The sequence below is a fragment of the Agrococcus sp. BE272 genome (assembly GCF_031457935.1).
In the GTDB taxonomy this organism is placed as follows: Bacteria; Actinomycetota; Actinomycetes; order Actinomycetales; family Microbacteriaceae; genus Agrococcus; species Agrococcus sediminis.
The window spans coordinates 611156-665382 of sequence record NZ_JAVDXL010000002.1 but is presented as its reverse complement, the minus strand read 5'-3'; the positions used below and the strand labels follow the sequence as shown (position 1 = coordinate 665382).

Below are 54227 nucleotides of genomic sequence, written 5' to 3'. Positions count from 1 at the left end.
GAGCAGTAAGGCCCGCTTCCCGAGCGCGCCTCGGCAAGGCAGCCGCCGACGGCCCGACGGGGAGGAGGAGCCGCCGGCGGCTCGACGCGAGGCCGACGACCGACGCCATCCGCCCTCTGTCGCGAGCGACGCTAGCTGGCTCGCCCGGCCGGGCGGAATGGGCAGTTCTCCCCGCCCGGACCTCGCTGCCTCCGCAGGTGCCAGGATGGCGACGTGCCGCGCTGTCGGAGCCTCGGAGCGCTGGCCGCCGCGTGCCTGCTGGCGGTCGCGCCGCTCGGCTGCGCGGGCGCGCCCGCGCCCGACGAGGGGCCCGCTCCCGACGTGCTCGTCGAGCTCGTGCAGCTGCGCGGCGACGTCGCCTCCGGGCACGTCGAGCTGCGCGTCACGAACCGCGGCGACCGCGAGCTCGTGATCGCGTCGGCGGCCTACGAGTCGAGCCGCTGGAGCGCTCCGATGGTGCGCGACGACGAGGCGCGCATCCCGCCCGGTGCGCGCCGCAACCTGCGCCTGCCGCTGCCGGAGCCCACGTGCGACGCGGGCCCGCTCGAGCATCGCGCGACGCTCCGCCTCGCCGACGGCCGGGAGCTCGAGGCGGAGCCCGCCGACCCGTACGGGCAGCTCGAGGCGCTCGACGACGCCGTCTGCGACCTGCGCGCCTTCGAGCGCGAGGTGGCCGGGCTCGCGTGGGGCGAGCCGGACATCCCCCAGGACGGCTCGGGGCCGGCGGTGCTGCGGCTGGAGGTGACGCCGGTGGCAGGCGACGGCGAGCCGCTCGGGCGGCTCGAGGCGATCCCGGCGACCGTGCTCCTCGCGCTCGAGGCCGACGGCGAGCGCGCCGAGGCGCTGCCGCTCGGCATCGAGCTGCGCGCGGGCGCGGCGCCCATCGCGGTGCGGGTGCCGCTCGTGCCCGGCCGCTGCGACCTGCACGCGGTCGCCGAGGACAAGCAGGGCACGCTCTTCCGCATCCGCGCCGAGCACGGCGACCGGCCCGTCGACCTCGTGCTCCCGAGCCCCGACGCGCAGCGCGACGCGCTGCTCGACTGGGTCGTCGCCCGCTGCGCTGCCCTGCCCTGAGCGCCTGCGGGGGCGCGGTCCTGGGCCGCCGGACTCAGTCGCGCGCGGCAGCCCGCAGATCGATGCGCGACGTGCCGATGCGGTCGCCCGCCTTCCACTCGTCCCAGCCGGGCTGGTCGGCCATGAACGCCTCGACCTCCTCCTTCGACGCGCGCAGGTGCGGGTCGTGGCGCAGGTAGTGCCGCGTCTCGCGGGCGACGAGGCCCGAGAGGATGAGCAGGCCGATGAGGTTCGGCAGCGCCATCAGGCCGTTCGCGACATCCGAGAACGACCACACGAGCGACAGCTGCGTCGTGCAGCCGATGAAGACGACCGCCGAGAAGAGCACCCGGAACGGCATGACCCAGCGCCGCCCGAGCAGCCGCTCGACGTTGCGCTCGCCGTAGTACGACCAGCCGAGGATCGTCGAGTAGGCGAACATCAGCAGGCCGAGCGTCACGATCCAGTGGCCCCACTCGCCGGGCAGGCCGGTGCTGAACGCCTCGCCGGTCATGAGCGCGGCGCTGATCGGCTCGCCGGTCGCCTCGTCGACGTCGTCCCAGACGCCGGTGACGACGATGGTGAGGCCGGTGATCGAGACCACGATCAGCGTGTCGATGAAGGTCTGCGTCATCGACACGAGGCCCTGGCGCACGGGGTGCGTCGTGCGGGCCGCGGCGGCCGCGATCGCCGCGGAGCCGAGTCCCGACTCGTTCGAGAACAGGCCGCGCGCGACGCCGTACTGCACGGCGATGATGAGCACCGACCCCGCGAACCCGCCGACCGCGGCCGTGCCCGTGAACGCATCCGTGAAGATCTGCGCGATCGCCGCCGGCAGCCCGCCGAGGTTCGTGCCGAGGATGTACAGGCCGCCGAGCACGTAGAGCACGATCATGACGGGCACGAAGCCGGCCGTGACGCGCCCGATCGACTTGATGCCGCCGACGAGCACGACGAGGGTGAGGACGGCGAGGATGATCCCGGTCACCCAGGTGGGCACGCCCCAGCTGCTGTCGACGTTCGTCGCGATCGAGTTGCCCTGCGTCATGTTGCCGATGCCGAAGCAGGCGACGACGGTGAAGACGGCGAACGAGAGCGCGAGGGCCTTGCCGAGCGGGCCCGGGATGCCCTTCTGCAGGTAGTGCTGCGGGCCGCCCGACTTCTCGCCGGCGTCGTCGGTCGTGCGGAACCGCACGGCGAGGTAGGCCTCGCTGTACTTCGAGGCCATGCCGACCAGGCCCGTCACCCACATCCAGAACAGCGCGCCGGGGCCGCCGATGCCGATCGCGGTCGCGACGCCGACGATGTTGCCGGTGCCGACCGTCGCCGCGAGCGCCGTGGTGAGCGCCTGGAACTGCGAGATGTCGCCCTCGGCGCCGTCGTCCTTGCGCTGGAGGAGACCGAGCCGCAGCCCCGCGCCGAGCTTCAGGAACTGCAGCCCGCCGAGCCGGATCGTCAGGTAGAGGCCGGTGCCGACCAGCAGCGGGATGAGGAGGAACGGGCCCCAGATGATGCCGCTCAGGGCATCGAGGGCGGTCTGCAGCGGCTCGAGGTTCATGGGCGCTTCCGGTGTCGTGCGGTCGGGGTCGTGGTGGCTCGCACCGGGGAACGACCCTAGCCCGGGAGCGCGTCCCGGGCCGCATCCGCCGTCAGCGCTGCCGGCTCGGCCGCACGGTGAGCGTCTGCGCCGCGCGCCCGACGGGCCCGTGCTCGTCGTGCAGCTCTGCGGCCGTGATGCCCTGCCCCGTCGGGCCGAACGCGACCGTCGTGTCGAAGCCGATCCAGCCTCCTCGCGGCTGCCGCAGGAGGTGGATGGTGAGGTCGAGGTTGGGGAACATCCAGTCGTCCGGGCTCTCGCGCACGGCGACGCCGTTCGCGACGTCGACGAGGCCGATCCAGCGGGCGAGCGGGCTCGCCTCCTCGCCCTCGACGAGCGCGAGCGGCGAGGAGATCCACATGCGGCTGCGGCCCGGGGCTCCCTGGCCGCACTCGCGCACCTCGAGCGACCGCACGAATCCGCCGCCCCACGCCTCGTCGAACGCGGTCGGCCGCGCCTCGTCGCGCGGAGGCAGGGGAGGGGCGGTGCCGCCCGCGACCGCGACGGTGTCGGCGGCGACGCTGTGCCACGCCCGGGCGACGGCGACGTCGCGGCCGGCGATGGATGCGGTGGCCTCGGTGAGCTCGATCGTGCGACCGGGGCGACGGGTCTCGACCCGCACCGCGATCTCGTCGAGCGCGAGGAACCCGAGGATGTCGAAGGCGATGCGTCCGAGGAGCAGGTCGGCCGCTCCCGCGGCGGTGCGGTGCTGCTCGATCGCGTGCGTCAGCAGGCCGCCGAGCGGGGCGAAGTGGAGCTCGCCAGGCTGCCAGGCGCCGCTCGCGTGCTCGGTGGGGAGGTAGCGGCCGTCGCCGAGCGCTCGCAGGTACGCGGGGGCTGCAGGGTCGGCGCGCATCCTCCGAACCTAGCCGCCCGCGCCCTCCGGCGGGTGCAGCAGCAGGTCGGCCAGGTCGTCGAGGTAGCGCTCGAGCGGCACAGGCGCGTCGGTGCCCCAGCGCACGAGCGCCTCGCCGCCGCGCACGACGAGCGCGCCGTCGCCGCCGATGAGCGACGCGTCGATCGGGATCGGCGCGATCGCGTGGTTCACCGTCTCGCCGAGCGGGAAGCCGCCCTGCAGCGCGGCCGCGCGGTAGGCGCGGCGCTGCTCGACCGACGCCGAGTGGAACTGGGGCCGGCCCGGCTCGGCGACGCGCGTCGAGATGCCCGTCTGCCACACGGCGCCGTCGCGCGCCACGAGCAGGGCGCCGAGGCGCCAGGCGCGGCCGAGCGATCGCATCGTCGGCCGGCGGCGGATGCCGAGCACGGGCTTCGGCTCGATGTGCTCGGCGAGCGCCTCATCGCGCGCGCCGGCTGCCGCGAGTCGCTCGGCGACGCGCTCGAGCGCCGCCCGCGCGCGCTCGACCGCCGCCGCATCCGCCGGGTCCACGTCCACGCCGAGCATCGTACGGCGGCGCGCCGAACCCTCCGCGCGCAGGGTCAGGTGACGTCCGGCGTCATGGCGTCGACGCGCAGCCGCACGAGGTAGCCCATGACGTCGCCCTCGAGCATCTGGCCGGTCGAGCGCACGCGCTCGGTGGTCGCCGAGCCGTCGACGGCAGCCCCGTCGGGACTCCGGGTGACCCGGACGCACTCCACGTCCTCGATCAGGCCACGGGTCACGATGACGGCACGGCCCGGGACGGCATCCACCTCGGTGTCGAGCTCGAAGTCGATCGAGCGCGGCTCGCCGAAGAGCCTCGCGGTCCAGACGTCGGGTGCCGAGAGCCGCCACTCGACCTCGATCCCGGGAGCGGCGGCGAGGCCGGTGTCCCAGACCTGCCAGTCGGTCAGCCAGACGGTCGCGCGCTGCGTCACACGCGGACGATACCGCTCGTGCGCCGCGGTCAGCGCTGCGGGCGTCCGCCGGCGGCACGGACGCTCGGCGCGCCGGGCACGTTCCACCGGAACAGCACGAGGTGCCAAAGCCCGGGCCGCTGCCGCGAGGGGTCGACGAGCCCGTGCGCTCCGGCTGCGTCGAGGCGGTCGCGCACGCGCCACGACGGAGGCTCCTCTCCTCGCGCGACGGCCTCCTGCCACGGCGCCGCGGCATCCTCGGGATCGATGCCGAACGGCGCGAGCGACGCGGGGTCGCGGAGGTCGACGATGCGCTCGGCGCGCACGTGGAACCGCAGGACCTCGCGCTCCGGATCGCCGTCGCGAGCGTGCGCGAGCATCGCTGCTGCGACCCCTTCAGGAGTCGCGCTCAGGTAGAGCGCGGGGGCCCCGGGACGGGAGAACCGGCCGGCGGATCGGGAGCCGTCGAGCGCGGCGGCGCGGAAGCGGGGATCGACGCCGCGGTGGAAGGTGCCGACGACCGTGTGGAGCCCGGCGGTGCCGGGCGCGATGCGCGGCTCGCCGTCCGGCACCGCCGCCGTCACAGGCGCACGATGCCGCTGTCGCCGAGGTCGGGCTCGCCGTCGGTGACGAGGCCCTTCACCAGCTGCACGGCGGTCGCGACGGCGCCGGGGGAGTCCCAGTACTCGGCGCTCGTCGCCGTCACCTCGAGCAGGCCGTTGTCGGGGTCGTCGGGCCCGCCCGACATGAAGATGCCGGCGGAGGCGTCCCACAGCTCGCGCAGCTTCGCGCGGTCGTCGACGAAGCGGGCGGTGCCCGCGAGCGACACCCAGCCGCCCTTGCCGGCGTAGTGCACGTTGACGCGCGGGTCGGCCTCGATCGCCGCGACCTTGTCGGTCGACCGCTCGCTGATGAACCAGACGGTGCCTGGGTGCTCGAAGTCCTGCGTCCCCATGGGTGTCGAGACGAGGTCGCCCTGGGCGGAGACGTAGGCGAGGGAGGCGATGCGCGTCGAGCGCATGATCTCGGCGATGGTGTCGAGCCGGTCGTCGTGTGCAGTCATGGCGCCACGCTCGCACCGGGGGCTGTGCGCAGGCTGGGGGTGCACGATGGGCGCATGCCCGACGACCGCGACCTCGACCTCGTCCTCCTCGGCGCGAGCGGCTTCGTGGGCCGGCTCGTCGCCGGCCACCTGGCCGAGCACGCGCCCGCCGGCCTGCGCATCGCCCTCGCCGGGCGCTCGCGCGAGCGGCTCGAGGCCGTGCGCTCCTCGCTCGGCGCCGCGGCCGCCGACTGGCCGCTGCTGATCGTCGACAGCGGCGACGCCGCCGGTGTGCGGGCGCTCGCCGAGCGCACGCGGGTGGTCGCGACCACCGTCGGCCCCTACCTGCGCCACGGCCTGCCGCTCGCCGAGGCGTGCGCCGCGGCGGGCACCGATTGCGTCGACCTCACCGGCGAGGTGCTCTACGTGCGCGCGCTCATCGATCGCTGCCACGACCGGGCGCGCACGACCGGCGCCCGGCTCGTCGTCTCGTGCGGCTTCGACTCGGTGCCGTCCGACCTCGCGGTGCACCTGCTCCGCGAGCGCGCCGCCGCAGACGGCGCGGGCGGCCTCGGCGACACGACGCTGCGCGTGCGGCGCCTCGTCGGCGGCGTGAGCGGCGGCACGATCGCATCGCTGCGCGAGCAGCTCGAGCGCACGCGGGCGGATGCGTCGCTCGGTCGTGTCGTGCGGGATCCGGCCGCGCTGAGCGGCGGCGCACCGCTCGCTGCCGGCCAGCCCGATGTCGCGGTGCCCTTCCGCGACGCCGAGACGGGGGAGTGGGATGCGCCGTTCGTCATGGCGCCGTACAACACCCGCCTCGTGCGCCGCTCCCATGCGCTCCGCGAGGCGCACGACGACGCCCGCTTCCGCTACCGGGAGGTGGTGCCCACCGGTCGCGGCACCGCCGGACGCCTCCGCGCGTCGGCGCTCGCCGCGGGGTTCGCGGCGCTCGCGGGCGCGCTCGCGACCCCGGGCATCCGCTCCCTGGTGGCGCGGGCGCTCCCGGCCCCGGGCGAGGGGCCGTCGGCCGAGCGGCGGGCGGCGGGCTCGTTCGAGGTCGAGACGACGACCACGACGACCCGCGGCCGCCGGTACGCGGCGACCGTCGCGGCTGAGGGCGATCCCGGCTACGCCGCCACCGCGGTCATGCTCGGGGAGGCGGCGCTCGCGCTCGCGGTCGACAGTGCGCGCTGCAGCCGCGACGGCGGCGTGCTGACGCCCGCGGTGGCGCTCGGCGACGTGCTCGTCGAGCGGCTGCGCCGGCGCGGCTTCCGGCTCGACGTGCGCGAGCTCCAGCCCGCTGCCGGGCGGCGGCCGTAGAGTGCCAGGATGCTCACCTTCGCCGATCGCGTGCCCACCGTCGACGAGCAGCGCGCCGTCGCGACGGCGGTCGGCTGGGGCGAGCACTTCGACTGGGCGTCGATCGGCGCCTCGCTCGTCGGCTCGCTGCACGGCGTCGTCGCGCTCGACGGCGACGAGGTCGTCGGGGTCGGGCGGCTCGTGGGCGACGGGGTGCGCTACTTCTACGTGCAGGACGTGATGGTGCGGCCCGAGGCGAGCGACGAGGGCATCGCGTCGCGCATCGTCGAGCGGCTGCTCGAGTGGGCGCGGTCGCAGGCGCCGGCGGATGCCGTGGTCGGCCTGTTCGCGAGCCCCGAGGCCGTCGGGGTCTACGAGGGCCTCGGCTTCGCGGCCGCCGACGGCGACCCGCTCGGCATGACGCTCGACCTCGCCCCGCGCGACGGCATCCGTGCCTGACCCGCGCCGCCGCCATCGCGCGCCGCGCGCGGGCCGCACGCGCCGGGAGCGGATCGGCGACCTCGAGTTCCGCGTCTCGGGCGACCTGCGCGAGCGCCCCGGCCCGCGCGAGGCGATCGTGCTGGTGCACGGCATCGGCATGTCGCAGCGCGCGATGCACCGGCTGCACCGCACGCTGCGGCCCGGCGCGCTCGTGCTCTCGATCGACATGCCGGGCCATGCGGGCCTGCCGGTGCCGCGGCGCGAGGTCGACGTGCTCGAGATGGCGGGGGCGCTCGGCGCGCTCCTCGCCCGGCTCGGCCTGCCGCCGGTCGTGCTCGTCGGCCACTCGATGGGCGCGCAGTGGGCGGTCGAGCTCGCGGTGCAGCGGCCCGAGCTCGTCTCGCGCGTCGTCGCGATCGCGCCGGTCGTCGACGCCGCGCGGCGGTCGGTGCGCGAGCAGCTCGTCGCCCTGCTCGCCGACGCGGTGCGCGAGCCGCCGAGCCTCGTCGAGATCGCCTGCACCGACTACCTGCGCTGCGGGGTCGCCTGGTACGCGGCGCAGCTGCGGCAGACGCTCGCCTACCCGATCGAGCGGCGCCTGCCGGTGCTGCGCCGCCCGTTGCTCATCGTGCGGGGCGCGCACGACACCGTCGCGGGCGAGGCGTGGTGCCGCGCGCTCCGCGACGCGGCCCCCGACGCGGCGCTCGTGCGCATCCCCGGGCACCACCACGCCGCGCAGCACTCCGCGCCGCGCGCCGTCGCCGCCGCGATCGTCGCGCACCGCTGACCGCCGCGAGCCCCCGAGCGGGGGAGCGGCGTCAGCGCAGCGCCGCCTCGAGGCCCTCGAGCAGGCGGTCGACGTCGCCGTCGTCGGTGTAGGGCGCGACGCCCATCCGCAGCCCCTCGTCGACGTCGAGGCCGAGCGCCCGGAACGGCTCGAGCGCGTAGAACGTGCCGGCGGGCGCGAGCACGTCGCGGTCGGCGAGCGCGCGCGACACCGCTCGCGCGTCGTGGCGGGGGAACGTGACGAAGAGCGTGGGCGTGCGCTCCGCCGCGACCGAGTGCATCACGACGCGGTCGCCGAGCCCGGCGAGGCCGCGCTCGATGCGCTCGCGCATGCGCAGCTCGTGCGCCTCGATGCCCGCGTGGCCCGCGAGCAGGCGCTCCCGCCGCGAGCCGGGCACCTCGGCGACATCCGCCAGCAGGTCGATCGCGGCCGTCACGCCCGCCATGAGCTCGTACGGCAGGGTGCCGAGCTCGAAGCGCTCCGGCACCGCGTCGGTCGACGGGAGCAGCTTGTCGGGCGTGAGCGACTCGAGCAGCGCCGGGTCGGCGGCGAGCGCGGCGCAGTGCGGTCCGAAGAGCTTGTACGGCGAGCAGACGAGCGTGTCGGCGCCGAGCGCCGCGAGGTCGATCGCGGCGTGCGCGGCGAGGTGCACCGCGTCGACGTGCACGAGCGCGCCCACCTCGTGCGCGCGGCGGGCGATGCGCGCGACGTCGGGCTTCGTGCCGAGCAGGTTGGATGCGCCGGTGACGGCGACGAGGCGGGTGCGGTCGGTGATCACCGCGTCGAGCTCGTCGAGGCGCAGGTCGGCGGTGCCGGGGTCGAGGCGCAGCCAGCGCACGGTCGCGCCGGCCGCCTCGGCCGCCTGCAGCCACGGGCGCACGTTGGCGTCGTGGTCGAGCTGCGAGACGACGACCTCGTCGCCCGGCCGCCACGTCTTCGCGAGCGCGCGCGCGAGGTCGTAGGTGAGCTGGGTGGCGCTGCGGCCGTAGACGATGCCGCGGGCGTCGGCGCCCAGCAGGTCGGCCATCGCGGCGCGGAACTCGGCCACGGCGCGGTCGGCGTTGCGCTCGCTCTCGACGAGGCCGCCGCGGTTGGAGAGCGGCCCGGTGAGCGTGCGCGCGATCGCCTCGCCGACGACCGCGGGCGTCTGCGTGCCGCCGGGCCCGTCGAAGTGGGCGATGCCGGAGGCGAGGGATGGGAAGTGCGCGCGGAAGGCGGCGACGTCGAAGGCCATGGTGCTCCTCGGGGTGCGGGACGGATCCCGCTCAGGCTACGGGCGTCCGCCGCCGCCGTTGCCGTTGCCGCCGCCGGGTCCGGCGTTCTCGTTGCCGGAGTTCTCGGCGCCGGTGCTCGCGCCGCCCTGGCCGCCGCCGGACGTGCCGCCGCCGCCCGACGTGCTGCCGTCGGTCGTGACCGTCGCCGGGGCGATCGGTGCCGCGGGCGCCGGCTCAGCCGGCGCGGGGTCGGCGACCGCGGTCTCGGCAGGGGCCGTCTCGGTCGGTGCGGGCTCCGTCGGGGCAGGTGCGACGACGCTAGGGGCGGGAGGCTCGGACTCGATCACCGCTGGTTCGACCGTGGGTGCGGTCGGGTCGCCCGCCTGCAGCGCCATCGCGGGGACGGCGACGAGGAGCGCGGTGCCTGCGGCGAGCCCGCCGGCGATCGCCCAGCGGCGGCGCCTGCCGCGCGTCGCCGCGTCGGCCGTGCCCGCCTCGGGAGCGATGGCGGCGGACCGGAGCGTCTCGGCGGTGGTGCTGCGGTCGGCAGTCATCGCAGCGACGGGCGCGGGGCCGGAGTTGGCGGCGATGATCGCGGCGGTCGCGACGCTGCCGAGCGCCGCCGTCGCGTCGATGTCGCCGGTCGTGGCGACGGCGGCGGCCATCTCGATCAGCCGCTCGAGCACGGCCGCGGCCGTCGGGCGCGCCTCGGGCTCCCGCGCGGTCATCGCCGTCAGCAGCGACTTCCACTCGTAGCCGATCGAGCCGGGGATCTCGGGATCGCGCGCGAGCCGCGCGCTCAGCGACTCGAGCAGCGGCCCGGGGTACTCGCGGCGCCCCGTGAGCGCCTCGAGCAGCACGAGGCCGAGCGAGTAGATGTCGGAGGAGGGCGCGACGCGCGCGCCGGTGGCCTGCTCGGGGCTGAGGTAGGCGGCCGTGCCGAGCACCGTGCCGGTCGCGGTCAGCCGCGCGGCGCCCACGATGGCGGCGATGCCGAAGTCGGCGAGCTTCGCGTCGAAGTCCCTCCCGGGCACGAGCGAGGGCGCGAGCAGGATGTTCGCGGGCTTGATGTCGCGGTGCACCACCTCGCTCGCGTGCACGATGACGAGCGCCTCGGCCAGGTCGTGCGCGATGCGCCACGCCTGCTCCTGCGGCAGCGGCCCCTGGGCGAGGCGCGCGGCGAGCGTGGGCCCGTCGACGAGCTCCATCACCAGGTACGACACCAGCAGGCCGTCGAGCGTCGTGCTGCCCGCGTCGAAGAGGGTGACGAGCGCGCGGTGGTTGAGCGAGGCGAGCAGGTCGATCTCCGACCGCTCGCGCTGGAGGTCGGCCGGATCGGTGCTCTCGCGCACGATCGCCTTGACCGCGACCTCGCGCCCCAGCACCTCGTCGGTGGCCCGATGCACCGAGGCCATGCCGCCGGCGCCGATGCGCTCGCCGATGCGATAGCGCTCGGCGAGCAGGCTTCCCTGCTGGAGCGGGTCGGCAGCGCCCATGGCGTCCTCCATTTGTCTCCCTGAGCGTATCCCGCCCTTGGGGGACGGATGACCAGCGGACTCGCAGGAACAGGCGTGCGGGCCCACAGGAAGCAGCCGGCGCGTCAGCGCGGCGTCGGCACGAGCGCCACCTCGCCGAGCGCGCCGCCGTCGACGACCGCCGTCATCACGGTGCCGACCGGCTGGCGCCGCCGATCGGTGGGGGAGCCGGGGTTCAGCATGCGCAGCCCTCCGGGCGTCGTCGAGTCCCAGGGGATGTGCGAGTGCCCGAAGACGAGCACATCGGCCGGCGCGGGGGAGGAGGGCCCGAAGCGCGCGTCGCAGCGGCGCTCCCGGCCGGCGGCGGCGCCCGTCTCGTGCTCGACCGCGAACCGGAGCCCATCGATCTCGAAGCGGGCGGTCTCGCCGAGCCGGCGGTGCAGCTCGGCGCCGTCGTTGTTGCCCGCGACGCCCACGAGGCGCGCTGCCCGCGACTCGAGCTCGTCGAGGAGCTCCGGCACCACCCAGTCGCCGGCGTGCACCACCAGGTCGGCCTCGTCGACGAGCCGCCACACCTGCTCCTGCAGCGCCTTCGCGCGCAGCGGCAGGTGGGTGTCGCTCAGCAGCAGCAGCCTGGTGGTCACGCGCGGCGCATCAGCCGGTGACCTCGACCTCGCCGACCATGGTCGCCGGGTGCGGGTCGCACACGAACGTGTAGGTGCCGGCCACGAGCGTCACCTGCACCGACGTCTCGTCGGTGCCCGCGACATCCGTCGCCACGTCGACGCCGCCGGGGCCGGTCAGGCGGAAGTTGTGGGCGGCGGTGCGGTCGGCGAAGGTGAGCGTGTAGTCGCCGGCCGCGAGCGTCTCGACGGGCCGGCCGTCGGCGTCGGTGAGCGCGATCTCGTACGCGTCGGGGTCGTCGGCCGTGCCGACCATGCCGATGAGCGCCATCCCCGCCTCGTCGCCCGACGATGCGGGGGAGGAGGGCTCCGTCGCGGGTGCCGAGCTCGGCGCCGCGTCGCCGGAGGGCGGCGGAGCGGACTCACCGCTGGCGGAGCAGCCCGCGAGCGCCAGCGCGGCGGCTGCCAGGAGGGCGGTGATCGATGCGGATCGAGGTGTCATGGCGGTGCTCCCTTGTCGGTGGGTCCACAGCGGTTCGGAGCCGCGGGCCGCAGGGATGGGTCAGGGGATGGGTCAGGTGCCGTCGCGCTGGGCCGTCGAGAGCGGTCCGGTGATCGGCTCGCCCTTGACCCGGGCCGTGCGGAGGGTGTCCACGACGATCACGATCGCGAGGATCACGAACGACAGGCCGACCGACGCGATGACGTCGGTGAGCCAGTGGTAGCCGAGGTACAGCCGGCTGCCGATCTGCGCCACGATGCCGACCGCGGCGAGCGCGAAGAGGCCGATGCGCAGGGGGATGTGCCGCTGCCGCGAGGCGATGAGGTAGGCGCTGATGAGGAGGAAGTCGGATGCGCCGAGCACGTGCCCGGAGGGGAACGAGAAGGTGTGGTCGGCGCCGAGCACCATGAGGTCGATCGGGGGGCGCGGGTGCTGCACGAGGGGAGCGATGGAGAGGGCGCTGATCACGCCGAGCGCCATGCCGCCGCACAGCACGAGCGGGCGCCAGGCGTGGCTCGCGAGGATCGTCCAGCCGATGCAGACCACGAGCACGATGATGGGCATCGCGACGGGGCCGAAGACGTACGCGAGCACCGACATGGTGACGGTCTCCGCGTCGTCGCGGGCGTCGACGAACCACTGCTGCACGGGCTCGTTGAGCCTCGCGGCGCCCGAGTCGGTCAGCACGCCCACGAGCATCACCGTGAAGATCGTGAGGCCCACGACGGCGAGCGCGATGGCGCTGCCGTAGAGGGTCCGCCGCTCCGAGCGGGAGATGTAGCGCTCCTCGACGAGGAACTTGCGACGCCACTCGGCGTCGAGGATGCGCGGGCTGCGGGTTGCTGCGGTCACCGGCTCAGCGTAGGGCCAGGAGCCGGCTCGGCTCGCTCCGTGAGCGTCGACGCGAACGCGCCGATGAGCGCGAGCGCGGCGAGCGTGACGATGCCGGTCGCGCCGAGGATGAAGAGGTTCATGGGGTCGTCGAGCGCGATGGTCGCGTCGTGGACGGATGCGGCGATGCGGAGCACGGGGGCCTGCCTTCCTGGTGGGTGGTCACGGTAGCCCGCGGGGCTGGGGGATCTCGGGGAGGCCTCGCCGGCACTCGACTGGATATCGGAGATATCAACCCAGGTCGTGAACCTGAGCACAGAGTCGCCTCGAGCAGCCCGCACCGGTCGTCATGCGCTACCGCCGCGGGCTTATGGCCACGAAGGGCTCACAGGTAGCGGCATACGTCCTTGGACTGGCATTCGGAGGGGTTGGCTTGTGCGGCGCCGTCTCGGAGGTGGGCGACGTTGGTGCGGAGCGCTTGTAGGTCGGTGATCTGCTGGTCGAGGGCAGTGAGGCGGATGTCGAGGAGCTCCTTGACGTGGTGGCACGGGGCGGTCCCGGTATCTCGAATATCGAGTACCTCGCGGATCTGAGCGAGTGTGAGTCCGGCGGCGCGCCCTCGCCGGATGAAATCCAGCCTGGCGATGGCCTCTTGGTCGTAGTCGCGGTATCCGTTGACGGTCCGTTCGGGGGGCGGCAGCAGTCCGCTGTCCTCGTAGAACCGCAGGGTCTTGGTGGTCGTGCCAGTGGCCTCGGCGAGTTCACCGATTCGCATGGCGGTCTCCGCTCTCGGTACTTGACCTTCTACTGCACTGGAAGGTCCATGGTGGGTGATGGATGGGCGAATACCAAACCGGAGGAGATCGAGATGAGCGCGGAGTACGACGTTGACCTGGCCGTCATCGGGTCGGGAGGGGCCGCGATGGCAGCAGGTATCGCGGCCCGCAAGGCGGGCGCCGAGGTCGTACTGATCGAGCGCGGCGCTCTGGGCGGGACCTGTGTCAACGTCGGCTGTATTCCGTCCAAGACCCTGCTGGCCGCTGCCGGGACCCGGCACAGTGCGCTAACCAACCCGTTCGACGGCGTTCCCACCTCCGCGGACGGCGTGGACCTGGACGCCCTGGTGGCGCAGAAAGCTGAGTTGATCGACCGACTCAAGCAGCACAAGTACACCGAGGTCGCTGAAGCGTGGGGGTTCCCGCTGATCTCAGGTGAGGCTCGATTCGCCGACAAGGACACGGTGGAGGTCGACGGGAAGCCGCTGCGGGCACGGTCCTACGTGATCGCGACCGGTTCGCAGCCCACGGTGCGCGGCATCGACGGGATCGAGGACGTGGAGTACTTGACGTCGACGACTGCGATGGAACTGACCGAGGTGCCCGAGTCGCTGGTGATCATCGGTGGCGGCTATGTCGGGATGGAGCAGGCCCAGCTGTTCGCGCACCTCGGCGCTCGCGTGACTGTGATCGGGCGCCTGGCGCCGCGCGCAGAGCCGGAGTTGCGCGAGGTCATGGCCGGTGTGTTCGCCGATGACGGTATCGCCGTGATCGCCGAACACGCGACCGGCGTCGAGACCGCCGAGGAAGGCGGCGTCAGAGTGATCACCGCGTCTGGGAACCAGGTGACTGCGGAGCGACTGTTGGTGGCGACCGGCAGGCACTCCGACACCATCACGTTGAGTCTCGCGGCAGCTGGCGTCGACACCGACGCCCGGGGCTTCGTCGTGATCGACGAACACCAGGCCACGTCCAACCCGCGGGTGTATGCAGCGGGCGACGTTGCGGGCACTCCGCAGTACGTGTACGTCGCCGCCGCCTCTGGACGGGTCGCCGCCGTCAACGCACTCGCCGACGGTGGGACAAAGCGTGAGACGGTGGACTACACCGGCCTGCCGGCGGTGATGTTCACCCGCCCACAGTTGGCCTCGGCAGGGCTCACTGAGAAAGAAGCGCTTGAGCAAGGCCACCCGTGTGCCTGCCGAACTTTGGCTTTGGAGGACGTGCCGAGAGCACTGGTGAACCGCGACACTCGCGGCGCGCTGAAACTGGTCGCCGACGCCAGCACCGGCAAGGTCCTAGGCGTCCACGCGGTCGCCGACGGAGCGGGCGAGATCATGCTCGCCGCCACTTACGCGATCAAGGCCGAGATGACCGTCGACGACCTCGCCGACACCTGGGCTCCCTACTTGACCATGGCCGAGAGCCTGCGGATCGCCGCCGGGCTGTTCCGCAACGAACTACCCACCTCCTGCTGTGCCTGACCCGACCCGGGCCGCACCGGCCGGGCCGCAGGACGCCGGGTTGGTGCATTGTCTGCATCACCTATGAGCGGTGGGCGCTCGTTAAGAGTCCACCACGCACGGAAAACGCCCGGTCAGCAGGTTTTGGTGGGATTTGTTTGCTGACTTGGGCCTCAGGGAGAGCGGGGCCGGAGCTTCGGTATCAACTTGTCTGGATACCGGGGATATCAACGTACGTCGTGAGCTCCACGCGACGATGAGCCGCGCCCACGATTGACACGCTCTGGGATGAAGCGTGGCACCAGCCGCACGAGCACCACCATGGCCACCAGCTCGACGAGGGTTTGGGTGACGACGGCGAGCGGGGCGATGCCGAGTGTCGCGGGCAATGCCAGTGCGAGCGGGAGGACGACGAGCGAGTTCCTGGTCGCAAGCGAGAAGGCGACCGCCCGCGTTCCAGGGACGTCGAGCCGGGCCATGCGGCCCGCGAGCAGGCCGAGCATCACCGCGACGACGACGAACGCCACGTAGAGCGGCACGACGCGGATGAGGGCGCCGATCTGCGAGCCAACGGCGCCGATCTGCGACCCGACGACGGTCGCGAGCGTGAGCATCATGAGCGGCACCATGGCGGCGGCCATGACCGTCTCGACGACTCGGCCGAAGCGGTGTCGCTTCGCGAAGGCCTGGACGATCGCGGCCGCGGCGAGCGGGATGACGATGAGCAGCAGGAAGGCCTCTGCGAAGGGGCCGACGTCGATGACATCGAGCACTTCGGTTCCGACGAACAGCAGCAGGTAGAGCGGCAGGAGGAGGATCTGCACCAGCATCAGCAGGGGAGCGGCCGCGAGCAGGCGTGCGCGTGCGCCGCCGGCGAGGCCGGTGAAGACGATCACGTAGTCGATGCACGGCGTCAGCAGCACCAGCAGCACGCCGAGCAGTAGGCCGCGGTCGTCGGCGACAAATCTCGATAAACTCCACGCGAGCACAGGAACCACGACGAAGTTCGCGCCGAGAATCGTCACGAGGAATCGGGCGTCGCGGAACGATCGCCCCACCTCGACGAGCGGTACGCCGAGGAAGGTCGCGAAGAGCAGCAGCATCAGCACTGGCTCGATCGCGTGCTCCAGCGTGGGTGCGACCGAGGGGGAGATGAGTCCGACCGCTGCGCCGACGGCGATCGCGGCGAGGTAGATCGGAACCTGGTGTTGGTCCCGGGCCTGCACCAGACGCGGCGTCATCCGGTGTGGGGGAGCTGTCCGGTGATCTCCGCGAGCATCGACGCACCTTCTGGAGGCGTGCGCATCGCGAGCACAAACATCTCGCCGCGCAGCGCGAGATCGAACGCGAAGAACGGACAGCACGCTTGCTCATCGGCGGCGACACGTGCCGCCGACGCGACGACCGCGATCGGGAGCAGATACTGCAGGCCGCCGTCGACCACTTCGGGCTCGGCGCCCTCGAGCAGCGAGCGCCAGCGATCCACCCGGCCTTGCATGCCGGCACCGAGCGAGCAGGCAACCGCCGGAGAAGAGGGCTGGTCGGTCATGGGTGCAAGATTACGCTCACGCCGCTCGGCGCGCTGGCACACAGGAGAGGGTCGGGAGCCGAACTAGTTAGATATCACGAATTCGACTGGATATCAGGGATATCAACTCACGTCGTGAGCTCCCGTGCTCGGGCTCTGCCGAGCACTCTCCGGCCAGGTGCTGATGATTAAGGCTTCATGGGCTTACCTGTGAAAGCGAACGCAATGCAGAGGGCCAGGCCGCCGAACACGAACACGTCTGCAAAGTTTCCGATGAACCAGTCGGCGTAGGCGATGAAGTCCACGACGTGACCTCGGCCCGGTCCAGGGTGGCGCGCCAGCCGGTCGATGACATTCCCCAACGCCCCACCGAGGATGAGGCCGAGGCCGACCGCCCACGGCAGTGACGTGGTTCTCCAGGTGAGCCAGGCCGCGACCATGGTGCCCGCGGCGGCGAGGACGGTGATGAGCGGCGTTGCGGTGGCGCCGAGCGAGAATGCTGCTCCTGGGTTGAAGGTGAGCTGGATCGCGAGCATGTCCCCCAGGAGCGGATGTCGCTCGCCGATAGCGAGGGTCGCCTCAGCCCAGAGCTTGCTGAGTTGATCAATCGCGACGGCGGCGAGCGCAGTGATGTAGCCGACCATCGTGACTCGCCACAGTCGAGGTCTCCTGTCTGGTGGGGCGGTGTCCCCTGGGGCGGATTGTGTCGCTGCGTGTGTCGGCGAGTTGCTGCTGGTGACCGACATCAGGCCAGTGCCTCGAACAGGCGGGGGATGACGCCGGACTCGATCAGGATGAACAAGCCCAGGCCGATGAACACGACGGGGACCAGCCAGTGCTCGATCCGCTCGAGGCCCTCGGTGACGGCCTTGTGCGTGCCGATGAGTTTGCCGAGGAGGCACCAGACGCTCACCAGAGCGAGGAATACGACGATGGTGATGGCGGTGTCCGCGGGCGAGATGGTTCGGAACACCGGCGTGTAGAGGCTGATGTTGTCCGCGCCATTCGCGATGGTGACTCCGGCGATGCCGAGCAGGCCGAGGTTCTTCATCGCCGACTCGTCAGGATCTGCATCGTCACGGTCGCGCAGTCCCCGGATGAGTCCGATCACACCGATCAGCAGCGGGATGAGGCCGAGGAAGCCGACCCACTCGTCCGGGACGATCGTAAGCCCCAGTGCCGCGACAACGCTGATCGCAACGAGCGTCGCGAATCCCAGATATTGGCCGAGAACGATCTGCCAGGGCCGGGGCCCGCCGCGGGACGATGCCAGGAAGAGCACGGTGAGTATGACGATGTCGTCGATGTTGGTTGCCGCGAACATGCCGATCGCGGACGTAATGGTCGCGAGCATTTAGATCTTCTTCGTCTCGAGCTCGCCAAGGACCTCGAAGGGCGATTCGACCTCGCCGCGCCACGCCTCGACGCCTTCGCGGATCGCGAGCCCAGCGACGATCAGTGCAGCCACGGAGTCTGCCCACATCCAGCCGAAGAGCAGGTTGAGCAACAGGCCGATGAGGACCGTGCCCGACAGGTAGATGCACAGGAGCAACTGCTTTGCGTCCGCCTGCACGCTGCGCGAACCGAGCTCACGGCCAGTGCGGAACTCGAACCAGGCCAGAGCCGGCATGACGAGCAGGCTGAGAGTGGCGATTCCGATGCCCAGTGGGCTGTGATCGACTTCTTCGATTCCGGTCAACGTGAACACCGCGTCGATGATGACGTACGCGGCGAGAGCGAAGAACGCGATGCCGATCGCGCGGACAGTCGCCTTCTCCCACCGCTCCGGATCCTTCCGGGTGAACTGCCATGCGACCGCGGCAGCGGAGAGCACTTCAACGACTGAATCGAGACCGAACCCGATCAGAGCGGCTGAAGAGGCCATCGAGCCCGCCCAGATCGCGACGATCGCCTCGATGACGTTGTAGGTGATCGTGAATCCGACGATCAGTCGCACTCGGCGGTGCAGGGTGCTCCGTCGCTCCTCGGTCAGCGTCTCCGCGCTCATCGGGCCGTCTCGCAGCAGCCGGGGACAGGGCACTCCGGATCGAGGCATGGCGCCTGTTCGTCGACAGCCAAGGTCACCTCAACTAGCGCAGTCAGCGCCTGCGCGAGGTGCGGGTCGGCGATCTGGTACCGCGTCTGGCGGCCCTCAGGCTCGGCCACGGCGATGCCGCAGTCACGTAGGCAGGCTAGGTGGTTCGATACGTTCGAGCGTGTTAGGTCGAGCTCGCGCGCAAGGACAGCGGGGTAGTTCGGCGCCCGCAGCAAGCTCAGCAAGATGCGGGAGCGCGTCGGGTCCGCCAGTGCCCGGCCCAGCCGATGCATCACGTCCAGTCGATTCGCAATAGTCAGCACACACTGACTATACAGCAGTCACTGACGCTCGCGGCATCGAAGCGTCGCGCGGCAGTGCGCGCCGCGCGCTGCCGCAGATTCTTACAGCGGCATGCGCGGGGATCGGCCGCCTGCTCGTCGCTCCGCCTGCGGGTTTCGGCGAGTGCGCGGGGGATACCAGAAGGGCGTGAGGGCTTCGTACCCTCTTCGATCCGACATAATGTGCATTATCGGCGCTTGACGCAGGAGCGCCGGACGGGGCTAGGCGGTCAGCACGGGTGCCGGGGCCGGCTCCTCGTGCTCGTCGACCTGCTCGACGGCCGCGACCATCCGCTGCAGGAAGCTCGCGACGGCGAGGCGCTCGGTCTCGTCCATGCTGTCGATGACGTCGATCATGCGACGGTGCATCGCGCCGAGCGTCGCCCGCACCTCGGTGTCGGTGTCGGTCGTCGGCACGACGATCGTCGCGCGCCGGTCGTCGGGATGCGGCTCGCGGCGCACGTGGCCGCTGCGCACCAGGCGGTCGACGAGTGCCGTCACCGACGGCGACGCGAGCCCGAGGGCGTGCGCGAGGTCGCGCTGCCGCATGAGCTCGCCGCTGCGCTGCGTCTGCAGCAGGATGCGCAGCGCGAGCAGGTCGGTCTCGCCCATACCCATCGACGAGCGCGTCCGGGCACGCATCGCGCCCTCCGTCGCGCGGTACCGGCGCAGCAGGTTCAGCACGTCGACGCTCGTCGGCACGCCGTGCTGCGGGTACCAGTAGCCCGAGCCCTCGTTCGACTCCGCCTGCCGCATCTCCGCCTCCGCTCCCGTGCGCCGCGTCCCCCGGGCCGTGCCTGGGAATCCGCTGTCAGGTCCGACTATACCGTTCGAGCGTGATACATTTCGATCGTCGAACTAACGAATCTCGAAGGAGCGGTCATGACCGACACGATGGCAAGGCCGAACCGCTCCGAGACGATCGATGCGCCCGCCGTGACGTGGGCCACGCCCGGCAACGGCCTCTGGGTCGCGAGCCGCGCCGACGACGACGGCCTGACGTTCCTGGGCTTCGTCGAGGAGAGCCTCGAGGAGTTCGTCGCGGTCGACGGCGCGGGCGCCTCGCTCGGCCGCTACCCCGACCTCGCGGCGGCGCAGGCGTCGTTCTCGGTCGACGACGCGGCACCGACCCGCGACGGCTGGGACGCCGCAGGCGCCCGGCTCGTGCGCCCCTCGCGACTGCGGCTGGGCTGAGCGCCGCTCCCCCGGCGCCCGCGGCTGCTCAGCGGCCGGCGAGCTCCGCGAGCCGCTCGCCCGAGAGCCGCTGCGTCGTCCACTCCGACATCGGCTCGGCGCCGATCGAGCGGTAGAAGGCGATCGAGGGCGCGTTCCAGTCGAGCACGGTCCACTCGAAGCGCCGATACCCCCGCTCGAGGCACTCGGCCGCCAGCGCCGCCATGAGCGCGCGGCCGTGGCCGCGCCCGCGCATCCGCTCGTCGACGTAGAGATCCTCGAGCCAGATGCCGTGCATGCCCGTCCAGGTGGAGTAGGTCACGAACCAGATCGCGATGCCGACGATCGCGCCGTCGTGCTCGACCACGTGCGCGAAGACGCGCGGCTCGTCGCCGAAGAGGGCCGCCGTGAGCATCGGCGCGGTGTTCTCGACCGCGTCGGGCTCGCGCTCGTAGCGCGCGAGCGCCTCGATCATCGCGAGGATGCCGGGCTCGTCGCCGGGCCGCGCGGGGCGCAGCACCGCGCCATCGGCGAGCGCGCGCGCCGTCATGCCGCCAGCGCCCGCAGCAGGTCGTCGGCGAGGTCATCGATGTGCTCGATGCCGACCGAGAGGCGGATGAGCCCCTCCGGGATGGTCGGCGCCTCGGTCGCCCACCGGCGCCGACGCTCGAGGGTGGACTCCACTCCCCCGAGGCTCGTCGCCGGGATCCACAGGCGCACGCGCTCGACGACGCGGTCGGCGGCCGCCGCATCGGCGAGCACGATCGCGAGCACCGTCCCGAACCCGGGATCGCGCACCTCGACGACGCCTGGCGCATCCGCGAGCCTGCGCGTGAGCTCGCGCGCGTTCGCCTGCGCGCGCTCGAGGCGCACCGAGAGGGTGCGCAGGCCCCGGAGCGCCAGGAACGCCTCCATCGGGCCCGGGATCGCGCCGTGCAGCCCGCGGTGCTGGCGGATGCGCTCGGCGAGGTCGGCGCTGCCGGTCGCGACCGCGCCGAGCACGATGTCGCTGTGCCCGGCGATGAGCTTCGTCGCGGAGTGCACCACGACGTCGGCGCCGTCCTCGAGCGGCCGCTGCACGAGCGGCGACGCGAACGTGCTGTCGACGACGCTCAGCGCGCCGGCAGCCCGCGCCGCGGCCGCGAGCCTCGCGATGTCGGCGACCTCGAGCGCGGGGTTCGTGGGCGACTCGATCCACACCATCGCCGCGCCGGGCATCGCGGCCTCGACGGCGGCGGCGTCGGCGATGTCGACCCGACGCACCTCGAAGCGGCCCTCCGCGGCGCCGGTGTCGAGCAGCATCAGGGTGTGCTGGTACGCGTGCTGCGGCACGACGACCGCGCCGCCGTGCGGCACGAGCGCGGCGACCGCGCTCACCGCGGCCATGCCGCTCGCGAACGAGATGCACTCGCCGCCCTCGAGCGCACCGAGCGCCTCCTCGAGCGCCGTCCACGACGGGTTCCCGTAGCGCGCGTACTCGAGCTCGCCGCCGGCGACGAACGCGCTCGCGAAGGTCACCGGCTCGTTGAAGGGGGCGCCGGGCACGTGGGCGGGGCGGCCAGCGCTCACCGTGACGGTCTCGGGACGGAGCGCAGCGCGATCAGACATGGCACCATCCTGGCACCGCGGCACTACCGTCGACGCATGGCCGAGCCGCGCACGATCCCGCGCGCCGAGGCGCGCCGCATCGCGGTGCGGGGGCAGCTGCTCGACGCCGACCGCGCGCTCGTCGGCGGCTCCGACGACCTCGTCGACGTGGCGCGGCACCTGACGCTGCTGCAGGTCAACGTCACCGACATCGTGATGCCCGCCGCCGAGCACGTCGCCTGGTCGCGGCTGGGGCACGCGATCGACGCCGGCGCGGTGCGCCGGGCGGCCGAGGTGGAGCAGTCGCTGTTCGAGTGGATCCTGCAGCCGTCGCCGCGCGAGCCGCACGCGGTCGCGCTCGTGCCGACGGCCGACCTGCCGCTGCACCGGCCCGAGATGGCCGCGGCCGCCGCACGTGGCGGCGAGTGGCTCGACCAGAACGCCGGCTTCCGCCAGCGGCTGCTCGAGCAGCTGCGCGCCGACGGCCCGCTCCCCCAGCGCGAGATCGACGACACCGCCGACGCGCCCTACGCCTCGAGCGGCTGGAACACCGGCCGCGACGTCGCCATGATGCTCGAGCACCTGCTGCGCGCGGGGCTCGTCGCGGTCGCCGAGCGCGCCGGCCTCGAGCGGGTGTGGGACCTCGCCGAGCGCGTGCTGCCGCCGGGTCCGTCGCTCGACGCGGCCGAGGCCGCCGCGGAGCGCGACCGCCGGCGGCTGCGCTCCCTCGGCATCGCGCGTCCGGCCCTCGTCGGCGACGCGGGCGTGCCGGTGCTCGTCGAGGGCACGCGGCGCGAGTGGCGGCTCGACGAGGCGGCGACCGCGGAGGGATTCGCCGGGCGCGTGGCGATCCTCTCCCCCGTCGACCGCCTCATCGCCGAGCGGCGGCGCATGGCGGAGCTGTTCGCCTTCGACTACGCGCTCGAGCAGTACACGCCGGCGGCGAGGCGACGCTGGGGCGCCTTCGCGCTGCCGATCCTCGACCGCGACCGGCTGGTGGGCAAGGTCGACGCGCGCACCGACCGCGACGCGGGCGCGCTGCGCGTGGCGCGCATCCACTGGGACGCGGAGCCCGACCGGCGCCTGCGGCGCGCCGTCGACGCCGAGCTCGAGTCGATGGCGGCGTGGCTCGGCGGCAGGCTGGTCGTCGCCGACGCGGGCTGAGCGCTCGCTAGCCTGGCCGCGTGCCCGAGCTCGTCGTCATCGGCAACCCCACGGCCCGCGGTGCCGCGCGGGCCGTCGACGCCGTGCTGCGCGAGGCGGCGCGCGCGGGCCTCGACGCGCGGGTCGCTGCGACCACCGCGGCCGAGCCGGGCGGCCCGCAGGCCCGCGCGGCGCTCGCAGCCGGGGCGGATGCGGTCGTGGCGGTCGGCGGCGACGGCACGGTCCGTGCGATCGCGGCCGAGCTCGCGCACACCGGCATGCCGCTCGGCATCGTGCCTGCCGGCACGGCCAACCTGTTCGCGAGGAACCTCGACCTGCCGCTGCACGACGTCGCCGCCGCGGCGCGCGTCGCGGTCTCCGGCCCGACCGCGCACATCGACCTCGGCCGCGTGGTGCTGACGCGCGCCGGCGGCGAGCGCGAGCCGGAGGCGCCGTTCCTGGTCGTCGTCGGGGTCGGGAACGACGCGCTCGCCGTCGAGGCGTCGTCGCTGCGCGCGAAGCGCCGGCTCGGCTGGCTCTCCTACGTGGCCGCGGGCGCGCGCCGCCTCGGGCACCCCAGCTTCGCCGTGCGCGGCCGCTTCGACGGCGGCCCGGTCGAGGCGGCCCGCGCGTGGAGCGTGCTCGTGCACAACGCCGCGCGCATCCCCGCGGGGCTGCGGGTGCTGCCGGGCACCCGGCTCGACGACGGACTGCTGCACGTGGCCACGGTGAGCCCGCGCCACCTGGCGCACTGGGGCCGCATCGCCGCTGCGGGCGCGGGGCTTGCGCGCGCGGAGGGCGTGCTGCGGCACCGGCGCGCCGAGCGGGTGACGCTCGGCGCCGTCGACGCCCCGATGCCCGTGCAGCTCGACGGCGACCCGGCGGGCAGGGCTGAGCGGATCGACGCGCGCATCGATCACGCCGCGCTCAGGGTGCGGGTGCCAGGATCGGAGCCGTGAATCCCTCCGAGGCCCTGGCCAAGCTGCGCGCGACCCCCGAGGGCGCGCTCGAGTCCGTGCTCGCCCAGATCGACCTGCAGCGCACGATCGACGCCATCGCCGGCAACCTCCTCACGGGGCTCCTGCGCCGACGGGAGCGGCGCGAGCTCGTGCAGCTGCTGTGCGTCGACCGCTCCGCCGAGCTGAGCCCCGCCATGCGCGCGCGCATCGTGCACGCGCTGCGCGGCCTGCCGCTCGATCCGACGGTGTCGCACGGCGTGCGCAGCATGCTGCTGTCGCTCACGGGCGAGCCGTTCCGCGACATGAAGTACCTGCTGAACGCCTCCGGCGACCGGCACGACCTCGAGCACGTCGTCTACGAGCGGCTGCTGCCCGCCGACCGCGAGGCGGTGCTCGCCCACATCGCCGCCGAGGCCGCCGACTCCCCCGTCCACGACCTCCGCATCCTGTGCGACATCGACGACACGGTGCGCGCCATGCTGCACGAGACGCGCTACCCGCGCGGCATCGTCTACCCGGGCGTGGTCGAGCTGCTCATCGAGCTCGACGAGGGCCACTCCGGCGAGCCGTCGCGCCCCGGCGACCTGACGTTCGTCACCGCGCGCCCCGAGGGGCCCCGCGGCCTCATCGAGCAGTACACGCGCGGCGGGCTCGCCGACCTGGGGCTGCCGCCGCACGCGGTGCTCGGCGGCTCCTTCCTCAACCTCTTCACGAAGAAGTCGATCAAGCAGCGCAAGCTGCAGAACTTCGACCGGGAGCGCGAGCTGTTCCCCGAGTGCCGCTTCATGTTCCTCGGCGACAGCGGCCAGGCCGACCCGCAGGTGGGCGCCGAGATGCTGCGCCGCGGCGCGGGCCTCGGCGTGGCAGTGCTCATCCACGAGGTCGTGCCCGTCGAGGGCGCGGCGCGCGCCGAGCTCGAGGCCGCCGGCATCCGCTTCCACTCCTCCTACGACGAGGCGGCGCGCATCGCGCACGAGCTGGGCCTGCTCGACGACGAGGGCCGCGACCGGGTCGTGGCCGCGGTCGCCGACGGGGTGCAGCCGACGGCATAGCCCGGGCCGCCTAGCCCCGCCGCGCGAGCGATGCCGCTCGACGGGGCCGGCCGTCCCGCCTACTGCCCGTGGTTCTGCTGCGTCGGCAGGTGCTTCGCCCACCACCGCAGCACGTGCTCGAAGCGCTCGACGCGGTGCCGCGGCTGGCCCGAGCGCGTCAGCTCGTGGTTCTCGCCCGGGAACAGCAGCAGCGCCGTCTCGACCCCGTTGCGCTTGAGGGCGGCCCAGTAGCGCTGCGCCTGCTCGGGCGGGCACCGCCAGTCCTGCTCGGAGTGCACGACGAGCGTCGGCGTCCGCACGTCCCCGACGCGCGCCATCGGGCTCTGCGCCCGCATCGCATCCGGGTCGGTGCCGGTGTACTCGCCGCCGAAGAACCAGCCGATGTCGCTCGTGCCGGCGAACGACTCGGGGTCGAGGAAGCCGCGCTCGACGATCGCCGCCGCGAAGCGGTGGTCGTGCGCGATCGTCCACGCCGTCAGGTAGCCGCCGTACGAACCGCCCATGATGCCGAGCCGCTCGCGGTCGAGCTCGGGGTGGGCGTCGATGGATGCGTCGAGGAAGTCCAGCACGTCGTGCATGTCGGCCGTGCCCATGGCCTGGCGGATCGCGATGCCGTGCTCGCGGCCGTAGCCGGCCGAGCCGCGCGGGTTGCACTGCACGACCGCGTAGCCCGCGTCGACCGCGACCTGCGCCTCGTCGAACACGCCCACGCCGTACTGCGCGAACGGCCCGCCGTGGATGTTCAGCAGCACGGGATGCGGGCCCTCGCCCTCGGGCACCCAGACCCAGCCGTGCACCGTGCCGCCGTCGCGGGTGGGGAACTCATGCTCGACGGGCGCGGCGACGCCGGCCTCCGCGAGGGGCGCGCCGAAGTCGGTGAGCACGGTCACGCCGCGGTCGTCGAGCACGGCCACCTCGCCGGCGGATGTCGGCGTCGCGACGGTCGCGACGGTGACGCCGTCGCCCACGCCGTGGCCGATGACCTCGACGTCGCCGCCGATGAGCTCCTTCGAGCCGCCGCCCGTGACGTGCACGAGCACGACGCGGCCGCGGCGGCGCTGCTGCACGAGCACGCCGTCCTCGACGACGGTCGCGTGGCTGCCCGGCTCGCCCAGGTCGACGGTGTCGCCCTCGGTGACCTCCTCCGGGTGCGCGCCGGGGTGCTCGAGCACGAACAGCTGCGTGCTGCGGCCGACGAAGTCGCGACCGGACTCCCCCATCTGCTGCGCGAGCAGCACGAAGCCGCCGTCGGGCGTCGGCTGCACCTCGGCCACCGAGAGCCCCGCGCGCGAGCTGAGGATCGTGTGCGGCTCGCCCTCGGCGACGCCCGCGTCGAACTCGACGACCGCGTTCAGCAGGTCGTCGTCGCGGGTGTCGTGGCGCGCCGTGATGCACAGCACGCGCTCGCCGTCGGCCGAGAAGGCCGGCGCCGAGTGGTCGAACTCGCCGTGGCTGAGGCGGATGGCCTCCGGCGCGTGCGGGGCGTCGTCGATGCGACCCGGCTCGTCGTGCGGGTGCGCGGCGCGCTCGTAGCGGGGCTCGCCGTCGAGGTCGGGCAGCGGCGCGACGAACAGGTGCGACCGGCGGCCGATGAGGCTGCCGGTGCCGTTCGCCTGGTTGCGGTTGCGCGTGATGAGGCGCGCGGGCTCCTGCGAGGCGCTCACGCCCTCGACCGAGCCGTAGCGGCCCGGCTCGAGCACGGCCGCGGTGAACGCGATGCGGGTGCCGTCGGGCGAGACGGCGTACTCGAGCACGCCGCCGGGCTGCGCGGTGGCCTGCACCGGCTCGCCGCCGTCGACGCGCATCGCCCACACCTGCGGCTTGCCGGCATCGTCGTCGCGCACGAGCAGCAGCGTGCCGCCGTCGGGCGTGAGGCGCGGCGAGCGGTCGGCGACGCCGCCGGTGATGCGGCGCCGGGCGCCGTCGCGCAGCGACACGCGCCACAGCTGGCCGACGTTGCGGTTGGCGCGGAGGCTCGGCCTCGAGGCGGCGACCACGGCGTACTCGCCGCTCGGGTGGACGGCCGGGCGGGAGAGCGAGACGAGGCGCTCGATGTCGTCGGCGCGCATCAGGCCTGCCCTCCCTCGTCGGTCGCGAAGCCGGAGACGTCGCCGACGAGGCGCGTGCTGTCGGCGGGCACTGGCTCGACGGCGGCGAGCGCCACCTCGCGGGCGAACTCCTCGACGTTGTAGAGCCGGCCGGCGTCCTCGCGGCGGCTCGCGATCGCGCCGGGGTTGGCGCGCTCGAGCAGGGTCGCGGTGATGGTGCCCTCGATCATGTCGCCCGAGACCACCACGAGCTCGATGCCGCGCTCGGCGAGGGCGGGGATGCGCTCGCGGAGGGCGTCCTCGCCCGCGCGCTTCGACAGCGCGACGGCCTCGTACTCGGGCATCGTCGGCGTCGTGCGGATGAAGTGCGCCTGGTGGCTCGTGACGAAGACGACCCGCGCGCCGTCGCGCAGCACCGGCACGGCCGCGTCGAGCAGCGCGACCTGCGCGTCGCGGTTGAGCCGCATCGCGTAGTCCTCGCCCATGCCGGCCTCCATGCCGCCGGAGGCGTTCATGACGAGGATGTCGAGGCCGCCGAAGCGCTCCTCGGCGGCGGCGAACATCGCCGCGACGCTGGCGGCGTCGGTCAGGTCGGCCTGCACGGCGATCGCCTGCACGCCCTGGGCCTCGGCCGCGGCGACGACCTTCTCGGCGCGCGGGGCCTTGGCGCGGTAGTTGACGACCACGTCGGCGCCCGCGCGGGCCAGCAGGTCGACGGTCGCGGCGCCGATGCCGCGGCTCGAGCCGGTGACGAGTGCGGTGCGGCCCGACAGCGAGCCGGGTGCGAGGGATGCGGAGGCGGGATCGGGCACGGGAGCTCCTTCGGTTCCCCACGACACTACTGGGCCGCCCGTGCGAGATGGGCCGGGGCGCGAGGCGCGGGCGGGCAGCCGCGCGCCTGCCCCGGACACAGCATCCGCTGACTACGCTGGCGACGTGGACCTCATCCAATACGCATGGATCGCGTGGCTCGTGGTGGCACTCGTGTGCTTCATCATCGAGATGGTCACGCTCGAGTTCACGTTCCTCATGATCGGGATGTCGTCGGTGGTCGGCCTCGTCTCGAGCATCACCGGTCTCCCCTGGTGGGCGCAGATCCTGATCGCCGCCGCGTCGGCCCTGCTGCTCCTGCTGCTCGTGCGGCCCAAGCTGCTGCAGCGCCTCCACGAGTCCGGCGAGGTCAACAAGCAGGGCATCGAGGCCCTGCTCGGGATGCCCGGCGAGGTCACCCGCTCGTTCGAGCGCGGCGCCGGCGAGGTGACGCTCGCGAACGGCGACACCTGGACCGCCCGCCTCTCCCCCACCGTGCAGCCGCGCGACCCCGACGTCGGCGAGCGCATCGTCGTCACCGCCATCGACGGGGCGACGGCGATCGTCGTCCCCGCCCAGCGATAGACCAAGGAGACCCCATGCCGATCGACGGAGGATTCATCCTCGGAGTGTTCCTGACGATCGTGGTGATCCTCGTCGTCCTGTTCGTGCTCGTCACGCTCTTCAGGTCGATCCGGATCATCAAGCAGGGCTTCACCGGCGTGGTCGAGCGGCTCGGCCGCTTCCACCGGGTGCTGCAGCCAGGCCTCAACTTCCTCGTGCCGTTCATCGACCGGGTCGCGTACCACGTCGACATGCGCGAGCAGGTGCGCTCGTTCCCGCCGCAGCCGGTGATCACCGAGGACAACCTGGTCGTCTCGATCGACACCGTCGTCTACTTCCAGGTCACCGACGCGCGAGCGGCGACTTACGAGATCGCCGACTACCTGTCGGCCGTCGAGCAGCTCACCACCACGACGCTCCGCAACGTCGTCGGCGGCATGAACCTCGAGGAGGCGCTGACCAGCCGCGACACGATCAACGGCCAGCTGCGCAACGTGCTCGACCAGGCCACCGGCAAGTGGGGCCTGCGCGTCGGCCGCGTCGAGCTGAAGGCGATCGACCCGCCCCACTCCATCCAGGACTCGATGGAGAAGCAGATGCGCGCCGAGCGCGACCGCCGCGCCGCGATCCTCACCGCCGAGGGCTCGAAGCAGTCGCAGATCCTCGAGGCCGAGGGCCTCCGCCAGTCCGAGATCCTCCGCGCCGAGGGCCAGGCGAAGGCCCAGGTGCTGCGCGCCAAGGGCGATGCCGAGGCGCAGGTGCTGCTCGCGAAGGGCGAGTCGGAGGCCATCGAGCGCGTCTTCGCCGCCATCCACGAGGGCGACGCCGACGACAAGCTGCTCGCCTACCAGTACCTCCAGACCCTGCCGAAGCTCGCCGAGGGCGACGCCAACAAGCTGTGGATCATCCCGTCCGAGCTCACGGATGCCCTGCAGGGCGTGGGACGCGGGTTCTTCGAGGGCCGCGCCCAGGTGCCGTTCCAGAAGCAGAAGGGCAAGCACTCCGACGCCGCCGAGCCGTCGATCCTCGACGAGACCTTCCAGGCCGACTCCGTGAGCGACGTCGAGGTGCCGTCGATCGCCGAGACGCTGCAGGCGTCGGGCATCGACCCGCAGGGCGCCGGGCAGACCGACGCGGTCTCCTCCTCGACGTCGCTCGCCGACGAGACGCCCGACGCCGACTACGGCGAGGCGCTCGAGGCGGCCCGCGACGCGGCCGCCGACCTGCCGCGCGCCGACGGCGACGACCCGCGCGGCGCATCCGACGGCAGCGGGTCGCCCCGGCAGTGACCTACCTCACCCCGGCCCCGCCGCGGGTGCTCGCCCACCGCGGGCTGGCGCTCGAGGCGCCCGAGAACACCATGCGCGCCTTCATCGCGGCGCTCGACGCGGGGGCGACGTTCCTCGAGACCGACGTGCACGCGACCGCCGACGGCGTCGCGGTCATCGCGCACGACCCGAGCCTCGACCGCGTGGCCGGGCGCGACATCGTGATCGAGCAGACGCTCTGGCAGGACCTCGCCGAGATCGACCTCGGCCAGAGCGAGGGCGTGCCGGGCCTGCGCGAGGCGCTGCTGGCGCTGCCCGACGCGCGCTGGAACATCGACCTGAAGTCGGATGCGGCGGTCGTGCCGGCGGTGCGCGCGGTCGTCGAGGCCAAGGCCGCCTCGCGCGTGCTCCTGACCTCGTTCTCCGAGCGGCGTCGGCGCCAGGCGCTCGCCCTGCTGCCGGAGGTCGCGACGAGCGCCTCGCAGCCGATGGTGGTGCGCGCGCTCGCCGCGCAGCGGCTCGGGCTGCAGCGGGCGCTCGCGCGCGTGCTCGAGCCGGTCGAGGCGCTGCAGGTGCCGCGGCGGCACCGCGGCATCGAGATCCTCACCGAGCGCAGCATCGCCGCGTTCCGCGCGGCGGGCGTCGAGGTGCACGCGTGGACGATCAACGACCCGGCCGAGATGCAGGAGCTCCTCGCGATGGGCGTCGACGGGATCGTCACCGATCGCTGCGACCTGGCGCGGCCGCTGCTGCCGTAGGCGGATCGGCGCGCGGGCTCAGCGCGGCGGCTTGGGCAGGGCGCGCACGCCCGCGAGGCCCCACTTCGTGACCGCGCCCAGCGTGCCGAGCTCCTCGGCCACGCGCATCTTCGAGCTGCCCACGGCGCGCTCGATGAAGCCGATCGGCACCTCGGCGATCGTGCCGCCGGCCTGCGCGACCCGCACGGCCATCGCGATCTGGAAGGCGTACGCGTCGACCTGGATCGCGTCGAGGTCGAGCGAAGCCAGGATGCGCGTGCGGTAGACGCGCAGCGAGCTCGTGAGGTCCTGCACGTCGGTCTGCAGCATGGCGCGCGCGTAGGCGTTGCCGAGCTGCGCGGCGAGGCGGCGGCGCACGCCCATGTTGCGCACGTCGCTGCCCTCCACGAAGCGCGAGCCGATGACGAGGTCGACGCCCTCGTTCGAGACCGCGAGCAGCTCGGGCAGGCCGTCGGCGTCGTACGAGCCGTCGGCGTCGGTGACGACCACGCGGGTCGCGCCGCGCGACATCGCGAAGCGCATCCCCTCGATCACGGCCGAGCGGTACCCCCGCTCGGAGCGGTGGATGACGAGCGTGCCCGCGTCGTGCTTGGCGAGCCGGTCGGCGAGCTCGCCCGTGCCGTCGGGGCTGCCGTCGTCGACGATCACGAGCTCGGCGTGCGGCACCGACTGGCGCAGCCGCCCCACCGTGCGCTCGAGGCCCTCGACCTCGTTGTACGTGGGCACGACGATCATCACGTCAGGCATCCGCCCGTCCCTTCCGTTGTACGAGGTGCGCGGCGCCGAGGCCCGCGAGCGCGAGTGCGGCGCCGATGGAGAGCGCCAGGTCGATCCATGCTCCCAGACGGATGCCCGGGGTGACGGTCGTCGACAGCGGCAGCTCCTCGAGCATCGCACCCGGCTCGTACTGCGGCAGGCGGTCGAGCATCGTGCCGTCGGGGGCGATCACGGCGCTCGTGCCGACGGTCGAGATGTTCACGAGCGCGCGACCCGCCTCGACGGCCCGCAGCTGCGCGATCGCGAGCTGCTGCACGTTCTCGGCGGAGCCGCGGCCGAAGTCGGCGTTGTTCGTGGGCGCGAGGATGATCTCGGCGCCGTGGTCGAGCACCATCTCGCGGGCGAGCGCGTCGTCGACGATGTCGAAGCAGATCGCGACGCCCGCGATCGTGCCCGCGACGTCGAAGGCGTTCGCGCTCGTGGGGTCGACGCTGTAGTCGCGCGGGATGAGCTCGAGGAACCCGAGGGCGTCGAGGATCGGCGCGAGGACCTCGCGCTGGGGCAGGTACTCGGCGAAGGGCACCGGGTGGCGCTTGCGGTACTCGGCGACCGCGCCCTCCCCCGGTTCGACCTGCAGCAGCGCGTTGTAGGTGTCGTCGCCGTCGCGGGTGACCGTGCCAACCACGAGCGGCGCGTCGAAGCCGGTCGCGATGCGGTCGAGGGTCGCCATCGTGCGGGGCGACTCGTCGGCGAAGAACTCCGCCGCGTTCTCGGGCCACACGAGCAGGTCGAGCTCCTCGCCGCGGAGCGCCTCGGTCGCGTCGACGTGCTGCTGCAGGATCTCGCCCGGCGTGTACGGCGCGAGCAGCCCCGCCTCGCTCGCGCCCTGCACCGCGCCCACGCGCAGGCTGCCGCTGCGCTCGACCGGGAACGCGGGGATCGCCACGAGCAGGATGAGCGCCGCGGCGCCGATCGTGAGCCGGCGGCGGAGGATCGTGCGGTGGTGGAGCACGAGCTGCAGCACGAGGGCCGACGCCGTCGCGACGAGGAAGGTGAGGCCCGTGAGGCCGACCCAGCTCGTCGTGTCGGCGAGCGGGCTCGAGGCCTGCGAGTGCGCGAGCCTGCCCCAGGCGAAGCCCCCCCAGGGCACCGTGGCCGACGCGCTCTCGCGGAGCGTCCAGACGGCGCCCAGCAGCGCCGGGAGGCCGAGGAACGAGCCCACGGGACCGCGCATCCGCGGCTCCCCCCAGCGCCACGCGAGGGCGAGCGCCATCCCGCCGAGGCCCCACCAGGTCGCCATCCACGCGGTGAGGGCGATGAGCGGCACGGGGCCGAGGTACACGGTGATCCACTGGATGTGGAGCAGGAAGAAGAGCGCGCCGGTGACGAAGCCGATGCCGAAGGCGGCCCCGAGGGTGCGGCCGCGGAGCGCGACGAGGGCGAGCGCGACGGCCGGCAGGATGAGCGGCCACCAGTCGAACGGCTGGAAGGCGAACGGCATGACGGCGCCCGCGGCGATCGCCGCCGCCCAGGCGTAGGCGGTCGGGAGCGGCAGGCGGGCGCGGGTGCGGCGCGCGGTGGCGCTGCCGACGGTCACGGGCGCGCGCCCGTCACAGCGCCGACCCCGACGCCTCGACGACGCCCCGGCGGATGCGGTCGACGGCCTCGGCGGCGGTGCGCGCGAGCCGCTTGGGCGCCACGTGCTCGAGCTGCTCGAGCACGTCGATCGTCTGCTTCGTCCATCGCACGAAGTCGCCCGCGGCGAGCTCGGTGTCGCGCAGCACGTGCTCGAGCGGGTAGCCGCGCGCCCACCGGTGCATCGCGAGCGTGAGCCCCGTCTGCAGCGGCTCGGTGCCCGGCATCCGGTGCGCCTGCTCGAGGTCGTCGAGCTGCGCCCACAGGCGCTGCGTCGCGTCGAGCGCGTCGAGGAACGGCCCCTTCGGCAGCATCCGCTCGGGCAGCATGCCGTCGTCGCGCCGGCCCTCGTAGACGAGCGCGCACGCGATCGCGGCGAGCGCGGGCGCGTCGAGCCCGCTCCAGAGGCCGCGGCGCAGGCTCTCGGCCGTCAGCAGGTCGCGCTCGCCGTAGATGCGGCGCAGCATGTCGCCGGCGGCCGAGACCCGCTCGCCGTGCTCGGTGCGCTCGAGGTAGCCGAGCTCGCGGAGGATCTCGGCGATGCGGTCGAACGCCTGCGCGATCTGGCCGGTGCGGCGCTCGATCTGCCGCTCCGCCTTCTCGATGTCGCGCCGCAGCCGCCAGTAGCGCTCGCCCCAGCGGGCGTGCTGCTCGCGCTCCGGGCACGCGTGGCACGGATGCGCGCGCATGGCGGCGCGGAGGCGCTTCAGCCGCCGCTGGTTGCGCTCGTGGTCGCCGTGGCTGACGCCCTGCCGCTGGTCGTCGCGCTCGAGCTCGCTCGCCTCCCGGCGCAGCTCGGCGTACTCGGAGAAGTCGCCCAGGTGGCACGTCATCGACGACTCGTACGCCGTGAGGCTCTCGCGCTGGTCGACGACCCGCCGGGCGAGCTGCACGACCGAGCGGTCGGCCTGGAACTGCGCGAACGACGTCTCGAGCACCTCGCGGGTGCCGACGACGCCGAGCCGGTCGACGAGGTTCACGGCCATGTTGTACGTCGGGCGGAAGCTCGAGTGCAGCGGGTAGGTGCGGCGCGACGCGAGCGACGCGACCTCGACCGGCTGCAGCGCCCCGTTCCAGATGACGACGCCATGCCCCTCGGTGTCGATCCCGCGGCGGCCCGCGCGGCCCGTGAGCTGCGTGTACTCCCCCGGCGTGATGCGCACGCGCGCCTCGCCGTTGAACTTCTCGAGCTGCTCGAGCACCACCGTGCGGGCCGGCATGTTGATGCCGAGGGCGAGCGTCTCGGTCGCGAACACGACCTTCACGAGGCGTGCGCGGAAGAGCTCCTCGACGACCTCCTTGAACACCGGCAGCAGGCCCGCGTGGTGCGCGGCGACGCCGCGCTCGAGCCCGTCGAGCCAGTCGAAGTAGCCGAGCACGCCGAGGTCGGCGTCGTCGAGCAGGCGGCAGCGCTCGTCGACGATCGCGCGGATCTCGGCGCGGTCCTCGGGGGTCGTGAGCCGCACCCCGCCCTCGACGACCTGCCGGACGGCCGCGTCGCATCCGGCCCTGGAGAAGATGAAGTCGATCGCCGGCAGCATCTCGCGCTCGTCGAGCATGGCGATGAGCGCGACGCGGTCGACGCGGCCGCCGAAGCCGCCGCGGCCGGGCGGCGCGGGCCGGCGGCCGCCCTTCGGAGGTCGCCGCGAGCGGTAGCGGTTGTGGCCGCCCCGGTCGCGGTGGCCGTGCGCGGCCGAGTCGGCGACGTCGCCGCCGCGCGCGAGCTCGACGAGCTCGCGGCTCGGCCGGTGCGACTCCTCCGCCGCCTTCGAGTCGAAGAGGTCGACGAGGCGTCCGCGGATGTGCACGTGGGCGTCGAGCGGCACCGGCCGGTGCTCGCTGACGATCACGCGGGTGTCGCCGCGCACCGCGTCGAGCCACGCGCCGAACTCCTCGGCGTTCGACACCGTCGCCGAGAGCGACACGAGCCGCACGTGGCGCGGGAGGTGGATGATGACCTCCTCCCACACGGCGCCGCGGAAGCGGTCGGCGAGGTAGTGCACCTCGTCCATCACGACGTACTCGAGCGCCGAGAGGTCGCGGCCCTCGTAGAGCATGTTGCGCAGCACCTCGGTCGTCATCACGACGATGCGGGCGTCGCCGTTGATCGACGTGTCGCCGGTGAGGAGGCCGACGGATGCGCTGCCGTAGACCTCGGTGAGCTCGCGGTGCTTCTGGTTGGAGAGCGCCTTCATCGGCGTCGTGTAGAAGACGCGGCCGGTGGGCGCCTCCATGGTGAGGTGGATCGCGAACTCGGCGACCACCGTCTTGCCGGCGCCCGTCGGGGCGGCGACGAGCACGCTCGAGCCTGCCTCGATCGCCTCGCACGCCTCGCGCTGGAACGGGTCGAGGCCGAACGGCATCGCGCGGGCGAACGCGTCGGTGGCGATGCTCATGCGTCCACCTTGGCAGCAGCGCGCTTCTCGAGCCTGCGGTCGTGCCAGATCGCGATGCCCGCGGCGCCGAAGTAGAGCGCCAGCATGGGGATCGCGAGGAGGAACATGCTCATCACGTCGGCGGCGGGCGTCGCCATGGCGGTGAAGAGCGTGATCGCGATGACCGCCCAGCGCCAGGCGCGCAGGATGCCGCGCCCGGTGACGACGCCGGCGAAGTTGAGCACCACGAGGAAGACCGGCAGCACGAAGCCGACGCCGACCGCGAGCAGCAGCTTGAAGGCGAAGTCGTAGTAGATCGTGGCGTCGAGGTACGACAGCGACCCGACCGGCGCGATCTGCACGAGCAGCTGCACGATGTGCGGGAACACGAACCAGCCGGCGGCGCAGCCGGCGAGGAACAGCGGCAGCGCGGCGGCGAGGAAGCCGAAGACGTACTTGCGCTCGTTGCTGCGCAGCCCGGGCAGGAAGAAGCGGATGAGCTGGTACAGCCAGACGGGGCTCGCGACGATCACGCCCGTGGTGATGGCGATGCGCAGCTTGAGGTCGAACGCCTGGGTGACGGTCGTGTACAGCAGGTCGGTGATGCGGCCCTGCTCGGCGAGCTCGGTGAGCGGGCGCTGCAGGATCTCGAGCAGCCAGTCGACCACGAAGAAGCCGGCGACGGTGCACGCCAGCACGGCGGCGGCGGAGATGAGCAGGCGACGGCGCAGCTCGACGAGGTGCTCGCCGAGGCGCATGCGGCCCTCAGCGTTGCGGGTGCCGCGGGCCCGGGACCGGGCCATCGGCTAGCGCTGGTCGCTCGTCGAGTCGCTGCCCGGTGCCGAGGTGGAGCGGTCGGTGCCGGTCGCGGGGCCGGAGGGCGTGCCGGTGCCGGTGGGACCGGGGGTGCCGGGCCGCGCCTCGTCGTCGGAGCGCATCTCCTTCTTCAGGATCTTCGCCGACTTGCCGAGGCTCTCGGCGAGCGCGGGCAGCTTCGTGGATCCCCACACCAGCAGCACCACGATCAGGATGATGAGCAGGTGCCAGCCGTTGAACGCGTTCCCCAATGGCATGGCGTCCCCTTCCGTCGGACTCCAGTCTAGCGGCCGTCGGCGGCCTCGGCGGCGGCGCCGAGCGCCGCCTCGGCGAACCGGTGCATCGCGGCGCGCAGGCTCGGCGGCGCGACGATCTCGGCGTCGCCGCCGCACGCCGCCACCGCGCGCAGCACGCTCGCCTCGCTCCACACCTCGATGTCGAGCCGCACGCGCTCCCCGTCGATCGAGACCGGGGCCGAGGCGGCGTAGTCGGCGAGCATGGCGGCGGCTGCGCGCGTGGCGACGACTTGCGCCGTGCCCGTGACGTGCCGCTCGTGCGCGGGCAGCGCATCCGGCCATGCGTCGTCGGCCGGCTCGAGCCGCTCGATGCGGTCGAGGCGGAACGTGCGCATCGCTTCGCGGTCGAGGTCGACGCCCTCGACGTAGACCTGCCCCTCGCGCAGCTCGAGGCGGGTCGGCGCCACGCGGCGGCGCGAGGAGCCCTCGTCGGGCTTGCGGTAGTCGAGCTCGAGCACCTGGCGGCGGCGGATGGCGTCGCGCACCTGCTGCGCGAGCCGCGGCGCGCCGAGCGCGTCGACCGCGACCGTGTCGGCGCCGCGCGACGCGGCGCGGCGCAGCTTGGCGCGCAGCGCCTCCACGCGCTCCGGCGAGGCGTCGGTGTAGCCGGCGACGAGGGTGAGGCCGGCGATGAGGGCGCTCGCCTCGCGGGGCGAGAGGCGCACCGTCTCGTCCTCGAAGGCCGGGCGCATCGTCACCGAGATGACGTCCTGCTCCTCGAACGCGTCGAAGTCGATGTCGAAGCGGATGAAGTCGCCGGCGCCGTCGGGCACGCCCGCCATGAACACGCGCTGCACCGCCTCGCGGATCCGCTCCTCGTCGACGCCGAAGTGCGCCGCGGCCTCGGCCACGGTCGCCGAGCCCGAGGCCGAGACGTACTGGATGAGCGACAGCAGCAGGCCGATGCCGCGCTCGACGCGCGCGGCGCTCACGCCTGCTCCCGGGAGGCGTGGGCGGGAGCGGATGCGGGCGCGTGGGCGTCGCGGATGCGCTCGAGCCGCTCGCGCACGAGGTCGCGCAGCTCGTCGGGCCGGACGACCGCGACGTCGGCGCCGAAGCCGGCGAGCTCGTCGGCGATGAGGTGGCGGTCGGCGTGGTGGATCACGAGCAGGCCGTCCTCCTCGGCGGTGCCGGGCCGGTGGCGCAGCCGGATGTCGGCGTCGCTGCCGGGCACGGCGCGCACCGCGACCGTGGCGCCGCGCCAGATCTCCTCGAGCTTCTCGAGCGCCGCCGCCGCGGCATCCGCCGGCGCCTCGAAGGGCTGCTTCGCGGCGCGGTCGTGCACGGGCGAGACGATGCGCTGCATGAGGAACGTGCGGGCGTCCTCGGCGCCGAGGTCGTGGCCGACGAGCATCCAGCGCCCCCGGAAGAGCACCGTCGCCCACGGCTGCACCGTGCGCGTGCGGGGCGAGCGGTCGCCGGGCTTCAAGTAGTCGAAGACCACCTCGCGGCCGCGGTCGGCGGCGCGCTTGAGGGCCTGGAAGGCGCTCTCGCGGGGCCGCTGGCGCGGCTGCAGGACGGATGCGGCGCTCGCCTCGGGCTCGTCGGTGCGGCCGGGGGTGCGCTCGAGCGGCAGCCCGCCCCGGAACTCCGGGTCGGCGCGCAGCTTCAGGGCTGCGCGCTGCGCCTCCTCGGTGAGGCCGCCCTCGTGCCAGATGCGCAGCGCGAGGTCGAGCAGCTCGCGCTCCTCGGCGTCGAACTGCAGCTCGGCCGGGTCGCCCAGCACGCCGTCGAGCACCCGGTAGCGGGCCTCGTGGTTGCTGTCGTCGCCCGGGGGCTGCACGACGTCGATGACGATGCCGTGCTCGCGCAGCGCGTCCTTGTCGCGCTCGAACATCCGCTCGAGCGCCTGGCCGGCGCTCTGGCCCTGGTAGCCGGCGACGCGGGAGAAGAGCTCCTGCTTCGTGAAGCCGGTGCGCGTGTCGACGAGCGCGAGCAGGAGCGAGAACTGGCGCTCCTCCGCCTCGATCCTCTGCATCGGCCCGCCCCGCTGCCCGCGTCAGCCCTGCGCGGGCTCGACGCGGTCGAGGATGTCGATGACGAACAGCAGGTGCTCGCCCTCCCCGATCGAGGCGGGGCGCGTCGCAGGGTCGGCGTAGCCGAGCTCCTGCGGGATCGAGACGACGACCTGGCTGCCGATGGGCTGGCCCACGACCGCGTCGACGAAGCCGGGGATGAGGCTGCCGTCGGCGATCACGAACTCGGCCGGCGTGCCCTTGTCCCACGAGGAGTCGAAGACCTCCTCGGTCTCCCAGATGATGCCGGTGTAGTGCAGCAGCAGCGTGTCGCCCTCGGCGACCTCCTCGCCGGTGCCGGCGATGCTCTGCATCACGGTCAGGCCCTCAGGGGCCGGGCTGCCGGGGAAGGTGACGCCGGGCTGGCCGTTCGGGGCGAGCGCGATCGCGGGCATGCCCTGCTGGCCGGGGCGCGCGTTGCCCTCGGCGCGGCCGGGGTGCAGGTCCTGCACGCCGAGCACGACGACGGCGGTGTCGGCGGGCGTGATGTCGAGCTGGGCGGAGGCGGCGTCCGGTCCGAAGAGGTCGGCGACCGTCGTCGTGAGCGTCACCTGCGTGCCGGGGGCGGCGCACGTGACCGCGTCGGCGAGCACAGACTCGCCCCCCGCGGTGAGGCGCAGCGAGTTCGCGGGGGCCATCTCCTGGCTCGCGTCGTCGTAGGAGGTCGAGATGAGGTCGCCGGTCTTGCCCGAGTACACGACGTAGTCGGCGTCGACGATGTCGCCCTCGCGGGCCCGGTCGCCCTCGCCGCCCTGCAGGCGGGCCTGGTTGCCCTCGGTCACGAGCGGCACCTCGAAGTCGACCTCGGGCGCGCCCTCGGCCATGACGACGCTCACCTGGTCGGACGCATCCCCCGGCTGCAGCAGCGGCGAGCAGCCGTCGACGCTGCCCGCGGGCGCCTGGCACGCGGTGAGGCCCGCGGCTGCGACGAGCAGCGCGGCGATCGAGAGGGGGCGTGTGCGCACGGCGAGGCCTTTCAGGGTCGGGGAGACGCGGTCAGTCTACCTGCGGGGCGTCGGGCTCCCGGCCCGCGCCGCCGTCCGCGGCACCGCCGGTGATGGCATCCGCCTGGCGCCGCGCATCCCGCACCGCGCGGCGCATCCGCTTGTCGCTCGGGGTGCGGTCGCCGACCGCGCCAGGGGTCCACGCCTCGATGTCGGCGTCCGAGAAGTCGGCCTTCGCGGCGCGGCGCCGGAACGACGGCAGGTCGACGCCGTCGGCCACGCGCCGCGCGGTCATGAGGAAGCCGGTGTGCGCGACCATGCGGTGGTCGGGCCGCACGGCGAGCCCCTCGACGTGCCAGCCGCGCACGAGGGTCTCGCTCGAGCGGGGCGCCGTGAAGCGGCCGTCGGCGCGGATCGCCTCGACGGTGCGGCTCAGCTGCGTGACGGTCGCGACGTAGCAGAGCACGAGCCCGCCGGGGCGCAGCGCCCGCGCGGTCGCGTCGACGCACTCCCACGGCGCGAGCATGTCGAGCAGGACGCGGTCGGCCTCGCCGTCGGCGACGTGCTCGGGCAGCTCCTCGGCGAGGTCGCCGAGCACCGTCTGCCAGTTGGCGGGCCGCTCGCCGAAGAAGCCCGTCACGTTCGCCTCGGCGACGGCGCGGAACTCCTCGCGCCGCTCGAACGAGACGAGGCGGCCGGTGCCGTGCAGCGCGCGCAGCAGCCACAGCGACAGCGCGCCCGAGCCCACGCCCGCCTCGACGACGGTGAGGTCGGGGTGGATGTCGGCGAAGCCGACGATGTGCGCGGCGTCCTTCGGGTAGATGATCGCGGCGCCGCGCGGCATCGACATGACGTAGTCGTGGAGCAGCGGGCGGATCGCGAGGTGCGGCGCCTCCCCCACGTGCACGAGCGAGCCGTCGTCGACGCCGATGAGGTCGGCGTGCGGGAGCGCGCCGTGCTGGGTGCCGAAGGAGGCGCCCTCGGTGAGCACGATGGTGTGCATGCGCTGCTTCGGGCCGGTCAGCTGCACCACGTCGCCCCACTGGAAGGGGCCGGTCCTGCCCATCATGCGCGGGCCTTCCTGATCGCGGCCGCCACGTCGGCGGGGCTGCGCCCCTCGAGCGTCGGCCAGTGGACGATGCCGGGCACCTGCGAGACGTCGACCGCGTGCGGCACGCCGATCGTGGTCATGCCCGCGGCGAGGGCGCTCGCGGCGCCCGTGATGGAGTCCTCGATGGCGACGGAGCCGTCGGGCTCGACGCCCAGCAGCCTCGCCCCGAGGAGGTAGGGGTCGGGGTGCGGCTTGCCGCGCTCGCACTCGTCGCCGGCGACGGTCACGTCGAACGGGGATGCGCCGAGCCGCGCCGTGAGCGCGGCGTCGACGCGGTCGACGATGCGGCGGGTCGACATCGTGACGAGCGCGACGGGCACCTCGTGCTCGCGCAGCTGGCGCAGCAGCTCGAGCGCGCCCGGGCGCATCGGCAGGTCGTCGCCGAGCCCCGACAGCACCTCACCGACGAGCCGATCGACGATCGCGTCGGCGCTCATCGGCACGCCGCGCTCGATGAACGTGCGCGCGCCGTCCCAGAGGTCGACGCCCACGAGGGCCTCCGCATCCGCAGCCGTCCAGGCGATGCCGTGGTCGGCCGCGAGCCGCGCCTCCGAAGCCATCCATACGGGCTCCGTGTCGATGAGGGTGCCGTCCATGTCGAACAGGACGGCGTCGAGCCGGGAGGTGGGGGCGGTCACCGCGCAAGCCTACCGACGTGACGGCACCGGACCGTCCGGCCCGCCTCCGCCCCGACCCGGGATGGGACGTAGAGTGGGCGTTCGACATGAGGAGGTGCCCGTCGTGGCGCGAGGACCGATCGAGGGACGCATCATGGTCGTCGCCTTCGAGGGCTGGACCGACGCCGGCGATGCGGCGAGCGGCGCCGTGCGCCGGCTCATCGAGGCCTGCGAGCTCGAGGCGTTCGACGAGATCGAGCCCGACGAGTACGTCGACTTCGCGATGCACCGGCCCGTCGTCCGCACGCTCGAGGACGGCGCGCGGGCGCTCCAGTGGCCCGCGACGGTCGCCTACGCGCCGACGCGCCCCTCGACCCGCGAGCCGCTCGCCGCCGACGCCGGGCTCGACGTCTCGACCGGCAACGAGGGCGAGCTCTTCGCCGTCGTCGGCGCGGAGCCGAGCCGCAACTGGGCCGCCTACGCCGCAGAGTTCCTCGAGATCGCGCGCGGCTGCGAGGTCGACGCGATCGTCTTCGTCGGCGCGATGCTCGCCGACGTGCCGCACACGCGCCCGATCGCGACGTCGATCACGAGCGACAGCCGCGAGCTGCAGCAGCGGCTCGGCGTGCTGCAGAGCGAGTACGAGGGCCCCACCGGCATCATGACGGTGCTCTCGCTCGCCGCCCAGGACGCCGGCATCCAGACCGCGTCGCTGTGGGCGTCGGTGCCCCACTACGTGCACAACGCGCCGGCTCCGAAGGCCGTGATCGCGCTGCTCGACCGGCTCTCCGAGATGGTCGACGTCACGGTGCCGCTCGGCGACCTGCCCGAGCAGTCGGGCGAGTGGGAGCGCGGCATCGACGAGCTCACCGAGCGCGACGACGACATGCGCGCCTACATCGGCAAGCTCGAGGAGCAGCGCGACGCGGTCGAGAGCCCGGAGGCCTCCGGGGAGGCGATCGCGCACGAGTTCGAGCGCTTCCTGCGCGACCAGAACGGCAGGCCGCGACCCGATCCGCGCGGCCCCGCGTCGGGCGACGAGCCCGACCGCGGCGACGACGCGCCGCCGGTCTAGGCGTCAGCGGCGCGCGACCGACCTGAGGTCGATGCCGAGCAGCGCGTCGATCGCCGCGAGGCTGCCCTCGTCGGCCGGGGCGCGCTGGATGAACGCGTCGACCGCCTGGAGCGCCGCGGGGGTGCTGAGGTCGTCGTGCAGCGTCACGCGCAGCCACGGCACGACGCTCTCGGCGAGCGACGGGTCGTCGTCGGGCGTCGTCGACCACTCGAGCCAGCGGTCGAGCCGCTGCTCGGCGGCCTCGAGCTGGTCGTCCGTCCACTCCCAGTCCTCGCGCCAGTGGTGCGCCAGGAGCGCGAGCCGCACCGCGGCGGGCCGCGCGCCCTGCTGCAGCAGCCGCGAGACGAGCACGAGGTTGCCGAGCGACTTCGACATCTTCTCGCCCTCGTAGGCGACGAGCCCGGCGTTCAGCCGCACCTCGCTGAACATGCGGGCGCCGAGCGCGAGCGCGTGGTGCCCCTGCATCTCCTGGTGCGGGAAGCGCAGGTCGCGTCCGCCGGCGGCGACGGTGAAGGGCGTGTGCAGCTCCTGCATCGCGATCACCGTGCACTCGACGTGCCAGCCGGGTCGGCCGCGGCCGAGCACCGAGTCCCACGCGGGCTCCCCCGGCCGCTCGGCGCGCCACAGCAGCGGGTCGAGCGGCGAGCGCTTGCCCGGCCGATCCGGATCGCCGCCGAACTCGCGGGTGAGCTCGAGCATCTCGTCGGCGCCCGTGCGGCTGCCGAAGCCCATCGGGAACTGCCGCTGCCGCGTGGTGTCGAACAGCACGTCCTCCCCGAGCGGCGTGCCGTCCTCGCCGACCGCCGGCAGCGCGTAGGCGTCGCCGGTGTCGAGCATCCGCCGCACCGCGTCGGCGATGGGCTGGATGCGCTCGGTCACGGCGACCCACGAGTCGGGCGGCAGGATGCGCAGTGCCTCCATGTCGTCGCGGAACAGCTGCTGCTGGCGCTCGGCGAGCTCGCGCCAGTCGACCCCGTCGCGCGCGGCCCGCTCGAGCAGCGGGTCGTCGACGTCGGTCGAGTTCATCGCGGTGCGCACGTCGAGCCCGGCGTCGAGCCAGACGCGCGTGAGCGTGTCGAACGCGAGGTAGGTGAAGGCGTGGCCGAGGTGCGTGGCGTCGTACGGCGTGATGCCGCACGTGTACATGGATGCGACGGGGCCGGCGGGCACGACGGCCCGGCCGTCGCGGCGCACGTCGTGCACGCTCGGCCGCTCCCCCGCGCCGTGGCCGAGGCGGTCGAGGTCGGGGACGCCGGGGCGCTGCCAGGAGCGCATCAGCCGGCCTCGATCCAGCCCGCGGCGAGCGCGATGAGCAGCACGGTGCCGAGCGCGATGCGGTAGACGACGAACGGCAGGAACGAGCGGCGCGAGATCCAGTCCATGAGCAGCTTGATCACCGCGATGCCGACGACGAACGCGACGACGGTCGCGGCGATCGTCGGTCCCCAGCCGAGCCCGACCGACGAGGGCTCCGAGACCGCCTGCATCGTCTCGTAGATGCCGGCGCCGAAGACGGCGGGCACGGCGAGGAAGAACGCGTACTTCGCCGCGGCGGGCCGCTCGTAGCCGAGGGCGCGGCCCATGCTCGTCGTCGCGCCCGAGCGCGAGACGCCGGGGATGAGCGCGAGCACCTGCGCGAGCCCGATGAGGAGCCCGTCGCGGTAGGTGGTGGTCTCGAGGGTCTTCACCCGCTTGCCGAGCATGTCGCAGAGGCCCAGGATCACGCCGAAGACGATGAGCACCGTCGCGGTGATCCAGAGCGAGCGCCACTGGTCGCGGATGAGGTCCTGGAACAGCACGCCGGCGACCACGATCGGCACGGTGCCGATGATGACGAGCCAGCCCATCTTCACGTCGGGGTCGTCCTTCGGCACGCGGCCGGAGAAGGAGCCGAACCACTTCCCGATGATGCGGGAGATGTCGCGCCAGAAGAAGATCACCACCGCGAGCTCGGTGCCGATCTGCGTGATGGCGGTGAAGGTGGCGCCCGGATCCTCGGCGCCGGGCAGGAACAGCCCGGCGATGCGCAGGTGCGCGCTCGAGGAGATGGGCAGGAACTCGGTCGCCCCCTGGAGGGCGCCGAGCAGGATCGCGATCAGCCAGTCCATGGTCCTCAGTAGGTCAGCAGCAGGTCTTCGAGCACGTCGGTGCCGAAGTCGAGGGCGTCGAGCGGCACGCGCTCGTCGACGCCATGGAACATGGCGGCGAAGTCGAGCTCCGGGGTGAGCCGCAGCGGCGCGAAGCCGTAGCCGGCGATGCCGAGCTCCGAGAGCGCCTTGTTGTCGGTGCCGCCGGAGAGCATGTACGGCAGCACCGGCGCCTCGGGGTCGTGGCGGCCGAGGCTCGCCGTCATCGCCTCGACGAGCGCGCCGCCGAAGGGGTGCTCGATGCCGACGTCGCCGTGCACGAGCTCGATCTCGATCTCGTCGCCGACGAGCGCCTGGATGGCGTCGATCGCCTCGCGCTCGCGGCCGGGCAGCGGCCGCACGTCGATGCGCGCCTCGGCGACCGAGGGGATCACGTTGTGCTTGTAGCCCGCGTCGAGCATCGTCGGGTTGGCGGTGTGGCGCAGGCTCGACCGCAGGAAGCGCGAGATCGTGCCGGTGCGCTCGGCGACCGCGTCGGGGTCGTCGGCCGGAGTGCCGAGCAGCCCGGCGATGCGGGCGATGAGCTCGCGCGTCGTGTCGGTGAGCTCGACCGGGAACTCGTGGGCGCCGACCGCGGCCACCGCGGCGGCGAGCTTCGTGACGGCGTTGTCGCGCATGTGCTGCGAGCCGTGCGCGGCGGTGCCGCGCGCCCGCAGCAGGATCCACTGCAGCGCCTTCTCGCCCGTCTGCAGCAGGTAGGCGCGCTGCCCGGCGATCTCGACCGAGTAGCCGCCGACCTCGCTGATCGCCTCCGTGGCGCCGGCGAAGACCTCGGGGTGGTTGCGCACCATCCACTGCGAGCCGAAGATGCCGCCGGCCTCCTCGTCGGCGAAGAACGCGAGCACGAGGCCCCGGCGCGGGCGCCGGCCCGACGCGAGGATGCGCTCCACGGCCGCGAGGATCATCGCGTCCATCTGCTTCATGTCGACGGCGCCGCGGCCCCACAGGAGCCCGTCGCGGATCTCGCCCGCGAACGGGTCGACGCTCCACTCGGCGGCGTCCGCCGGCACGACGTCGAGGTGCCCGTGCACCACGAGCAGCGGCAGCGAGGGGTCGCTGCCCTCGATGCGGGCGATCACGGTGGCGCGGCCTGGGGCTGCCTCGAAGGTCTCGCTCGCCACGCCCATCGACGCGAGCACGTCGGTGACGTACGCCGCCGCATCCGCCTCTCCGGACGAGCGGCCGCCGCCCCAGTTCTGGGTGTCGAAGCGGATGAGGTCCCTCGCGAGCTGCACGGTGCGGGTCGTCTGGTCGGTCACCAGCCAAGGCTAGCCGCCGCCGTCGGTCATCCCTGCCCGCTGGGCCGTGCTAGAGTCATCTCTCGGTCCACCAAGTGGTCCGACACCTTGCGCGGGTGGCGGAAATGGCAGACGCGCTAGCTTGAGGTGCTAGTGCCCGTATTAGGGCGTGGGGGTTCAAGTCCCCCCTCGCGCACAGACAGAGGCCCGGAGCTCATCGCTCCGGGCCTCTGCCCGTTCCCGGCCACGGACGGATGCGCGGATGCGCGGATGCGAGCCATGGTGCCGCCCAGGCGGCCGGGCTACGGTGCTCCCATGGCATCCGTCTTCGACTCCATCCGCAGGACCGGCTTCCGCCGCGGCCCCTCCCGCCTCTTCGCCGGCATCTGCGGCGGCATCGCCGCGCAGCTGCGCGTCAACGTCTGGATCGTCCGCCTCGTGATGCTGGTGCTGTTCGCGCTGCCGGTGCTCGGCTGGGGCCTGTACCTCGTGGTCTGGGCGCTCACGCCCAACCAGTCGGGGTCGATCCCGCTCGAGCGGTGGCTGGGCCGCCGCTGAGCCCTGCCCCCCTGCGGCGCTAGTCGCCGCCCGAGGGCCCGGTGTCATCGCGCTTGCGCTCGCGGCGCAGCATGCTCGCCGGGGCGACCGCCGCTGCGCCGAAGCGGTCGTGCACCGCGTCCATCGCGCGCTCCGCGCTTCCCCACGTGGCCGTGTCGTCCCACAGCAGGCCGTGGTCGGCGGCGTCCTGCACCGAGCTCGCGCGCACGCCGAGGAGCCGCACGGGCGGCAGCCCGCCGAGCGCGTCGAGCAGCGACCACGCCGTCTCGACCAGCACGCGCGTCACATCCGTCGGCTCGGGCAGCGTGCGCGAGCGCGTGATGGTGCGGAAGTCGTGGAAGCGCACCGTGAGCGTCACGGTGCGCGCCTGCACGCCGGCGTCGCGGAGCCGCCGGCCGACGCCCGTCGCGAGCCGCAGGATCTCGCCCTGCAGCTCGGCCTGCGCGGTCACGTCGCGCGAGAACGTGTGGTTGTGCCCGAACGTCTTCTCGTGCGGGCGCTCGCGCACCTCGCGCGGGTCGCGCGCCCAGGCGAGGTCGTGCAGGTGCCTGCCGGTCGCCTCGCCGAACCAGGCCATGAGCCGCTCGAGCGGCGTCGCCGCGACGTCGCCGACCGTGTGCAGGCCGTAGCGGGCGAGCCGCTCCTGCTGCTTCGGGCCGACGCCCCACAGCGCCGACACCGGCTGCGGGTGCAGGAAGCCGAGCACGGCGTCGTCGGGCACGACGAGCAGCCCGTCGGGCTTGGCGCGCGAGGAGGCGAGCTTGGCGATGTGCTTCGTGCCCGCTGCGCCGACGGAGGCGACGAGGCCAGTCTCGGCGCGCACGCGCTCGCGCAGCGCGGCGCCGATGCGGTTCGCCCCGCCGGAGAGCCGCCGCAGGCCCGCGATGCCGACGAACGCCTCGTCGATGCCGAGCCGCTCGACCTCGGGAGAGACGTCGTCGAGGATGCCCATCACCTGGCTCGAGAGGCGCTGGTACAGCCGGAAGTCGGGCTCGAGGATGATCGCGCGCGGGCACAGCTGCCGCGCGCGGGCCATCGGCATCGCCGAGTGCACGCCGTACCTGCGGGCCTCGTAGGTCGCGGCCGTGACGACCGAGCGGCTCGAGTCGTGGCCGATCACCACCGGCAGCCCGACGAGGTCGGGGCGGGCCAGCAGCGACGCCGAGGCGAAGAACGCGTCGAGGTCGACGTGGAGGATCGTCGCGGTCGTGTCGTCGACCTCGGGCCCCGACACGAGGCGGTTCGAGCCGTCCTGCTTGCTCACTCCCCCATCGTCCCACGCGCCGCCCACGCGGCCTGCGGCGAGCGGCCGGAGCAGGCAGGATGGGAGGCATGCAGCACGCCGGCATGGAGCATCCGTACACCCGCTACGTCGCCCTCGGCGACAGCTTCACGGAGGGCGTCGGCGACGAGGAGCCCGACCTGCCCAACGGCGTGCGCGGCTGGGCCGACCGCGTCGCCGAGGAGCTCGCGCGCACGCGCCCGGACTTCGCCTACGCCAACCTCGCGATCCGCGGGCGGCTGCTCGGGCAGATCGTCGAGGAGCAGCTCGAGCCCGCCATCGCGCTCGAGCCCGACCTCGTCACCATCTCGGCCGGCGGCAACGACCTCATCCGGCCCGGCGGCGACCCCGACCTGCTCGCAGCCCGGCTCGACGAGGTCGTGGGGCGCCTGCGCGCGACCGGCGCCGAGGTCGTGCTCTTCAACGGCCCCGACATCGCGATGACGCCCGTGCTGCGCTCCATCCGCGGCAAGGTCGGCATCTACAACGCCAACCTGTTCGGCGTCGCCGCGAAGCACGGCGCGGTCGTCGCCGACATGTGGTCGGCCCGGCACCTGCAGCAGCCGCAGATGTGGGCGCCCGACCGGCTCCACTTCTCCCCCTACGGCCACCACGCGATCGCGATGCTCGTGCTCGACGCGCTCGGGGTGCACCACGACCTCTCCGCCATGGAGCCCGAGCCGCTGCCGGCGCGCAACTGGCAGCGCATGCGCCTCGACGACCTGCACTGGGCGCGCGAGCACCTCGCGCCGTGGGTCGTGCGGCGGCTCCGCGGGCAGTCGTCGGGCGACGCGATCCTGCCGAAGCGGCCGGTGCCGGGGCCGGTGCGGCCGGCCGAGCCGATCGACGGCTGAGCCGACGCGTCGCCGGGACGACGGCCGGCTCAGTCGAAGTACCAGCCCACGACGTCGACCGGATGCGTGAGGCGCCACGCGAGGTCGGGTGCGGCGAGCATGCCGTCGGCCCGCACCGGCGTGCTCGACGTCTCGCCGTCGTGGTCGGTGAGCGACGCCTGCCCCACCTCGGAGCGCGGGGCGCCCGGCTCGACCGCACCCGCCTCGGCGGTCGCGGTCGGCTGCTGCGCGCCGAAGACGTCGGCGTCGAGGTCGCTGAGGGTCGACGCGCTCGTGGTCGCGCCCCACGGCGCCCGGAACTCGGCGACGACGGTGCCGGCGGGCACGATCGTGCGCCGCTGGAAGTCGTCCCAGAGGCTGTCGAGCAGGGTGAGCATCGCCTCGTCCGTCTCGTCGGCGGCGATCGTGCCCATCACGACGGCGACGATCCGGCGCGGCTCGCCGTCGACGACGCGCTCGGCCGTGACGAAGAGGTTGCGCCCCCAGACCTTGAGCGTGCCGGTCTTGCCGCCGTCGACGAAGCCCTCGCCGAGGATGCGGTTGGTGCTCGGCGCGATGCCGATGCCCGGGATCGCCACCTCCTCGAGCTGCAGCGTGGCGAGCACGACCGGGTCGGCGACGGCGAGCAGCCCGATGCGGGTGAGGTCGGCGGCGCTCGAGACGCTCCGGGCCGAGAGCCCGATGGGATCGGCGAGCGACGTCTGCTCGAGCCCGTGCCGCTCGGCCCACGCGGCCGACGCATCCAGGAACGCGTCGATCGAGCCGAAGCCCCAGTTCGCGAGCGACCACGCGGCGTTGCCGGCGGAGTCCACGAGCGCCCACTCCATGAGGTCGCGCTGCGTGACGACCATGCCGTCGTAGACGGGCGCGATGGGCGCGTTGTCGGCGAGCGCCTCGCCGAGCGCGACGAGGTCGGGCCGGCCGAGCGTGATCTCGGCGCCGCGGTCGTCGCCCTCGATCGGGTGCGCGTCGAGCACGACGAGCACGGTGACCAGCTTCGTGATGCTCGCCATCGGGTGCGCCTCGTCGCTGCCCCACGCCTCGGCGGCGCCGTCGACGCCGACGACGGCGTAGCCGGCGGCGCGCGCGGTCTCGGGCCACGCGACCGACGCGGCGCCGGGCTCCGCGGCCTCGATCGGCACGGGCGTCGCGGCGACGGCGGGCGGTGGCGCGAAGGCGAGCGCGACGCCGAGGATCGCGGCCGCCGCCAGCAGGGCGACGACGAGCGCGCGCACGAGCACGACGAGCGGATGCGGCCGGCTGGCGCGCTGGGAGGCGGCGGTGACCGCGCGGTGCGTCATCGCAGCGCCCACATCGCCACCGCCGCGGAGGCCGCGACGTTGAGCGAGTCGACGCCGTGGTGCATCGGGATGCGCACGACCCGGTCGGCGGCGGCGATCGCGCGCCGCGACAGGCCCGGCCCCTCGGAGCCGAAGACGAGCGCGACCCGGTCGGCGGGCGAGAGCGCGTACTCGGCGAGGTCGACCGCGTCGTCGGCGAGCGCCATCGCGACCACCTCGAAGCCGGCCTCGCGGAAGACCGGCATCGCGGTCTCGAGCGCGTCGATGCGGGTCCAGGGCACCTGGAGCACCGTGCCCATCGAGACGCGCACGCTGCGCCGGTACAGCGGGTCGGCGCACGTGCCCGTGACGAGCACGGCGTCGGCGCCGATGCCCGCGACCGAGCGGAACGCGGCGCCCACGTTCGTGTGGTCGACGAGCCCGTCGAGCACGACGACGCGACGCGCGCTCGCGAGCAGCGCCGACGCATCCGGCAGCACGGGCCGCTGCATCGCGGCGAGCGCGCCGCGGTGCAGGTGGAACCCGGTCAGCCGCTCGAGCACCGGCTCCTCGCCGACGAACACGGGCACGTCGCGGTCGGCGACGAGCTGCTCGACCTCCGGCAGCCAGCGCGGCGCGACGAGCACCGAGCGCGGCTCGTGGCCGGCGCGGAGCGCGCGGGCGAGCACGGTCTGCGACTCGGCGATGTAGAGGCCCCGCTCGGGCTCGGTGCGGCGGCGGAGCGCGACGTCGGTGAGCCCCACGTAGTCGTGCAGGCGGGGGTCGTCGAGGGAGTCGATCGCGATGACCTGCATGTGCCGCCGACCTCCTCCGCCGGTGGCCCAGCCTACCGGCGACTACGGTGGAGACCGTGCTCGACACCGCCATCGACCTGCTCCGCGGCCGCCGCATCGCGGTGCTCACGGGCGCGGGCATCTCGACCGACTCCGGCATCCCCGACTACCGGGGCGAGGGCGCCCCGCGCCGCACGCCGATGGTGTTCGACACCTTCCTGAGCAGCGAGGACGCCCGCCGGCGGTACTGGGCCGGCAGCCACCTGGGCTGGCGCAGCTTCGCGTCGGTGCACCCGAACGACGGCCACCGCGCGCTCGCGCACATGGAGGAGGCGGGCCTCATCACCGGCATCGCCACCCAGAACGTCGACGACCTGCACGAGCGGGCCGGCTCCGCGAACGTCACGCACGTGCACGGGCGCTTGCACACCGTGTCGTGCCTGCGCTGCGGGCGCACCTTCGACCGGCACCGCATCGCCGACGAGATCGAGCGGCTCAACCCGTGGATCGCCATGCCCGAGCAGGTGCGGCTGCAGCCCGACGGCGACGTCGAGATCGACGCGTCGCAGGAGTTCCAGGTGCCGTCGTGCCCCGTGTGCGGCGGCATGCTGAAGCCCGACGTGGTCTTCTTCGGCGAGACGGTGCCGCCGCAGGTGTTCGCCGAGGCGCGCGACATCATCGCCGCGGGCGACGCGGTGCTCGTCGCCGGCTCGTCGCTCGTGGTGAACTCCGGCACGCGGCTGCTCGAGGTCGCGCGCCGCGCCGACGTGCCGATCGTCATCGTGAACCGCGGCGAGACGCGCTGGGACGCGCGCTCGGCCGTACGCGTCGAGGGCGGCACGAGCGAGACGCTGTCGGCGATCGCCGACGCGCTCATCGCGCCTTTCTAGCGCCTCGCCTCCGCCGCGATCCGCTCCAGGAATGCCCCCAGCCGCACCGCCGACTCGCGCCAGGTGTGCGTCGCGGCCTGGGCGAGCGAGGCGCGCGAGACGGCCGCCCACTCCCCCTCGAGCGACCGCACGGCGCGGGCGAGCGCATCCGCGTCCCCGACCGGGAAGAAGCGCGCGGCGTCGCCGCCGATCTCGCGGAAGATCTCGGTGTCGGCGATCACGGCGGGCACCCCGAGGCTCATCGCCTCGAGCACCGGGATGCCGAAGCCCTCGTCGCGGGACGCGTGCACGAAGGCGGTGGCGCTGCGCAGCAGGTCGGCGTACTCGGCGTCCGAGATGCCGTCGTGGAAGACGAGGGATGCGCCGGGCGCGAGCGCGGTCAGTCGCGCGCGGGTGGCGGGGTCGACGCGGCTGCACAGGTGCAGCTCGTGCCCGGGCAGCAGCGCGGCCGCCCGCACGAGCGTCTCGACGTCCTTGTAGGGCATGAACGACCCCATGTAGACGAGCCGCCGCGTGGGCGGCTGCTCGTGCGCGACGGGGGCCCCGAGCGACGAGGGCGCGTTGCCGACCACCGCGACGGGCCGCCGCGTGAGGCGGTGGCGCTCGATCAGTCGGCGGGTCGTCTCGGAGATCGTGACGACGCCGTCGACGGCGTTCAGCAGCATCCGCTGCGGCGCGAACGACAGGTGGTAGAGCCGCCACAGCCCCCGCACGAGCGGCGACTGGTCGCGCGGCGGCGTGCGGTGGCGGTAGTAGATGAGGTCGTGCACGGTCGTCACGAGCGGCCAGGCCCGCCCGAGCGAGCCGATCGTCTGCATGGGCGAGAAGGCGATGTCGGCGGGCACGCGCCGCAGCCTCCAGGCGGTGAGCGGCTCGAGCACCCCCGCCGGCGATGGCCCCAGCAGGTGCGGCAGCGCCGGCAGCATGCGCAGCTGGCGCTCGTCGCTCACGAGCATCGTCACGTCGTGGTCGCGCGCGAGCTCGCGCACGAGCTCGGCCGAGTAGCGGGAGATGCCGTCGTGGTGCTCGAGGCGCACGTAGCGGCAGTCGAAGAGGATGCGCACGCGGCTACCGCGCCTCGGCGAGGAAGCGGCGGATGATCGCGGCGGCCTCGCGGGGCTGCTCGTAGTGCACGAGGTGGCCGACGCCGTGCAGCACCGACAGCCGCGCGTCGCGGAAGCGGGTGCGGAGCCGGTGCTGCTCGGCGATGGGGGTGATGTCGTCGCGGTCGGCGGCGATCAGCTGCACCGGCTGCGCGATGCGGTGCGCGACCTCGCCGACCGTATGGCGGATCGAGGCGTCGAAGGCCTCGAGCACCGAGCGGCGCGAGGCGTAGCGCGAGAAGTAGCGGTCGTGCTGGTCGTGGATCCAGCGCTTCAGCTGCCGGTCGCGCGTCTTCGCCATGAAGGCGCTCATGCCGCGCACGATCGGCGGCGCGCCGAGCAGCGCGAGCCCCGCGCGCTCGGGGAGCGCCGCGGCGGCGCGGTAGTAGCCGAGGGCGAGGAGCGACCCGAGCCGGTCGCCGCCCTCGAGCGCGGGGGTCGCGATCGGGTTGACGAGCACGATGCGCGGTGCCTCGAGCCCGCCGGCGGCGGCGTGCGCGACGACGATGGAGCCGAAGGAGTGGCCGAGCACCGCGGCGCCGGGCGCCACGACGGCGACGAGCGCCCGCAGCCACGCGGCGTACGCGTCGATCGTGGCGTGCGGCAGCGCATCCGACTCCCCGAACCCGGGCAGATCGGGCACGATCGTGCGCATGCCCGGGAGGTGGGCGACGATCGGCTCGAGCCCGTGGTGGTCGCCCCGGAACCCGTGCACGAGCACGAGCGGCGGGGCGGCGGGGTCGCCGTACTCGAAGACCGCGGTGCGGGTGCCGTCGACCACCGCGTCGTACCGGCGCTGCGGCAGCGCGTCGAGCAGCGCGGCGTACGGGGACTCGATCGGCACCCGCCGAGCCTACCGGCGGGTGTGGGCTGCCGCGGCTACCGTGGGCGCATGGTCGGAACGAACGTGCAGCAGCTCCCCCTCCCGGTCGAGCGGGCGACGGCCGAGCCGGTCGCGGCCGGGCAGCCGGTGGCGGCCGCGCCGCAGCTCCACCGCCCGATCCTCGCCGTGAGCCCCCACGCGCCCGACCGCTGGATCGACCGCCTCGTGGTCTTCGACCTCGAGACGACCGGCGTCGACCCGTCCGAGGCGCGCATCGTCACCGCGTACGTCGGCGTGCTGGATGCGTCGGGCGCGGTCGTCGAGGAGCGCTCCTGGATCGTCGACCCAGGCATCGAGATCCCCGAGGGATCGGTCGCCGTGCACGGCATCACCACCGAGCGCGCCCGCGCCGAGGGCGCCCAGGCGGCGGCCGCGGTGTGCGAGATCCGCGACGTGCTGGCCGGCTACTGGGCGCAGGGGCTCGCGGTGTGCGCGTTCAACGCCGCCTACGACATCTCGCTGCTCGACGCCGAGTGCCGTCGGCACGGCCATGAGCCGCTCGCCGCGATGCCGGTGATCGACCCGATGGTGCTCGACAAGCAGCTCGACCGGTTCCGCCGTGGCAAGCGCACGCTCACGGTCGCGAGCGAGGTGTACGGCGTCGAGCTGCTCGACGCGCACGACGCGAGCGCCGACGCGATCGCGGCCGGCCGCATCGCGCAGGCGATGGCGATGCGCTTCCCCGAGCTGCGCATCGACCCCATCTCGCTGCACGAGCTGACGGCCGGCTGGGCCGACGAGCAGGCCGCGGGCTTCGAGGAGTACCGCCGCCGCACCGACCCCTCCTTCAGCGCCGGGCGCGGCTGGCCGCTGCGGTCCTGAGCGTCGCCGGCGCGCGGAGCTGGCGCCCGCGCGCGTCATGACGGCCGGAGCCGGCCGCGGGCATGACGAAGGGCGACGAGCCGAAGCCCGTCGCCCTGCGTGTCAGGCGCTGCGCGCCAGAGATGTCGCTGCTGCGATCAGCCGCCGAAGCCCTTGTAGCGGTTCTTGAACTTCTCGACGCGGCCGGCCGAGTCCATGATGCGCTGCTTGCCCGTGTAGAACGGGTGCGAGGCGCTCGAGATCTCGACGTCGATGACGGGGTACGTCTCGCCGTCCAGCTCGATCGTCTTGTCGCTGGTGATCGTCGAGCGCGTGAGGAACGTCTCGCCCGAGGCGAGGTCGCGGAACACGATCGGCTGGTAGTCGGGGTGGATCTCGGTCTTCATGGTCGTCCTTGGTGTCGCTCGAGCGCGGAAAGTCCTTCGGCCAACGTGCGGGCCGACTGACGAGTGTATCAGGTGGTCGGGGTGCGGGCGAGCCTCAGCGCGTCGCGCGAGCGGCCCACCGGCCGCCCTCGTGGGCGATCTCGAGCGGGAGCCCGAAGGTCTCGGTGAGGTGCGCATCCGTCAGCACGTCCTCGAGCCGACCGGCCGCGACGACGCGGCCCTC

General features: G+C 73.6%; 61 protein-coding genes, 1 tRNA gene and 1 pseudogene (2 of these 63 running past the window's edge). 19 read left to right on the top strand and 44 right to left on the bottom strand.

Features of this window, described 5'->3' with window-relative positions:
* Together J2X49_RS09655 and J2X49_RS09650 are read left to right on the top strand one after the other, a co-directional pair.
* A protein-coding gene (locus J2X49_RS09655; protein ID WP_310125424.1) for a thioredoxin domain-containing protein crosses the window boundary here: on the top strand, positions 1-9 show its end. The gene continues 657 nt to the left of window position 1, outside the view; 9 of the gene's 666 nt are visible here — the last part of the coding sequence; the start codon falls outside the window, past its left edge; its stop codon occupies positions 7-9.
* Between the two features lie 204 nt (positions 10-213).
* The gene (locus J2X49_RS09650; RefSeq protein WP_310125421.1) at positions 214-1074 is read left to right on the top strand and encodes a hypothetical protein; all 861 of its coding nucleotides are present in this window, start codon (positions 214-216) and stop codon (positions 1072-1074) included.
* 34 nt (positions 1075-1108) lie between these two features.
* Here J2X49_RS09650 and J2X49_RS09645 read toward each other — a convergent pair whose 3' ends face one another.
* From J2X49_RS09645 to J2X49_RS09620, 6 genes are all read right to left on the bottom strand, one after another.
* Complete coding sequence (locus J2X49_RS09645) at positions 1109-2611, bottom strand: sodium:alanine symporter family protein (protein ID WP_310125419.1); 1503 nt, start codon at positions 2609-2611, stop codon at positions 1109-1111.
* 91 nt (positions 2612-2702) lie between these two features.
* The gene (locus tag J2X49_RS09640; protein ID WP_128190015.1) at positions 2703-3506 is read right to left on the bottom strand and encodes a thioesterase family protein; all 804 of its coding nucleotides are present in this window, start codon (positions 3504-3506) and stop codon (positions 2703-2705) included.
* A 9-nt stretch (positions 3507-3515) separates the two neighbouring features.
* Positions 3516-4043 carry a hypothetical protein gene (locus tag J2X49_RS09635; RefSeq protein WP_310125415.1) on the bottom strand — a complete coding sequence of 176 codons (528 nt, stop codon included), beginning with the start codon at positions 4041-4043 and terminating at the stop codon, positions 3516-3518.
* Positions 4044-4087: 44 nt separating this feature from the next.
* On the bottom strand, positions 4088-4465 hold the full coding sequence (locus tag J2X49_RS09630; RefSeq protein ID WP_310125412.1) for a DUF6578 domain-containing protein: 378 nt from the start codon (positions 4463-4465) through the stop codon (positions 4088-4090).
* A 29-nt stretch (positions 4466-4494) separates the two neighbouring features.
* Entirely contained in the window at positions 4495-5028 is a 534-nt protein-coding gene (locus tag J2X49_RS09625; protein ID WP_310125409.1) for an RES family NAD+ phosphorylase, read from the bottom strand.
* A complete protein-coding gene (locus J2X49_RS09620) occupies positions 5025-5507 on the bottom strand; it encodes a pyridoxamine 5'-phosphate oxidase family protein (protein WP_310125407.1) in 483 nt (160 codons plus the stop codon). The genes J2X49_RS09625 and J2X49_RS09620 overlap by 4 nt, the downstream gene beginning before the upstream one ends.
* A gap of 54 nt (positions 5508-5561) precedes the next feature.
* Here J2X49_RS09620 and J2X49_RS09615 point away from each other — a divergent pair, with 54 nt between their 5' ends.
* The 3 genes from J2X49_RS09615 to J2X49_RS09605 are packed head-to-tail and all read left to right on the top strand — an operon-like array spanning position 5562 to position 8016.
* Positions 5562-6809, top strand: coding sequence for a saccharopine dehydrogenase NADP-binding domain-containing protein (locus tag J2X49_RS09615; RefSeq protein WP_310125405.1), 1248 nt, complete (start codon positions 5562-5564; stop codon positions 6807-6809).
* 9 nt (positions 6810-6818) lie between these two features.
* On the top strand, positions 6819-7247 hold the full coding sequence (locus tag J2X49_RS09610) for a GNAT family N-acetyltransferase (protein WP_310125403.1): 429 nt from the start codon (positions 6819-6821) through the stop codon (positions 7245-7247).
* Positions 7240-8016, top strand: coding sequence for an alpha/beta hydrolase (locus tag J2X49_RS09605; RefSeq protein WP_310125400.1), 777 nt, complete (start codon positions 7240-7242; stop codon positions 8014-8016). Before J2X49_RS09610 ends, J2X49_RS09605 begins: the two co-directional genes overlap by 8 nt.
* 31 nt (positions 8017-8047) lie before the next feature.
* On the opposite strand, the gene J2X49_RS09600 is transcribed toward J2X49_RS09605, so the two are convergent.
* The 7 genes from J2X49_RS09600 to J2X49_RS09570 all read right to left on the bottom strand — a co-directional run bounded on the left by J2X49_RS09600 (position 8048) and on the right by J2X49_RS09570 (position 13436).
* The gene (locus J2X49_RS09600) at positions 8048-9250 is read right to left on the bottom strand and encodes a cysteine desulfurase-like protein (RefSeq protein ID WP_310125397.1); all 1203 of its coding nucleotides are present in this window, start codon (positions 9248-9250) and stop codon (positions 8048-8050) included.
* A 36-nt stretch (positions 9251-9286) separates the two neighbouring features.
* A complete protein-coding gene (locus tag J2X49_RS09595; RefSeq protein ID WP_310125393.1) occupies positions 9287-10738 on the bottom strand; it encodes a protein kinase domain-containing protein in 1452 nt (483 codons plus the stop codon).
* A gap of 92 nt (positions 10739-10830) precedes the next feature.
* The gene (locus tag J2X49_RS09590) at positions 10831-11349 is read right to left on the bottom strand and encodes a metallophosphoesterase (protein WP_310125391.1); all 519 of its coding nucleotides are present in this window, start codon (positions 11347-11349) and stop codon (positions 10831-10833) included.
* Positions 11350-11359: 10 nt separating this feature from the next.
* Positions 11360-11659: a plastocyanin/azurin family copper-binding protein gene (locus tag J2X49_RS09585; protein WP_310125388.1), complete on the bottom strand. Its 300-nt coding sequence runs from the start codon at positions 11657-11659 to the stop codon at positions 11360-11362.
* A 243-nt stretch (positions 11660-11902) separates the two neighbouring features.
* Complete coding sequence (locus tag J2X49_RS09580) at positions 11903-12682, bottom strand: phosphatase PAP2 family protein (protein WP_310125386.1); 780 nt, start codon at positions 12680-12682, stop codon at positions 11903-11905.
* Positions 12679-12858 carry a hypothetical protein gene (locus J2X49_RS09575; RefSeq protein WP_246990940.1) on the bottom strand — a complete coding sequence of 60 codons (180 nt, stop codon included), beginning with the start codon at positions 12856-12858 and terminating at the stop codon, positions 12679-12681. The genes J2X49_RS09580 and J2X49_RS09575 overlap by 4 nt, the downstream gene beginning before the upstream one ends.
* Before the next feature lie 188 nt (positions 12859-13046).
* Positions 13047-13436, bottom strand: coding sequence for a heavy metal-responsive transcriptional regulator (locus J2X49_RS09570; protein ID WP_240240117.1), 390 nt, complete (start codon positions 13434-13436; stop codon positions 13047-13049).
* A gap of 93 nt (positions 13437-13529) precedes the next feature.
* Between J2X49_RS09570 and merA the strand changes: the two genes are divergently transcribed.
* Positions 13530-14921, top strand: a complete 1392-nt coding sequence (gene merA / locus J2X49_RS09565) for a mercury(II) reductase (RefSeq protein ID WP_310125381.1) — start codon at positions 13530-13532, stop codon at positions 14919-14921.
* A gap of 206 nt (positions 14922-15127) precedes the next feature.
* Here the strand turns inward: merA and J2X49_RS09560 are convergent, their stop codons facing one another.
* From J2X49_RS09560 to J2X49_RS09530, 7 genes are all read right to left on the bottom strand, one after another.
* Positions 15128-16141, bottom strand: a complete 1014-nt coding sequence (locus tag J2X49_RS09560; RefSeq protein WP_310125378.1) for an arsenic resistance protein — start codon at positions 16139-16141, stop codon at positions 15128-15130.
* Positions 16138-16449, bottom strand: a complete 312-nt coding sequence (locus tag J2X49_RS09555; RefSeq protein WP_310125375.1) for a hypothetical protein — start codon at positions 16447-16449, stop codon at positions 16138-16140. The genes J2X49_RS09560 and J2X49_RS09555 overlap by 4 nt, the downstream gene beginning before the upstream one ends.
* Before the next feature lie 167 nt (positions 16450-16616).
* Complete coding sequence (locus J2X49_RS09550) at positions 16617-17072, bottom strand: signal peptidase II (RefSeq protein WP_310125373.1); 456 nt, start codon at positions 17070-17072, stop codon at positions 16617-16619.
* Positions 17073-17173: 101 nt separating this feature from the next.
* Complete coding sequence (locus J2X49_RS09545) at positions 17174-17782, bottom strand: cadmium resistance transporter (protein ID WP_310125371.1); 609 nt, start codon at positions 17780-17782, stop codon at positions 17174-17176.
* Positions 17783-18436: a cation transporter gene (locus J2X49_RS09540; protein WP_310125369.1), complete on the bottom strand. Its 654-nt coding sequence runs from the start codon at positions 18434-18436 to the stop codon at positions 17783-17785.
* On the bottom strand, positions 18433-18786 hold the full coding sequence (locus tag J2X49_RS09535; RefSeq protein ID WP_310125367.1) for a metalloregulator ArsR/SmtB family transcription factor: 354 nt from the start codon (positions 18784-18786) through the stop codon (positions 18433-18435). Before J2X49_RS09535 ends, J2X49_RS09540 begins: the two co-directional genes overlap by 4 nt.
* Before the next feature lie 240 nt (positions 18787-19026).
* Entirely contained in the window at positions 19027-19560 is a 534-nt protein-coding gene (locus tag J2X49_RS09530; RefSeq protein WP_128189347.1) for a MarR family winged helix-turn-helix transcriptional regulator, read from the bottom strand.
* Between the two features lie 126 nt (positions 19561-19686).
* Here J2X49_RS09530 and J2X49_RS09525 point away from each other — a divergent pair, with 126 nt between their 5' ends.
* Complete coding sequence (locus tag J2X49_RS09525; RefSeq protein WP_310125361.1) at positions 19687-19998, top strand: hypothetical protein; 312 nt, start codon at positions 19687-19689, stop codon at positions 19996-19998.
* 28 nt (positions 19999-20026) lie between these two features.
* Here J2X49_RS09525 and J2X49_RS09520 read toward each other — a convergent pair whose 3' ends face one another.
* Together J2X49_RS09520 and J2X49_RS09515 are read right to left on the bottom strand one after the other, a co-directional pair.
* Entirely contained in the window at positions 20027-20527 is a 501-nt protein-coding gene (locus J2X49_RS09520) for a GNAT family N-acetyltransferase (protein ID WP_310125359.1), read from the bottom strand.
* Positions 20524-21585 (bottom strand): PLP-dependent aspartate aminotransferase family protein, encoded by a 1062-nt coding sequence (locus J2X49_RS09515; RefSeq protein WP_246990942.1) that lies wholly within the window; start codon positions 21583-21585, stop codon positions 20524-20526. Before J2X49_RS09515 ends, J2X49_RS09520 begins: the two co-directional genes overlap by 4 nt.
* A gap of 36 nt (positions 21586-21621) precedes the next feature.
* Here J2X49_RS09515 and J2X49_RS09510 point away from each other — a divergent pair, with 36 nt between their 5' ends.
* From J2X49_RS09510 to J2X49_RS09500, 3 genes are read left to right on the top strand one after another with little or no spacing between them, the layout of a single operon-like run.
* On the top strand, positions 21622-22728 hold the full coding sequence (locus J2X49_RS09510; RefSeq protein WP_310125355.1) for a DNA glycosylase AlkZ-like family protein: 1107 nt from the start codon (positions 21622-21624) through the stop codon (positions 22726-22728).
* 20 nt (positions 22729-22748) lie between these two features.
* Positions 22749-23666 (top strand): diacylglycerol kinase family protein, encoded by a 918-nt coding sequence (locus J2X49_RS09505; RefSeq protein ID WP_310125353.1) that lies wholly within the window; start codon positions 22749-22751, stop codon positions 23664-23666.
* On the top strand, positions 23663-24718 hold the full coding sequence (locus J2X49_RS09500) for a hypothetical protein (RefSeq protein ID WP_310125351.1): 1056 nt from the start codon (positions 23663-23665) through the stop codon (positions 24716-24718). Before J2X49_RS09505 ends, J2X49_RS09500 begins: the two co-directional genes overlap by 4 nt.
* A gap of 59 nt (positions 24719-24777) precedes the next feature.
* On the opposite strand, the gene J2X49_RS09495 is transcribed toward J2X49_RS09500, so the two are convergent.
* Together J2X49_RS09495 and J2X49_RS09490 are read right to left on the bottom strand one after the other, a co-directional pair.
* Positions 24778-26787 (bottom strand): S9 family peptidase, encoded by a 2010-nt coding sequence (locus J2X49_RS09495; protein ID WP_310125349.1) that lies wholly within the window; start codon positions 26785-26787, stop codon positions 24778-24780.
* Complete coding sequence (locus J2X49_RS09490; protein ID WP_246990948.1) at positions 26787-27578, bottom strand: SDR family oxidoreductase; 792 nt, start codon at positions 27576-27578, stop codon at positions 26787-26789. The genes J2X49_RS09495 and J2X49_RS09490 overlap by 1 nt, the downstream gene beginning before the upstream one ends.
* 124 nt (positions 27579-27702) lie before the next feature.
* Between J2X49_RS09490 and J2X49_RS09485 the strand changes: the two genes are divergently transcribed.
* The 3 genes and pseudogenes from J2X49_RS09485 to J2X49_RS09475 all read left to right on the top strand — a co-directional run bounded on the left by J2X49_RS09485 (position 27703) and on the right by J2X49_RS09475 (position 30166).
* Positions 27703-28161 (top strand): NfeD family protein, encoded by a 459-nt coding sequence (locus J2X49_RS09485; RefSeq protein ID WP_225792717.1) that lies wholly within the window; start codon positions 27703-27705, stop codon positions 28159-28161.
* Positions 28162-28175: 14 nt separating this feature from the next.
* A pseudogene (locus J2X49_RS09480) lies at positions 28176-29093 on the top strand (SPFH domain-containing protein); the annotation flags it as partial.
* 332 nt (positions 29094-29425) lie between these two features.
* Positions 29426-30166 (top strand): glycerophosphodiester phosphodiesterase family protein, encoded by a 741-nt coding sequence (locus tag J2X49_RS09475; protein WP_128189361.1) that lies wholly within the window; start codon positions 29426-29428, stop codon positions 30164-30166.
* A gap of 18 nt (positions 30167-30184) precedes the next feature.
* On the opposite strand, the gene J2X49_RS09470 is transcribed toward J2X49_RS09475, so the two are convergent.
* The 10 genes from J2X49_RS09470 to J2X49_RS09425 are packed head-to-tail and all read right to left on the bottom strand — an operon-like array spanning position 30185 to position 40713.
* Entirely contained in the window at positions 30185-30913 is a 729-nt protein-coding gene (locus tag J2X49_RS09470) for a glycosyltransferase (protein ID WP_128189363.1), read from the bottom strand.
* Positions 30906-32480 carry an apolipoprotein N-acyltransferase gene (lnt, locus tag J2X49_RS09465; RefSeq protein WP_310125335.1) on the bottom strand — a complete coding sequence of 525 codons (1575 nt, stop codon included), beginning with the start codon at positions 32478-32480 and terminating at the stop codon, positions 30906-30908. Before lnt ends, J2X49_RS09470 begins: the two co-directional genes overlap by 8 nt.
* A 13-nt stretch (positions 32481-32493) precedes the next feature.
* On the bottom strand, positions 32494-34914 hold the full coding sequence (locus tag J2X49_RS09460; protein WP_246990953.1) for an RNA helicase: 2421 nt from the start codon (positions 34912-34914) through the stop codon (positions 32494-32496).
* Positions 34911-35696: a twin-arginine translocase subunit TatC gene (gene tatC, locus J2X49_RS09455; protein ID WP_310125328.1), complete on the bottom strand. Its 786-nt coding sequence runs from the start codon at positions 35694-35696 to the stop codon at positions 34911-34913. The genes J2X49_RS09460 and tatC overlap by 4 nt, the downstream gene beginning before the upstream one ends.
* A gap of 3 nt (positions 35697-35699) precedes the next feature.
* The gene (locus J2X49_RS09450) at positions 35700-35966 is read right to left on the bottom strand and encodes a twin-arginine translocase TatA/TatE family subunit (protein ID WP_128189367.1); all 267 of its coding nucleotides are present in this window, start codon (positions 35964-35966) and stop codon (positions 35700-35702) included.
* Between the two features lie 26 nt (positions 35967-35992).
* Positions 35993-36937, bottom strand: coding sequence for a YafY family protein (locus J2X49_RS09445; RefSeq protein WP_128189368.1), 945 nt, complete (start codon positions 36935-36937; stop codon positions 35993-35995).
* Positions 36934-37983 carry a WYL domain-containing protein gene (locus tag J2X49_RS09440; protein WP_310125319.1) on the bottom strand — a complete coding sequence of 350 codons (1050 nt, stop codon included), beginning with the start codon at positions 37981-37983 and terminating at the stop codon, positions 36934-36936. The genes J2X49_RS09445 and J2X49_RS09440 overlap by 4 nt, the downstream gene beginning before the upstream one ends.
* 21 nt (positions 37984-38004) lie before the next feature.
* Complete coding sequence (locus tag J2X49_RS09435) at positions 38005-38985, bottom strand: FKBP-type peptidyl-prolyl cis-trans isomerase (RefSeq protein WP_128189371.1); 981 nt, start codon at positions 38983-38985, stop codon at positions 38005-38007.
* A 31-nt stretch (positions 38986-39016) separates the two neighbouring features.
* Positions 39017-40033, bottom strand: a complete 1017-nt coding sequence (locus J2X49_RS09430) for a tRNA (adenine-N1)-methyltransferase (protein ID WP_396131187.1) — start codon at positions 40031-40033, stop codon at positions 39017-39019.
* Positions 40030-40713 carry an HAD family phosphatase gene (locus tag J2X49_RS09425; protein WP_128189372.1) on the bottom strand — a complete coding sequence of 228 codons (684 nt, stop codon included), beginning with the start codon at positions 40711-40713 and terminating at the stop codon, positions 40030-40032. The genes J2X49_RS09430 and J2X49_RS09425 overlap by 4 nt, the downstream gene beginning before the upstream one ends.
* Before the next feature lie 103 nt (positions 40714-40816).
* Between J2X49_RS09425 and J2X49_RS09420 the strand changes: the two genes are divergently transcribed.
* On the top strand, positions 40817-41767 hold the full coding sequence (locus J2X49_RS09420; RefSeq protein ID WP_225792719.1) for a PAC2 family protein: 951 nt from the start codon (positions 40817-40819) through the stop codon (positions 41765-41767).
* Between the two features lie 3 nt (positions 41768-41770).
* Here the strand turns inward: J2X49_RS09420 and J2X49_RS09415 are convergent, their stop codons facing one another.
* Genes J2X49_RS09415 through J2X49_RS09405 form a run of 3 tightly spaced genes read right to left on the bottom strand, consistent with a single transcriptional unit; the run spans position 41771 to position 45173 of the window.
* Entirely contained in the window at positions 41771-43042 is a 1272-nt protein-coding gene (locus J2X49_RS09415; RefSeq protein ID WP_128189375.1) for a cysteine--1-D-myo-inosityl 2-amino-2-deoxy-alpha-D-glucopyranoside ligase, read from the bottom strand.
* Complete coding sequence (gene uppP / locus J2X49_RS09410; RefSeq protein ID WP_246990962.1) at positions 43042-43875, bottom strand: undecaprenyl-diphosphatase UppP; 834 nt, start codon at positions 43873-43875, stop codon at positions 43042-43044. Before uppP ends, J2X49_RS09415 begins: the two co-directional genes overlap by 1 nt.
* Positions 43876-43880: 5 nt before the next feature.
* Positions 43881-45173 carry a M20/M25/M40 family metallo-hydrolase gene (locus J2X49_RS09405; RefSeq protein ID WP_310125310.1) on the bottom strand — a complete coding sequence of 431 codons (1293 nt, stop codon included), beginning with the start codon at positions 45171-45173 and terminating at the stop codon, positions 43881-43883.
* A gap of 89 nt (positions 45174-45262) precedes the next feature.
* Between J2X49_RS09405 and J2X49_RS09400 the strand changes: the two genes are divergently transcribed.
* Together J2X49_RS09400 and J2X49_RS09395 are read left to right on the top strand one after the other, a co-directional pair.
* A tRNA-Leu gene (locus tag J2X49_RS09400) sits at positions 45263-45348 on the top strand.
* Positions 45349-45467: 119 nt separating this feature from the next.
* Positions 45468-45710, top strand: a complete 243-nt coding sequence (locus J2X49_RS09395) for a PspC domain-containing protein (protein WP_310125307.1) — start codon at positions 45468-45470, stop codon at positions 45708-45710.
* A gap of 19 nt (positions 45711-45729) precedes the next feature.
* Here the strand turns inward: J2X49_RS09395 and dinB are convergent, their stop codons facing one another.
* Complete coding sequence (dinB, locus tag J2X49_RS09390; protein ID WP_310125303.1) at positions 45730-46974, bottom strand: DNA polymerase IV; 1245 nt, start codon at positions 46972-46974, stop codon at positions 45730-45732.
* Between the two features lie 68 nt (positions 46975-47042).
* Between dinB and J2X49_RS09385 the strand changes: the two genes are divergently transcribed.
* Positions 47043-47846: an SGNH/GDSL hydrolase family protein gene (locus tag J2X49_RS09385; protein WP_310125300.1), complete on the top strand. Its 804-nt coding sequence runs from the start codon at positions 47043-47045 to the stop codon at positions 47844-47846.
* 29 nt (positions 47847-47875) lie between these two features.
* Here the strand turns inward: J2X49_RS09385 and J2X49_RS09380 are convergent, their stop codons facing one another.
* Together J2X49_RS09380 and J2X49_RS09375 are read right to left on the bottom strand one after the other, a co-directional pair.
* Positions 47876-49147, bottom strand: coding sequence for a hypothetical protein (locus J2X49_RS09380; protein ID WP_310125297.1), 1272 nt, complete (start codon positions 49145-49147; stop codon positions 47876-47878).
* Entirely contained in the window at positions 49144-49941 is a 798-nt protein-coding gene (locus J2X49_RS09375) for an RNA methyltransferase (protein WP_310125295.1), read from the bottom strand. The genes J2X49_RS09380 and J2X49_RS09375 overlap by 4 nt, the downstream gene beginning before the upstream one ends.
* 56 nt (positions 49942-49997) lie before the next feature.
* On the opposite strand from J2X49_RS09375, the gene J2X49_RS09370 reads away from it, so the two are divergent.
* The gene (locus J2X49_RS09370) at positions 49998-50810 is read left to right on the top strand and encodes a Sir2 family NAD-dependent protein deacetylase (RefSeq protein WP_310125293.1); all 813 of its coding nucleotides are present in this window, start codon (positions 49998-50000) and stop codon (positions 50808-50810) included.
* Here J2X49_RS09370 and J2X49_RS09365 read toward each other — a convergent pair.
* Together J2X49_RS09365 and J2X49_RS09360 are read right to left on the bottom strand one after the other, a co-directional pair.
* On the bottom strand, positions 50807-51874 hold the full coding sequence (locus J2X49_RS09365) for a glycosyltransferase family 1 protein (protein ID WP_310125288.1): 1068 nt from the start codon (positions 51872-51874) through the stop codon (positions 50807-50809). The genes J2X49_RS09370 and J2X49_RS09365 overlap by 4 nt on opposite strands.
* Before the next feature lie 4 nt (positions 51875-51878).
* The gene (locus J2X49_RS09360; RefSeq protein ID WP_310125286.1) at positions 51879-52757 is read right to left on the bottom strand and encodes an alpha/beta hydrolase; all 879 of its coding nucleotides are present in this window, start codon (positions 52755-52757) and stop codon (positions 51879-51881) included.
* Between the two features lie 48 nt (positions 52758-52805).
* Between J2X49_RS09360 and J2X49_RS09355 the strand changes: the two genes are divergently transcribed.
* Positions 52806-53618 carry an exonuclease domain-containing protein gene (locus tag J2X49_RS09355; protein WP_310125282.1) on the top strand — a complete coding sequence of 271 codons (813 nt, stop codon included), beginning with the start codon at positions 52806-52808 and terminating at the stop codon, positions 53616-53618.
* A 137-nt stretch (positions 53619-53755) separates the two neighbouring features.
* Here the strand turns inward: J2X49_RS09355 and J2X49_RS09350 are convergent, their stop codons facing one another.
* Positions 53756-54004 (bottom strand): type B 50S ribosomal protein L31, encoded by a 249-nt coding sequence (locus tag J2X49_RS09350; protein WP_128190198.1) that lies wholly within the window; start codon positions 54002-54004, stop codon positions 53756-53758.
* Positions 54005-54098: 94 nt separating this feature from the next.
* Positions 54099-54227: the final stretch of an ABC transporter ATP-binding protein gene (locus J2X49_RS09345; RefSeq protein WP_310125277.1), read on the bottom strand. It continues 657 nt past the right edge of the window; only the last 129 of its 786 coding nucleotides appear in the window; the start codon falls outside the window, past its right edge; it ends in the stop codon at positions 54099-54101.

Bases quoted from the DNA above. Each gene is read 5' to 3' on its own strand.
- J2X49_RS09645 (WP_310125419.1), bottom strand. From the start codon at position 2,611: ATGAACCTCGAGCCGCTGCAGACCGCCCTCGATGCCCTGAGCGGCATC.
- J2X49_RS09640 (WP_128190015.1), bottom strand. From the start codon at position 3,506: ATGCGCGCCGACCCTGCAGCCCCCGCGTACCTGCGAGCGCTCGGCGAC.
- J2X49_RS09620 (WP_310125407.1), bottom strand. From the start codon at position 5,507: ATGACTGCACACGACGACCGGCTCGACACCATCGCCGAGATCATGCGC.
- J2X49_RS09615 (WP_310125405.1), top strand. From the start codon at position 5,562: ATGCCCGACGACCGCGACCTCGACCTCGTCCTCCTCGGCGCGAGCGGC.
- J2X49_RS09610 (WP_310125403.1), top strand. From the start codon at position 6,819: ATGCTCACCTTCGCCGATCGCGTGCCCACCGTCGACGAGCAGCGCGCC.
- J2X49_RS09600 (WP_310125397.1), bottom strand. From the start codon at position 9,250: ATGGCCTTCGACGTCGCCGCCTTCCGCGCGCACTTCCCATCCCTCGCC.
- J2X49_RS09595 (WP_310125393.1), bottom strand. From the start codon at position 10,738: ATGGAGGACGCCATGGGCGCTGCCGACCCGCTCCAGCAGGGAAGCCTG.
- J2X49_RS09585 (WP_310125388.1), bottom strand. From the start codon at position 11,659: ATGGCGCTCATCGGCATGGTCGGCACGGCCGACGACCCCGACGCGTAC.
- J2X49_RS09570 (WP_240240117.1), bottom strand. From the start codon at position 13,436: ATGCGAATCGGTGAACTCGCCGAGGCCACTGGCACGACCACCAAGACC.
- merA (WP_310125381.1), top strand. From the start codon at position 13,530: ATGAGCGCGGAGTACGACGTTGACCTGGCCGTCATCGGGTCGGGAGGG.
- J2X49_RS09560 (WP_310125378.1), bottom strand. From the start codon at position 16,141: ATGACGCCGCGTCTGGTGCAGGCCCGGGACCAACACCAGGTTCCGATC.
- J2X49_RS09555 (WP_310125375.1), bottom strand. From the start codon at position 16,449: ATGACCGACCAGCCCTCTTCTCCGGCGGTTGCCTGCTCGCTCGGTGCC.
- J2X49_RS09550 (WP_310125373.1), bottom strand. From the start codon at position 17,072: ATGGTCGGCTACATCACTGCGCTCGCCGCCGTCGCGATTGATCAACTC.
- J2X49_RS09545 (WP_310125371.1), bottom strand. From the start codon at position 17,782: ATGCTCGCGACCATTACGTCCGCGATCGGCATGTTCGCGGCAACCAAC.
- J2X49_RS09540 (WP_310125369.1), bottom strand. From the start codon at position 18,436: ATGAGCGCGGAGACGCTGACCGAGGAGCGACGGAGCACCCTGCACCGC.
- J2X49_RS09530 (WP_128189347.1), bottom strand. From the start codon at position 19,560: ATGCGGCAGGCGGAGTCGAACGAGGGCTCGGGCTACTGGTACCCGCAG.
- J2X49_RS09525 (WP_310125361.1), top strand. From the start codon at position 19,687: ATGACCGACACGATGGCAAGGCCGAACCGCTCCGAGACGATCGATGCG.
- J2X49_RS09520 (WP_310125359.1), bottom strand. From the start codon at position 20,527: ATGACGGCGCGCGCGCTCGCCGATGGCGCGGTGCTGCGCCCCGCGCGG.
- J2X49_RS09515 (WP_246990942.1), bottom strand. From the start codon at position 21,585: ATGTCTGATCGCGCTGCGCTCCGTCCCGAGACCGTCACGGTGAGCGCT.
- J2X49_RS09510 (WP_310125355.1), top strand. From the start codon at position 21,622: ATGGCCGAGCCGCGCACGATCCCGCGCGCCGAGGCGCGCCGCATCGCG.
- J2X49_RS09495 (WP_310125349.1), bottom strand. From the start codon at position 26,787: ATGCGCGCCGACGACATCGAGCGCCTCGTCTCGCTCTCCCGCCCGGCC.
- J2X49_RS09470 (WP_128189363.1), bottom strand. From the start codon at position 30,913: ATGCCTGACGTGATGATCGTCGTGCCCACGTACAACGAGGTCGAGGGC.
- J2X49_RS09460 (WP_246990953.1), bottom strand. From the start codon at position 34,914: ATGAGCATCGCCACCGACGCGTTCGCCCGCGCGATGCCGTTCGGCCTC.
- tatC (WP_310125328.1), bottom strand. From the start codon at position 35,696: ATGGCCCGGTCCCGGGCCCGCGGCACCCGCAACGCTGAGGGCCGCATG.
- J2X49_RS09450 (WP_128189367.1), bottom strand. From the start codon at position 35,966: ATGCCATTGGGGAACGCGTTCAACGGCTGGCACCTGCTCATCATCCTG.
- J2X49_RS09440 (WP_310125319.1), bottom strand. From the start codon at position 37,983: ATGCAGAGGATCGAGGCGGAGGAGCGCCAGTTCTCGCTCCTGCTCGCG.
- J2X49_RS09430 (WP_396131187.1), bottom strand. From the start codon at position 40,033: ATGATGGGCAGGACCGGCCCCTTCCAGTGGGGCGACGTGGTGCAGCTG.
- J2X49_RS09415 (WP_128189375.1), bottom strand. From the start codon at position 43,042: ATGCGCTCCTGGCAGCGCCCCGGCGTCCCCGACCTCGACCGCCTCGGC.
- uppP (WP_246990962.1), bottom strand. From the start codon at position 43,875: ATGGACTGGCTGATCGCGATCCTGCTCGGCGCCCTCCAGGGGGCGACC.
- J2X49_RS09395 (WP_310125307.1), top strand. From the start codon at position 45,468: ATGGCATCCGTCTTCGACTCCATCCGCAGGACCGGCTTCCGCCGCGGC.
- J2X49_RS09385 (WP_310125300.1), top strand. From the start codon at position 47,043: ATGCAGCACGCCGGCATGGAGCATCCGTACACCCGCTACGTCGCCCTC.
- J2X49_RS09380 (WP_310125297.1), bottom strand. From the start codon at position 49,147: ATGACGCACCGCGCGGTCACCGCCGCCTCCCAGCGCGCCAGCCGGCCG.
- J2X49_RS09375 (WP_310125295.1), bottom strand. From the start codon at position 49,941: ATGCAGGTCATCGCGATCGACTCCCTCGACGACCCCCGCCTGCACGAC.
- J2X49_RS09355 (WP_310125282.1), top strand. From the start codon at position 52,806: ATGGTCGGAACGAACGTGCAGCAGCTCCCCCTCCCGGTCGAGCGGGCG.
- J2X49_RS09350 (WP_128190198.1), bottom strand. From the start codon at position 54,004: ATGAAGACCGAGATCCACCCCGACTACCAGCCGATCGTGTTCCGCGAC.